Source organism: Neoroseomonas marina (assembly GCF_012927745.1).
In the GTDB taxonomy this organism is placed as follows: domain Bacteria; phylum Pseudomonadota; class Alphaproteobacteria; order Acetobacterales; family Acetobacteraceae; genus Neoroseomonas; species Neoroseomonas marina.
This window is the reverse complement of the sequence record NZ_JABBKX010000003.1, coordinates 276,831-330,214: the sequence shown is the minus strand read 5'-3', so window position 1 is coordinate 330,214 and position 53,384 is coordinate 276,831. Positions and strand designations below refer to the sequence as shown.

Below are 53,384 nucleotides of genomic sequence, written 5' to 3'. Positions count from 1 at the left end.
GCCCGTGGGCCCAGCGTGGTCGGCTTCTGCGTCATCACGGCATCGAGGCGGGTCGCCTTCGCATCCAGGCCCTCGGCCAGCAGCCGGACCGCGTCACGGCCGGTGAAGATGCCCAGGAGCCCGTGGTCGGCGTCGGTGACCAGCACCGCGCCGACCTTGCGGGCATACATCGCGGCGCAGGCCTCAGAGACCGTCGCCGCCGGGCCGAGGGTCAAGGGCTTCTGGTCCCGAACGATCTCGCCCATGGTGCGCTGGGTCATGGTTGCGTCCCTCCGTCGTCGGAGCTTCGCATAGCCGCCGCATCCGGCGCACTCATTGACGCAGCGCAATCAGCCGCCATCACTCCGGCTGGAAATTGGCGATCCGCAGCAGTTCCGCGTTGCGCGCGACATCGGCGACGATGAAGCGCTGGGCCTCGTCCACGCTCTCGGCCACCGGCTCGAAGCCGAGGCCGGTCAGGCGCTCGACCACGGCCTGCTCGCGCATCCCCTCGACGACCGCGGCGTTCATCCGGTCCACGATCTCGCGCGGCACGGCGCGGGCGGCCCAGATGCCGTACCAGGAATAGAATTCGAAGCCGGGCAGCCCGGCCTCGGCTAGTGTCGGCAGGCCGGGGGCGAGGGGCGTGCGGGCCGCCGTCGCGATGCCAAGGCCGCGCAACTGCCCGCCCCGGATCATCGGCAGCGTGGCCAGCACCGGGTCGAACATCAGCTGGGCATTGCCCGCCGCGACATCGGTCAGCGCCGGGGCCGAGCCGCGATAGCCGACGATCTCGATGTTGGCACCCGTCATGCGGTTGAACTCGATCGACCCGAGATGCCCTGCCGCACCGAGCGAGGAGGTCGCGAAGGTCCATTTGGACGGTTCGCGCTTCGCGGCCTCCACCACCTCGGGGATCGTGGTCTGTGGCAGGCGTGGGTTCATGACCAGCACGAGCGGCCCGCGCGCCGTCCGCGCCACCGGGATGAAGTCGGCCACGGGGTCATAGGGGGCGGCCTTCATCACATGCCGCGCCATGGGATGGATCGAGGCGGAGCCCATGATGGTGTAGCCATCCGCCGGCGACTGCAGCACCGCCTGGCTGCCCACCGCGCCATTCGCGCCGGGGCGGTTTTCCACCACGACGGTGACGCCGAGCTTCTCCTGCAGCTTCTGCGCCGCGAGGCGCGCCATGGCATCCGTCGCCGCGCCTGGCGTGTAGGGCACGATCATGCGGATCGTGCGGCTGGGCCAGGCGCCTTGCGCCAGGGCCGGCCGCGCCACGATCGCGCCGGCGGCGCCGGCCAGGAGGTATCTCCGCTGCATCGTTCTGCATCCCCGGGTTTCGTTCGCGGAAGGGAAGCATGAGGCGATGGGTGCGGCCAACCTTCGCGCGTGCGAAAAGGCGGCATGGAGAAGGTGGATCTCGCGCTCTGTCTCGCCGTGGATGCGTCTTCCTCGGTCGACTACGACGAGTTCGGTCTCATGCTCGGCGGCACCGCGGCCGCGCTGCGGGACGACTCGGTGGTGGCGGCGATCGCCGCCGGGCCGCGGGGGTCGATCGCCGCCTGCCTGATGATGTGGTCGGGCACCGGAGCCCAGGAGGTCGCGGTGCCCTGGACGCGGCTCGACGGCGCCGAGGCGGCCGCCGCCTTCGCCGCCGCGGTCGAGAATGCCCCGCGCCTGGTGCGGGCCGGCGCCACGGCCCTGGGGGAGGGGCTCGCCGCGTCGCTCGCCCTCCTCGCCGCCGCCCCGGTGGAGGCGACGCGGCTCGTCGTCGATGTCTCGGGCGACGGGCGGCACAACCAGGGGCGGCCGCCCGGGCCGGTGCGCGACATCGGCGTCGCCGCCGGCGTCACGATCAATGCGCTCGCCGTGCTGAACGAGGAGCCGGACCTGCTCGACCACTACCGGGCGGAGGTGATCGGCGGACCCGGCGCCTTCGCCATGCACACGCCCGACTACGCCGCCTTTGCCCAGGCGATGCGGGAAAAGCTGCTGCGCGAGGTCACGCCGCGTCCACTAATCGCCTGAGCCGGCCGCTTCGTCATGCCGCCAGCGCCGCGACGGCCTGGCCGATGCGGGTGGCGAGCATCTCGCTGACCGGCGTCATCGGCAGCCTGACCTCCGGGCTGTCGATCAGACCCTCCCGCCACAGCCAGTGCTTGATCGGCGCTGGGCTCGGTTCGGCGAAGAGCAGCGGCGGCAGGTCGCAGATCGCGCGCCAGGCCGCCAGCGCCCCCGTCGCATCGCCGGTGCGCACCAGGTCCCGCACCGCGGCGAAGTCCCGCGTCCGGATATGCGCGGAGGCCGTGATGCCACCCTCCGCACCCTGGGTCAGCATCGGGTGGAAGAAGGCGTCCTCGCCGGTCAGCACCACGAAATCGGCGGGCTTGCGACGCAGCAGGTCGCAGGATTGCGCCATGTCGGCCGAGCAATCCTTCACGCCCGCGATGTTCGGCAGCGCCGCGAGCTCGAGCATCGCCGCATTGCCGAGATTCACGCCGGTCCGATAAGGGATGTTGTAGATCAGGATCGGCCGCGCCGTGCTAGCGGCGAGGGCCGTGAAATGCCGCACCATTCCGTCCTGCGAGGGTCGCGTGTAGTAGGGGCAGGCGATCAGGTAGCCATCGACCGGCCAGGCGGCCGTGTCCGCGAGCGCCTTCGCGACCTTGCGCGTATCGCTGCCCGAGATGCCGAGGAAGACCGGCACGCGGCCGCCCACGGCCGCCAGCGTCTCGGCGACCACGGCGACGAGGCACTCGGTCTCCGCCTCGTCGAGGGTCAGGCCCTCGCCGGTCGTGGCGGCCACGACCAGGCCGTCGATCGGCTGGGCCGCGTAGTGCCGTGTGAGCCGCCGCAAGGATGCCTCGTCGAGCGCGCCGTCGCGGAACGGCGTGACGAGCGGCAGCCAGAGGCCGCCAAGGTCGGGGTGAGGGGTCTGCATGCTGGTCCGTCTCCTGATGGTGCCGGAGACGAGGCCTGAAGGTGACCCCGTCCAAACCGGCGGGGTCCAACCTGATCCTGAGGCGCGGTGGCTAGTGCGCGCGCAGGTCCGTGGTGCCCCTCGCGGGGCACTTCTTCGACGACGCGGGCTTGCGGCGGCTCGGGATCACGGCGTCACCATCCGCCGGTCCCGCCAGCGACGTCAAGCAGGCCGCGCCGCGGCGGGGTCGGAGGAGATGCATCTCCCTCTGCCCTGGCCCTTGCCATTTCCTTTCGGCCGTGGCCTATCTGCCGGCGCATCAAGAGTTGGGCCGGCGCCCAACGCCAACCTGCCTTCCCGGGCAAGGTGGCGCCTCCGCAAGGGGGGATGCGGCCGCTCCGGCAACCAAACGGGAAGCGCCGCTGCGTCGGTTCGACTCCAGGAGGAGATGGACCGATGTTCGACCTGGCACCCGCCCCCGATCTCGCTTTGCTGCTGGCCCCGGGCGACGAGGCGCGCTTCGTCGCGCTCTGCCGCTGGACCACCCGGCTCGGGCGGGCGGAGACATCCTGGCTCTATGTCGTGCTGCACCGCGGCCATGGCGGCTGGACCCATGCCTACCGCGTGGTGCCGGACCGGCGGCCGGGTCACCTTGCCGTGTACCTCGAGCGCGCGGAGCAGGGCGACCGGCGGGAGGCCCTGGCCGCCTGGCTGCGCGAACGTGCGGCCGCCGCCGACGACCGGCGCTGACCGCCTTGCGCGCCGACGGACGCAGGGGCAGAACATTGCGATGCTCCTCCTCATCCCCGGCCCCGTTCAGACCCGTCCCGAGGTCAAGGCGGCCATGGCCCAGGACATCGCCCCCTGGGACCGTGACTTCCAGAAGGTCTATGCGCGCGTCCGCGAGCGCATCGTGGGCGTCGCCGGTGGCACGCCCGGTGTGCACGCGACGCTGCCGATCCAGGGCGCCGGCCACTTCGTGACCGAGGCCGCGATCCGCACCTTCGTCGCGCCCGGTGCGAAAGTGCTGATGCCGATGAACGGCGCCTATGCGAACCGCATGGCGCGCCTGGCGCGCGAGGCCGGACGGGTGGTGGTCGAGGTGCCGCTGACCGACACCCGCGGCGCCACCGCGGCCGACATCCTGCCCGCGCTCGAGGCCGACCCCGAGATCGGCACCGTTGCCATGGTCTTCAACGAGACCGGATCGGGCATCGTCAACGACGCCGCGGGCATCGGCGACGCGCTGCGGGCGCGGGGGACGCGGCTGATTCTCGACGCAGTGTCGGCCTTCGGGGTGCTGCCGTTCCCGCTCGCCGATCACCCGGAATGCGACGCGCTGGTCTTCACCTCCGGCAAGTGCCTCGAAGGCATGCCGGGGATGGGCTTCGCGGTCGCGCGCATCGACCGCGCCGAGGCCTGCGCCGGCAATGCCGGGTCCTGGTCCTTCGACCTGTCCGATGTGCTGGCCCATGCGCGGCGGTCGGGCTGGGGGTCGATCCGCTTCACGCCGCCGGTGCAGGCCATCGCCGCCTTCGACGTGGCGCTCGACCTCTACGAGGCCGAGGGGGCGGCTGCGCGGCGGGCGCGCTACCAGACCAATGCGGACATACTCTACGAGGGCGCCCAGGCGCTGGGCCTGAAGCCGTATCTGGCGCGCGAGCACCAGGGGCCGGTGATCGTCACCATCCACCAGCCCGCCGATCCGCGCTTCGACCTGATGGAGTTCGTCGAGGCGCTGAAGCGTCGCGGCGTGCTGATCAGCAACTTCTACAACACCGCCGCGCCCACCATGCGGATCGGCGCCATCGGTGCGATCACGCCGGACGACATGCGCCGCGCCGTCGCCGCGATCGGCGCCGCGCTGGACGAGGTGCTGCCGAAGGCGGCCTGAAGCACTCCCGGCCGGCCACGCATGTCCGTGGCCGGGTGGGGTAGCGCGCCTGTGCCGCACGCGATCAGTGCGACTTGTGCGCCTCGATGAACGCCTCGAGCGCGAGGCGGAACTCGGTCGCGGGATGCGCCTCGCAATAGGCGATCAGCCAGGCGACCGTCTGCTCCTCATCGGTGTTGCGCAGCGGGTCGAGATCCTCGCTGAAGCGCGCCGCGCCGCTCAGGTAGCCGAGCGCCCAGCCGATCGTGGAGCGGTAGGATTCCCGCTTCTGGATCGCGAACATCCCGCCCGCGGCCGCGCGCAACTCGTTCCAGGCACTGCAGGGCATCGCCGCCCCGCTGCCGCGCAGGATGAGGTCGCGTCCCCCGGTCTGGCCCCAGGCCGGGGTCAGGACCGCACCACCCAGCAACAGCACCAAGACGGCCTTGCGCATCTTCGCCCTCCGGCCGGCAGCGGCGCGCGCCCACGGCGCGCCGCACCATCCATGCCATGCGGGGCGCGCGGCTGGCGAGCGCCTTTCGCGGTGCCGGCTACTCGGGCCGGATGTTGGCCGCCTGGACCACGCGCTTCCAGCGTTCGATCTCGGCGCGCTGGAAGCGGCCATAGTCCTCGGCGCTGCCGGCGACGACGGTGAAGCCGATCTGTTCCAGCCGTTGGACGCTCTCGGGGTGCTTCAGCGCGGCGGTCGCTTCGGCGTTCAGGCGGGCCAGGATCGGTGCCGGCACCCCGGCGGGCGCCATGGCGGCTTGCCAGGACGTCACCTCGAAATCCGCCAGCCCGCCCTCGATCGCGGTCGGCACGTTGGGCAGGATCGGGTGGCGGCTGCGGGAGGTGACGGCGATCGCCTTCAGCCGCCCGCCCTGGATGTGCCCCGCGACGGTGCCGAGGTTCTGGAAGGACAGCTGGACATTGCCCGCGATCAGGTCCGTCGCCGCTGCCGCCCCGCCGCCATAGGGGACGTGGGTCGGGTCGGTGCCCGTCTCCTGCTTGAACAGTTCCATCGTCAGGTGGTCCGAGGATCCGACGCCCGAGGTGGAATAGGAGGTCTTGCCCGCATTGGCCTTCAGCCAGGCGACGAGCTCCGGCAGCGTGTTCGCCGGCACGCGCTGCGGATTGACCACCAGCACGTTGGGCGTCGTGACGGCGAGCGTGATCGGCGCGAAGTCGCGCACCGGGTCGTAGCCGAGGTTCGGCCGCAGCGCCGCGTTGATGGCGAAGACGCCGATCGACCCGACCAGCAGCGTGTGCCCGTCCGGGGCCGAGCGCGCCACCGCGCGCGCAGCGACTTCCCCATTGGCCCCGGGGCGGTTCTCGGCGACCACGGGCTGGCCGACGGTCATGCCCATGCGGGTGGCGATGACGCGCGCGACGATGTCCGACGGCCCGCCGGCGACGAAGGGCACGAGCACGGTGACGGCCCGGTTGGGCCAGGCATCCTGGGCGCGGAGTGGCGGAGCAAGCATGGCGAGCGGCGCTGCGGCGAGCAGCGTGCGGCGGCGGATCATCGGTTTCCTCCCGGTCTTGGCGATCCGATCATACGCAGCGCGCCGAACGCCGCGAAGCCCGCTTGCGCGGGCTTCGGGTGGAGGAATGGGGAGGACGAGGAAGGAAGCAGCGGGGCCCGGGGGAGCCCCGCCGCCCCGTATCAGAAGCGGTAGCGGACGCCGACGCCGAAGATCCACGGGTCGAGATTCGCGGTCGCGCCGATGCGCCCGACCGAGGTGTCGACTTCGACATCCGGGCGCAGATAGATCCACTTCACGTCGAAGTTCAGCAGCCAGTTCGGCGCCAGTTCCACGTCGAGGCCCGCGTTGAGCGCGAGGCCCCACGCGTTGTCGACCCGGGTGCGCAGCACCGGTGCGGAGTAGCCGCCGCCTTCGCTGTAGAACATCGTCCAGTTCACGCCGACGCCGACATACGGGCTGAACTGCGAGGTCGGCAGCGGATGGTACTGGAAGGTCAGGGTCGGCGGCAGCGCCCAGACATGGCCGAGATCGACGGTGCCGATCGCGCTGTTCCTGACCTCGAGGTCATGGCGGGTGGTCGCCGCGATCAGGTTCACCGCGAAGTTCGGGGTGAAGAAGTAGGTGAAGTCGAGCTGCGGGGTGACGGCGACGGACGCATTCGGGGTGCCGCCGATCAGGTCGACGCTGCCGCCGTCCATCGGCACCACGGTGATGACGCTCGCGCCGATCATGAAGTCGCCGGCCTGCTTGCCGCGCGTGGCGGAGGCCTGCTGCGCCAGGGCCGGCTGAGCGAGAAGACCGAGCGCGGCGGCGCCGGCGAGGAGGAGGGTCTTGCGGATCATGGTTCGGAGTCGTCCCTGGTTTTGCCCGGTGACGCTCGATATGGCGGTGCAGCAGAAGCCTCTTTGACCTGCCGCAAGCGCGCGATTGACGTGGGACAGGGTTGCAAGCGTGCCACACTCCCCGTAAGCGGCGATGATCCGGGTTAGGGGGAAACGGGATGGCGACCGACCTCGAGATCGCACGTGCTGCCACGCTCAGGCCGATCCGCGAGATCGCGGAAAAGGCGGGCATTCCCGACGACGCGCTGGAGCCCTACGGCAAGTACAAGGCCAAGGTCGGGCTCGACTTCATCGCCGCGCAGCACGACCGCCCGGACGGCGCGCTGGTCCTCGTCACCGGCATCAGCCCGACGCCCGCCGGGGAGGGAAAGACGACCACCACGGTCGGGCTTGGCGATGCGCTGAATGCGCTCGGCACGCGTACCATGATCTGCCTGCGCGAACCCTCCCTCGGTCCCTGCTTCGGCGTGAAGGGCGGCGCGACGGGCGGCGGCTATGCCCAGGTGCTGCCGATGGAGGACATCAACCTCCACTTCACCGGCGACTTCCACGCCATCACCAGTGCGAACAACCTGCTCGCGGCGATGATGGACAACCACATCTACTGGGGGAACGAGCGCGGTCTGGATGCGCGCCGCATCTCCTGGCGCCGCGCGCTCGACATGAACGACCGCGCGCTGCGCGGGATCGTCTCCTCGCTCGGCGGCGTGGCCAACGGCTTCCCGCGCGAGGACGGCTTCGACATCACCGTCGCCTCCGAGGTCATGGCGGTGTTCTGCCTGTCGAAGGACCTCAACGACCTGCAGGCGCGGCTCGGGCGCATGATCGTCGGCCAGACGCGCGAGGGGAAGAACGTCACCGCGAAGGACCTCAAGGCCGACGGCGCGATGGCGGTGCTGCTGCGCGACGCCTTCGCGCCGAACCTGGTGCAGACGATCGAGGGCTCGCCCGCGCTCGTGCATGGCGGACCCTTCGCCAACATCGCGCATGGCTGCAATTCGGTGATGGCGACGCGGCTCGGGCTCAAGCTCGCCGACGTGGTGGTGACGGAAGCGGGCTTCGGCGCCGACCTCGGCGCGGAGAAGTTCCTCGACATCAAGTGCCGCCAGTCCGGTCTGAAGCCGTCGGCCTGCGTCGTCGTCGCGACGGTGCGCGCGCTCAAGATGCATGGCGGCGTCGCCAAGGCCGACCTCGGCCGCGAGGACGTCGCCGCGGTGAAGCGCGGCGTCGTCAATCTCGCGCGTCATGTCGAGAATGTCGGCAAGTTCGGCCTGCCGGTCGTGGTCGGCCTCAATCGCTTCACCAGTGACACCGACGCCGAGATCGCGGCTGTGCAGGAGGCGATGCGCGCCCTCGGCACCGAGGCGATCCTCTGCACCCATTGGGGCGACGGCGCGAAGGGCGCGCTCGACCTCGCGCGCGCGGTGCAGGGGCTGATCGCCTCCGGTCGTGCGGATTTCGCGCCGCTGTATACCGACCACGTCTCGCTCGCCGGCAAGATCGAGACGATCGCGCGGGAGATCTACCGCGCGTCCTCCGTGTCCATTCCCGCGCCCGTCGCGGCGAAGCTGAAGCGCTTCGAGGAGGACGGCTACCGCGACCTGCCGGTCTGCATCGCCAAGACGCAGTATTCCTTCAGCGCGGACCCGACGGCGCTCGGCGCGCCGGCCGGCCACGTGCTGCCGGTCCGCGAGGTGCGGCTGTCCGCCGGCGCAGGTTTCGTCGTGGCGATCTGCGGGGACATCATGACCATGCCCGGCCTGCCGCGCCGGCCGGCCGCGGAAGGGATCATGCTGGACCGCGAGGGCCGGATCGAAGGGCTCTTTTAGTTCGCCTCAGGCGCCGGCGCCCGCATCCGCGGACTTGGCGTGCGCGCCATGCACTGGTGCGCCTGCGGCGGCTGGCGGTCTGGGCGCGGTCGCGCGTTCGCGCTCCCGGATCGCGGCACGCCGCGATCCGCATCTGATGCGGGGGCATCGCCGCTTCAGCGGCGCGCTTCTTCCACGCCGTCGCGGATGAACAGCGCCAGCGCGCGGGCCAGGCAGTCGTTCAGCCGGTCGGCCTCGGCCGCGCGGCGGTCGCGCGGGGCGCGTTCCACGTCGACCGTCCCGGACTCGGCCCAGGCACGCATGATGTCGTAGCGGGGGAAATACCCGGCGCCCGCCGTCGCCGCGGTGATCCGCAGCGCGTCGCGATACGGATCGACATCGGCATTGGCGCGCAGGAAGCGGCTGAACTGCAGGCCCATCAGCACGGCATCGATGCCGCGGGCGGACAGGCGTTCGAGCCCCTGGCCCACCGCGGCGACCAGGTCGTCCATCGGCAGGCCGCGCACCGCCTCGGTCGCGCCGACCTGCCAGATCACGAGGTCGTAGCGGCCGCCGCGCAGCGCCGTCTCGATCATCGCCCATTGCTCGGCGGCGGTCGCGCCACGGCGGCCCAGCACCTCGAAGCGCAGGTCGAGGTCCGGGCGGCGCTCGCGCAGCAGCGCCTCGAGCCGCACGGGCCAGGCGGCGGCGGGATTGCTGACCCCGGCCCCGGTGACCGAGGCCGACCCGACCGCGAGGATGGCAAGCCGACCGGTCGCTATGCCCGTCGCGGTGGCCCGCAGCGGGGGCGACTGCAGCAGCTCCGTCGGCGCGCCGCAGCCCGGCGCCGCCGTCGACGCGAGGGCCGGCAGCGCGAGGATCAGCCCGGTCAGCAGGGCGAGGGCGCGGAGCATGTGGACCTAACCGTTATCGGCCGCCCGGGCGGCCTGCAAGGGCTTGTTCCCGGACTGCCGCGGCGCCCGCTTCTCCGCCCCGTACCAGGCGGTCAGCGCGGCCAGCCCGACCAGCGCCGCCGCGCCCAGCAGGTTGACCGCCACCTGCACCCACCAGCCCTCCGCAAGTTCCAGCGCGACGCGGCCGAGGAAGGACAGAGCGATGCCCGCGCAGAACACCGGCAGCGCCTGCTGGCCCAGCAGCGCGAACACCAGCGCCGGTCCCCGCCGCAGCCAGCCTGCATCGCGCCGCACGCCATGCGCGATGAGGTAGGTCAGCGCCAGCATGGTCAGCAGCCGCAGCGGGTGCAGCGAGGCCTTGTCGATCGCCGCGAGGAAAGGTGCGAAGGCCGGCAGCCGCGCCTCGGCGAAGTCCCATTTGAAGAAGATCAGCACCGTCATCGCGGCCCCCGCTATCAGCAGCAGCACGCAGAGCGCGCCGGCCCAGGGCCGCCAGGGCACGCTGATCGGCGCCCCGCCCGGCGGGCTGTAGCCGAGCGCGCAGCCGATGAAGAACAGCAGCTGCCAGGCGAGGGGATTGAAGAACCAGTCCTCGCCGCGCCAGGAGGGCAGGGTGATGTCGAAGACCCGCGCGGCGAGCCAGACCGCCGTCGACAGCCCCAGCATCAGCCACGGCCTGCGGATCAGGGGCATCACCGCCGCGAACATCGCCAGCACCACGATGTAGAGCGGCAGGATGTTGAGGAAGGAGGGCTGGTATCGCAGCAGCAACGCCTCGAACAGCGCGCGATACGGGTCCGAGGCGAAGGGGTCGAGGTGGAGCTCATCGATGTAGACGGCGGAATCGATCCCGGCCGCCGACAGACCGACCTGGGCGGTGAACACCACGAAGAGGAAGATGTGCGCGACATACAGCGTGAAGACGCGGCCCATGACGCGCGAGGCGGCGAAGAACCACCCCTGCCGGTCCATCACCCGCCCATAGGACAGCCCCGCCGCGTAGCCGGCGAGCAGCACGAAGGCCTCGGTCGCGTCCGACAGCGTGTAGTTGCGCGGGGTCAGGAGCCCCATGACGTTGCCGGGCGTGTGGTTCACGAAGATCGCCCACAGCGCGAAGCCGCGGACGACATCCACCCGCAGGTCCCGGTCGAGGCGAATGAGCGAACGCATCGCGCGATCAACACCCGCCGCGGGGCGGGGGGCAAGCCCACAGATGTGACAGGTCGTCACACGAGGCTTCGCGCGATCGCCTCCACCTCCTGCCCCGCGACGCTGCCGGGATGCCGCGTCAGCAGCGGCGCCTGGTGGCGGATCGCGTCGCGTACCTTGGGGTCGCGCCGCACGATGCCCGCGAGCGGCACCTCCCGCCGCAGGAAGGTCGCCGCCGCGCGGGCCAGCGCCTGGTGCGTCCGCTGTCCCGCCGCCGCGTCGGTCGCGAGGTTGACGACGATCCTCGCATCCCCCGCCGGCCGGTCGGCAGCGTGCAGCTTCAGCACGGCATAGGCGTCGGTCAGCGAGGTCGGCTCCTCGGTGGCGAGGACGAGCAGCGTGTCGGCGGCGGCGGCCAGGCGCCGCTGCGGTGCCTCGATCCCGGCGCCAAGGTCGACCACCACCCGGTCCCAGCGCGTCGAGGCCCGCGCCACCGCGGCGAGGACCGCCGCGAGGCCCTGTCCCTCTAGCGCCGCCAGCGCCCCCGACCCCGACCGACCGGCGAGGATGTCGATCCCCGCGGCCGCGTGATGCGTCGCGGCGTCCTCGGGCGGCAGGGCGCCGGCGATCACCGCCGACAGGTCGCGTGCCGGCTGGAAACCCAGTTGCACGTCGACGTTGGCAAGGCCGAGGTCGGCATCGACGAGCAGCACCCGCAGCCCCCGCCGCGCGAAGGCCTGGGAGAGGGTGATGGCGAACCACGTCTTGCCGACGCCCCCCTTGCCCGAGGCGATGGCGAGGATGCGGCCCGGGCGGGGCGCAGCGGCGTGGGCGACGCTCGGCATCAGGCGGCCTCCTGCGGCGGGGTGGTGCCGCGGCGGGGGGCCGCGGCGAGGCGCGCGGCGAGGCGCGCGGGGGTGAGGGGTTCGAGGCCGTCCATCACCTCGGGGCCGATCCCGGCCTCGGTCAGTATCAGCGGCCCGGCCTGGGCGGCGGCGAGCACGGCGCCGAGCCGCCGGGCGGAATCGAGCCGCGTCGGCACCAGGTGCCGCGCGCCGAGCGCGGCGAAGGCGCGGGCGAGGTCGGCGGCCTCGGCGGCATCGAGGCCCGCGGGCAGCACGACGACCATCTCCGCCCCCGCGATCGTGGCCAGCGACCGCAGCGCGATGGCCTGGGGCGGGTCGAAGGGATCGCAGCCGGCGGTGTCCACCAGCACGGGCTGGCCGCTCGCGCGCCGGGCCAGCGCCTTGCCCAGCGTCGCGGCGGAGGGTGCTACCGCGAGCGTCAGCCCCAGCACGCCGGTGAAGGCCGCGAGCTGCGCCGCCGCCCCAGCCCGCTGCCCGTCCGTCGTGACAACGGCGGGTGCGCCGCCGCGCAACACGCAGCGTGCGGCGATCTTGGCGCAGGTCAGCGTCTTTCCGGCGCCCGGCGGGCCGACGAACATCAGCGGGCGGTCCCGCGCCTCGGGCAGCGGGCCGAAGCCGAGGGCGGCGCCGAGCGCATCCTCCATCCGCCCGCCGCCGAGTGCTGTCGCCAGCGGAGGCGGCACGTTGTGGAAGCCGAGCACGCCCGTCGCAGCCGGCGCCGGCGGCGCGGCGGCGGCGGCGGGCGGGATCAGCAACGGCTCCTCGGGCTCGAGCGCGGCCGTCACCTCGACTCCGCCGGCGACGCGGCGCGATCCGAGGATCACCGCCTCCGGGCCGAGTTCCTCGCGCAGCAGCGCCATCGCGTCCGCCATGCGCGGCGCGCGGTAGACCTTCAGCCGCATCAGACGGAACCCACGGTGCGGATGCGCGCGCGCGGATGGATCTCGGTATGCGCGAGCACGGCGGTGGAGGGGCGGAAGCGTTCGACGATGGCGCGCACATGCGGGCGGATGGCGCCGGAGCAGACCAGTGCGGGTTGTTCGCCGGCGGCATTCGCGGCGTCGAAGGCCTCCTTCACGCACTGCATGAATTCCGACAGGCGGGACGGCGCCATGGCGAGCTGGCGTTCCTCCGGCGGGCCGATCAGCGCCTCGGTGAAGGCGACTTCCCAATCGGCGGAGAGGGTGACCATCGGCACATAGCCCTGCGGCCCGCGCGCCGTGTCCGAGAGCTGCCGCGCCAGCCGCGCGCGCACAATGGCGAGGATCGCCGGCACGCTGCGCGCATTCGCCGCCGCGGCTTCCTGGATGCCCTCGAGGATGGTCGGCAGGTCGCGGATCGAGACGCGTTCGGCGAGGAGCGCCTGCAGCACGCGCTGGATGCCGCCGACGCCGATCTGGTTCGGCACCAGGTCGTTCACCAGCTTGCGCTGTTCCTGCGGCAATTCGTCGAGCAGCTTCTGCGTCTCGGCGAAGGAGAGCAGCTCAGCCATGTTCTCGCGCACCAGCTCGGTCAGGTGCGTCGCGACGACGCCGGCCGCATCGACCACGGTGCAGCCGCGCGCGAGCGCATCCTCCCGCCGCGCTTCCTCGATCCAGAGGGCGGGCAGGCCGAAGGTGGGTTCGAGGCAGCGTTCGCCCGGCAGGTCCGGCACGCCGCCGGCGGGGTCGATGGCGAGCAGCAGCGGCGGACGCAACTGGCCCCGCCCGGCCTCGATCTCCTTTACACGGATGGCATAGGTGTCGGGCGCCAGCGAGAGGTTGTCCTGGATGCGGACGGAGGGCAGGACGAAGCCCATCTCCTGCGCGATGGTGCGGCGCAGGCCCTTGATCTGCTCGGTCAGGCGCGGGGCCTCCCCGGCGGCGAGCGAGAGCAGCCCGTAGCCGAGCTCGAGCCGCAGCAGGTCCATGCGCAGCGTGTCGGCGATCGGTGCCTCGGCGCTTGCAGCGGCGGGCACCAGCGCGTCGGGTTCCGGCGCGGATGCGCGGCGGTGCAGCGCCCAGGCCGCCGAGCCCGCCACGCCCGCCAGCGCCATGAAGGGCAGCAGCGGCATGCCCGGCATCAGCGCCATGACGCCGGCCGCACCGGCCGCGATGGCGAGCGGCTTCGGGTTCCCGCCGAGCTGCCCGACCAGCACCTCGTCCGCGCGCCCGTCGGTGCTTCCCTTGGTGACGACGATGCCGGCGGCAACCGAGACCAGCAGCGCGGGGATCTGGCTGACCAGCCCGTCGCCGACGGTCAGCATGGAGAAGGCCTGCGCGGCATCGGCGAAGCCCATGCCATGCCGCGCGATGCCGATCGCCATGCCGCCGATCAGGTTGATGCCGGTGATGAGCAGCCCCGCGATCGCATCCCCGCGCACGAATTTCGCGGCACCGTCCATGGCGCCGTAGAAGCCGGTCTCCTCCTCCAGTTCGCGGCGGCGGCGGCGGGCTTCCTGTTCGTCGATCAGCCCGGCGCTGAGGTCGGCGTCGATCGCCATCTGCTTGCCGGGCAGGGCATCGAGGCTGAAGCGGGCCGCGACCTCGGCAATGCGGCCCGAGCCCTTGGTGATGACCATGAAGTTCACCACCAGCAGAATCGCGAAGACGATCAGCCCGACGAGGACGTCGCCGCCCATCAGGAAACCGCCAAAGGCCGAGACCACATGCCCCGCCGCCTGCGGCCCCTCATGCCCGTGCGTGAGGATGGTGCGCGTCGTCGCGACATTGAGCGAGAGCCGCAGCAGCGTGGTCAGCAGCAGCAGCGTCGGGAAGGAGGTGAAGTCGAGCGGCCGCTGCAGGAACAGCGCCACCATCAGCACCAGCACCGAGACGGTGATCGACACGGCGAGGCCGGCGTCGAGCAGCGCCACCGGCAGCGGCACCACCAGCACGGTGAGCAGCCCGACCACGCCGAGCGCCAGCGCGACGTCGTTGCCGGGCTGCGCCTTGCGCAGCCAACCGGGAAGGGCGATCGCCGCCACGCGCTATCCCGCGACCGCGCCGTAGGGCGGCTGGCCGGGCACGGGCGGCACGCTCACACCCGCCGCGCGGTACTCGTGCAGCTTGTTGCGCAGGGTGCGGATGGAGATGCCGAGCATCTCCGCCGCCCGCGTCCGGTTGCCGAGGCAGTGCGACAGGGTCTCGATGATGAGGTCGCGCTCCACCTCCTCCACACGGCGGCCGACCAGCGCAGCGACCGGGGGCGGGGGCGCGACGGCGACCGGGACCGCGTTGATGGCGACCGGTTCGGGCGTTGGCGGGGGCGCGGTCTCGAGCAAGTCGATTGCCTCCGCCCCGATCGCATGGCCTTCCGCCAGCAGCACCGCCCGGTGCAGCGTGTTCTCCAACTCGCGCACGTTTCCGGGCCACGCATGGGCGACGAGCACGCGCTCCGCCTCCGGCGAGAGCCCGCGTTCCGGCAGCCCGTTCGCCCGCGCGTAGCGCCGCGCGAAATGCCGCGCGAGGGGCAGGATGTCCCCCTGCCGTTCCCGCAGCGCCGGGATGCGCAGCCGCACCACGGCGAGGCGGAAATAGAGATCCTCCCGGAACCGTCCCCGCGCCACCTCGGTTGCCAGGTCCCGATGTGTTGCGGCGAGGATGCGGACATCCACCTTCACGGGCGCCGCGCCGCCCAACCGGTCGATCTCGCGTTCCTGGATGGCGCGCAGGATCTTGGCCTGCAGGCGCGGGTCCATCTCGCCGATCTCGTCGAGCAGCAGCGTGCCACCCTCCGCCTGCTCGAACTTGCCCTTTCGCGCCGCGACGGCGCCGGAGAAGGCGCCCTTCTCATGGCCGAAGAGCTCGCTTTCCAGCAGCGCTTCCGGCAGCGCGGCGCAGTTCAGCGCGACGAAGGTCCCGCGCGCGCGGCGCGACGCGGCGTGGATGTGCCGCGCCAGCACCTCCTTACCGGTGCCGCTTTCGCCCGTGATCAGGACGGAGGCATCGGCGCGCGCGACCTGCTCGGCGCGGGCGAGCAGCCCCGTCATCGCCGCATCCTGCACCACCGGCCGGTCGGGATCGGCGGCGACCGCCTGCAGCATGGCGGCGATCAGGTCGGCTTCCGGCGGCAGGGGCAGGAAGTCCTTGGCGCCGGCGCGGATGGCGCGCACTGCGGCCTCGGCATCGTCGGGCCGGCCGCAGGCGACGACGGGGCAGGCGATGCGTTCTTCGGCCAGTTGCGCGACCAGCCAGCCGACATCGTGCACCACGTCGCACAGCACCAGGTCGGCACCCTGCGCGCGTAGCCGCTCGATCCCGGCCGCGACCCCCTCGGCCGCCGCGAGCCGCGCCCCGCGCGCCACCGCGATGCGCGCCGCCGCGCCAAGTTCCGCTTCGAGCGACCCGATGATGAGGATGCGCGCCATCCTCAGACGCCCCGGTCGGACTTCACGATCTCGGTCATGGTGACGCCGAGGCGGTTGTCGTCCACCATCACCACCTCCCCGCGCGCGACGAGGCGGTTATTGACGTAGATGTCCACCGCCTCTCCGAGCTTGCGGTCGAGCTCCACCACTGCGCCGCGGCCGAGCTTCAGCAGCTGCGACACCTGCATCGTCGCGCGGCCGAGCACGGCGCTGATCTGCACCGGGATGTCGTAGACCGCCTCGAGTTCCCGCGCGGGTGCGCTGGCGGCTTGCTTGGCTTCCTCGGAAGCGGCGGAGAGCGGTTCGAAACTGCCCGACATGCGTCAGCCTTCCAGGCCGAGACCGGCCTCCTGCAGGATGCGGCGGATCTCCTGGCGGCGCTGCGCGAGCTCGAAGGCCGCGCCGCCCGCCCGCCATTCGGCGCGCGCATCGCCGGGTGCGATGGCGTCGTCCTCCTCGACGGAAATCCCGTCGGGCGCGAGCAGCGCGGCCGTCGCGGCGCCAAGACCGGGTGCGACGAAGAGCCGCGCCTCGGCCTGGGCGCGCAGCAGCGGCGCCAGCCGCCGCGCGAAGGCGGCGGCGAGCGGCGCTGCATGCGCTTCGGCGAGGCCCGGCAACGCGGCGTCGAGGACCGAAAGCGCGACGCGTGCGAGGCCCGCCGCGACCCCCTCCGCCGCCGCCGCCGCGGCTTCCTGACCGTCGCGCAGCGCATCGGCGCCCGCCAGCGCGGCACGGGCGGCGAGCGCCCCGCGATCCTCCGCTGCCGCGCGCAGCGCCTCGGCGCGGCCTTCCTCGCGCCCGGCGGCGCGGGCCTCGGCGAGCAGTCCCGGCAAGGGATCGTGGGCGGGCGGACCCGGAGGTTCGGGCACCGCCGCCTCCCGCCGCGCGGCGTCGAGCGCGGCGATGAGGAAGGTCGGCGTGAAGCCGTCCTGAACGATGTCCCGCGCGATGGGGGCGAAGCCGTCGGCCATGTCAGTACACCATCTCGTCCTCGCGCCCGTCCTGCAGCTGGATCTGGCCCTGTGCGGCCAGGTCCTTCGCCTGCAGCACGATGGCGCCTTGCGCCTCGTCGACGTCGCGCAGCTTGACCGGGCCGAGATTGGCCAGATCCTCCTTGAGCATCTTCGCCGCGCGCTCGCTCATGTTCTTGATGAAGAGGTCGCGGAGGTTCTCCGACGCCCCCTTCAGTGCCAGCACGAGCTGGTCCTTGGGCACCGCGCGCATCAGCACCTGCACCCCCGCGCCATCGAGGCGCGAGAGGTCGTCGAAGGTGAACATCAGCCCGCGGATGCGCTCGGCCGCGTCGCGGTTGCGTTCCTCGAGCGCGGCGAGGATGCGGCTCTCGGACTGGCGATCGAGATTGTTGAAGATCTCGGCCATCATCTCATGCGCGTCGCGCCGCTGCGCGCGGGCGAGGTTCGACATGAACTCGGCCTTGAGCGTCTTCTCGACGCCGTCCAGCGCCTCCTTCTGGACGGTCTCCATGCGCAGCATCCGCATGACGACCTCCATCGCGAAGCCTTCCGGCAGCAGGGAGAGCACGCGCGCCGCGTGGTCCGGCTTCACCTTGGACAGCACCACCGCGACCGTCTGCGGGTATTCGTTCTTGAGGTAGTTCGCGAGCACCGCCTCGTTCACGTTGCCGAGCTTGTCCCACATGGTCCGCCCGGCGGGGCCGCGGATCTCCTCCATGATCTGGGCGACGCGCTCGCGCGGCAGCGTCTTGAGCAGCATCCGCTCCGTGGTTTCCCACGACCCGACGAGGTTCCCGGTCTGGCCGAGATTGTCGGAGAACTCCCGGCACAGCTCCTCCACAGCATTGGCCGGCACGGTGCCGAGGCTCGCCATGGCGGCCGAGATGTCGCGGATCTCGTCCTCGTGCATCTTGGCGAAGAGCCGCGCGGCGTGCTCCTCCCCGATCGCCAGCATGAAGGTCGCCGCCTTCTGGGTGCCGGTCAGCGTCGCAGGCATGGGTCAGGCTCCTTCCGGCGTCATCCAGCGCCGCACGACGGTGAGCGATTCTTCCGGGTGGCGTTCCACCAGGTCCTGCATGCGGGTGATGGAGGAGGCGCGCATCTGGCCCTCCACCATGCCGAGGCTGACCATGGCCTCGCTGCCTTCGAGCACCGGCGTTTCGCCCGCCGCGCCCGGCAGCGCCCCGGCGGCCGCGGCGGCGCCGGGCAGGGCGGCCGCGCCGGCTGCGGCCCCCGCCAACGCCGGGGGTGGCGCGAGCGACGCGACGATCCGCCCCACCGCCGGGCGCCCGACCAGCAGGACCGCGACCAGAGCGACCAGGGCGAAGATCGCGCTTTCCACCAGCCGCGCGATGGTCGTGCTGCTGAATGACAGGTCGAACAGCCCCGGCCCCTCGGCGCCACCGGCGGGCGGTTCGGCGAAGCGCATGGACACGACCTCGACGCGATCGCCCCGCCGCTCGTCGAAGCCGACCGCGCTGCGCACCAGCGTCGCGATGCGGGCGATCTCCTCCGGCGTGCGTTCGCGGAAGGTGGGCGTGCCGCCTCCCTGCGGTTCCCACACCCCGTCCACCAGCACGGCGACCGACTGGCGCCGCACCACCGGGTGTTCGCGCAGGGTGTTGCGCGTGGTGCGGCCGATCTCGAAGTTGGTCGTCTCCTCCTGCCGGCTTTCCTGGGAACCGGCGCCGCCGCCGGCGGGATCGGCGCCGGGGACGTTGTTCTGCACCGTGGTCGGCTGGGGTTCGGCGCCGCGGCTGTTCTCCTGCACGCTCTGCTGGCTGCGGGGGACCTGGTTGTCAGGGTCGAAGCGTTCCTCGGTGGTCTGCACGCGGTCGAAATCCATCTCGACCGTCGCCTCGGCGCGCACGCGCCCGGCGCCGAGGCTGCGTTCCAGCATCTCCTCCACCGCGCGCGCGATGCGCAGTTCCTGGGCGCGGCGCACTTCCTCCTGCGAGGTCGCCATGCCCGGCCCGGCCAGCGCCTGCCCGCCGCGCGCGAGCAGCGCGCCCCGGCTGTCGACGATCGAGACGTTCTGCGGCCGCAGCCCCGGCACCGCGGTCGCGACCAGGTGCAGCACCGCCTGCACGCCCTCCCGGTCCAGCCTTTGCGCGCCCGCCATGGTCAGCACGACGGAGGCCTGCGCCTCCCCGCGGTCGCGGGAGAAGGCCTCGCGCCGCGGCAGCACCAGGTGGACCCGCGCCGCGCGCACGCCCGCAAGTCCGGCGATCGAACGCGCCAGCTCGCCTTCCAGCGCGCGCAGCCGGTTCACGTCCTGCTGGAAGGGCGTGGTGGTCAGGCTCTCGCCGCGGTCGAAGATCTCGTAGCCGACCGACCCGCCGCGCGGCAGGCCCTCGCGCGCCAGGGTCAGACGCAGGCGGGGGACCTCGCCTTCCGGGGCCAGGATGCGCGTGCCGCCGGCCTCGATCCGATGGGGCACCCGCGCGCGTTCCAGCGCCGCGACGACCTGCCCCGCATCACGCGGGTCGAGATCCGCATAGAGCAGCGCCATGGATGGCTGCCCCGCCCGCAGCACGAACCAGCCGAGCAGCCCGAGCACCGCGATCGCAGCGCCCCCCAGCGCCGCCAGCCTGACCGTCCCGAGCGCGCGCAGTTGCGCGAGAACCGCGTTCATCGCCCCCCTGCCTGCCCCATCCGATCCATGCCCAGGCGGCCCCCTGCCGCCGCCGGCAGTCTTTGCCGCGCCGCGGTTGCGGCGCCGTTAACGCGCGCGGCGGGGAATCAATTGCCGGGCAGCAGGCGGCGCAGGCTGTCGAAGCCGACGTTCATCCCCCCCATCGACAGCGTCATCTCGTTGTTCACCCGCTCGGCGCCCGTGATGGTGCCGGCCACCGTGAAGGTGATCGGCGCCTCCTCCCCATTCGCGCCGCGGCCGGTGACCTGCACGCGATAGGCGCCGTCCGCCAGCGTGCGGCCCAAGCTGTCCTTCCCGTTCCAGGTCCAGCTCGTCGCCCCGGTGCCGAGCGTGACCGTCTCCGACCGGACCGTCCGGCCGGTGCCGTCCAGGACCCGAACCTGCGCGGTGCGGGCCGTGCCGGCGGCGGGCAGGCGCAGCTCGGCCTGGCCGTTCTGCAGGGCGAGGCGGTCGCTCTCGACCTCAGCGCGCTGGCCGATCAGCGGGGCGGCGGCGGTCACCTGGCTCGCCTGCTGCATCGAGATCAGCCGCTCGAGGTTCTGGTTCATCGCGATCTGCTGCTCGACCGAGGCGAACTGCACGAGCTGGTTCGTCATCTGGTTGGTGTCGAGCGGGTCGGTCGGGCTCTGGTTCTGCAGCTGCGTCGTAAGCAGGGTGAGGAAGGTGTTGAAGTCCCCGGTCAGCCGCCGGTTGGCGGTGGCGGCATTGGCCGCGGTGGCGGTGGACGCGGTGACGGTTCCGGACATGGGGCCTCCTGGTTCGGTCAGACGGCGAGGTCGAGCAGGGAAAGGACGGCGCGGCGCGGTTCGGCGGCCGGGGCGGGGATGTCGGCGGCGCGGCGCGGGCCGGGGCGGGCGTCGCGCCGGTCCTGCCAGGCCTGCTCCCCACCGCCGCCATCGCTGGCGAGGCCGAGCGACACCGAGCGCCCCTCCGTGGCGACGCCGGCCTGGGACAGGGCGCGGTCGAGCTCGCGCTGGTCGCGTTGCAGCAACGCGAGCGTCTCGGGCCGTTCGGCGAGGATCTGCACCTGGGCGGTGTCGCCGCTGCGCTCGACGCTGATCTCGACGCGGCCGAGCTCGGCCGGTTCGAGCGTGACGGCGAGCCGCGCCGTGCCGCCGCCGATGGCGACCGCGACGATCACCGGGGCGATCTGGCGGGCGGGCGGCGCGGTGGGTGCGACGGACCGCGCGGGGGGCGGCTGTGCCGCATCGACGGCAGCCTTGGCCGGTGCGGCGAGCGGGGTGTCGGCGATCGGCGCGCTTGCGGGATCGGTCGCGGCCCTGGCTGGCACCGGGGATGGCGGCGCGGGCCGCTCATGGGCCGCCGTCGGTTCGAGCGCGGGCGGGAGATGCGGCATGGTGGTGGTCGCCTCGGGCTGCGCGGCGGCTGCGGGCGGCGGGCCGTCTTGGGTGAGCGACGCCGGCATGGGCGGCGTCCGGCGCGGCGCGACCGGGCGTGCGGCGGCCTCGCCGGCCGTGGGCGGCGGCGTGGCATCGGTGGCTTCGACCGGCGGCGCGGCCTGCCCGGCCTGCTTCGGCCGAGCTTGCGGCGGCGCTGCGGCGGCAATCTCGCCACCTTGCCTGCCATCGCGCGGCACCGGCGGCTGCGCGGCGGGAACCGCGTCCGGCGGCGCGGCGGGGGCGGCCGGCGGGGGTGGCGGCACTGCCACCATCGCCTCCGGCGACGGCGGAGCCATCGTCGTCGCCGCCTCCTCCTCGCCAGCCTTGGGCGCGACCTCGCAGGGCGATGGGCCATCATCGGTGTGGCCCGGCGCTGGCTGTCGATCGCCCTCGGGCATGCCGGGCGCCGGGATCGCTGCAGCGTTCGCGGCGGTCGGATCGACATCGGTAATCGAGGGCGTTTGTGCGGCGGCCGGCGGCAGGCCTGGGGCAGGGGGCGTCGTAGCATGGCCAACCGGAATGGGCGCGACCTCGGTCGTGTCGGCCTCCGGCGTCGCCGGCCGCGTCTCTCCCCCGGACAGCGCGGCACGCGCCAGCACCGCCGCGAAGGCGTCTCCTGCGCCGGCCGGCATCTTGCCCGGCGGCGGTGCGGATGCGGCGGCCGTCGGGGCAGCGATCACGTCCATGGCGGGCAGTGCCTCCTCTCCGGCCCCTCGCGAGGCCGCGCAGATCCGGCTGCAACCGCCGCGCCACCGTCGTGCCAGCCGGGCGCGGCACGCCCTGCCGGGCCGGGCGGAATCTCCTGCCGGGCGGCGGCAGCCCTCGCCGTGCAGGACGCCGTGCAGCCCTGGCACGCCCGTTGCGCTGTCCCCGCCGAACCCCTCTCCGGAGACGCCGATGTCCCTCTTCGGTTCCATGACGACGGCCATCAGCGGGCTGACCGCCCAGGCGCGCGCGCTCGGCCACATCTCGGACAATGTCGCGAACAGCCAGACCGCCGGCTTCAAGCGCACCGACACGAACTTCGTGTCCTACCTGACCGACAGCACGCTCAGCGTGCACCGGCCAGGGTCGGTCGTCGCGCGGCCCGACTACACCAACACCATCGCCGGCCCGATCGAGCAGAGCGAGAACCCGCTTTCGCTCGCCATCGCCGGGCAGGGCTTCTTCTCGGTGGCCCTGCCGACCGGATCGACCAACGGCCAGCTCACCTTCGACGAGCGGCAGTTCTTCACCCGCGCCGGCGACTTCCAGCTCGACCGCAACGGCTATCTGGTGAACGGCTCGGGCTACTTCCTGCAGGGATGGTCGGTGGATTCCGCCGGCAATCCCGACCGCACCCAGATCAATCCGATCCGCGTCAGCGACCTGGTGTTCAACCCGATCGCCACGGGCAACCTCGAGCTCTCGGCGAACCTGCCGGCCAACGGCACCGCGGCGGTGACGACGCCGCTCAACGTCTATGACAGCCTCGGCGCCCTGCAGCCGATGACCCTGAACTGGACGCCGGCCGGGGCGAACACCTGGACGCTCAACATCTCGGCGCCAGGGGCGGGCGGCTCGCTCGGCACCATCGACGTGCAGTTCGGCGCTGCCGCGACGCCCGCCGTCGCCTCGGGCACGCTCGGCGGCTTCGCGAACGCGACCGGCACGCTGGCCGGATCCCCCGCCGTGGCGAACGACCCGGCGACCGTCACCTTCACCGCCGATTTCGGCCAGGGGCCGCAGACCGTCACGCTCAACCTCGGCGCCTTCGGCCAGGCGCGCGGCCTCACGCAGTACGACGGGGACGAATTCGCGCTGCGCAACCTCACGCAGGACGGGGTGCCGCTCGGCTCCTATTCCTCGCTCGCGGTGCGGGACAACGGCGACGTCGCGATCAACTACGACAACGGCCAGTCCCGCGTGATCGCGCGCGTGCCCATCACCACCTTCAACGCGCCGGACATGCTCCAGCGCCTCGACGGCCAGGCCTTCATGCGCACGGTCGAGAGCGGGGAGGCGCGCACCACCGATGCCGGATCCAACGGCGCCGGCAGCCTCTCGGTCAGTTCCGTCGAACGATCCAACGTCGACATCGCCGCCGAGTTCTCGAAGCTGATCGTCGCCCAGCGCGCCTACACCGCGAACACGCGGATCGTCACCGCCTCGGACGAGATGCTGCAGGACACCATCAACATGCGCCGCTGAGCGCGCCGCCTGACGGAGCCCCGCCATGAGCCTCGAGGCCGCGCTGATCACCGCGCGTTCCGGCCTGCTCTATACCCAGCGCGCCCTTGCCGCCGCGGCGAACGACGTCGCCAATGCCGACACCGCCGGCCACACCAAGAAGACCGTCGCCGCCCGCGCGGTGCAGGTGGACGGGCAGGGGATCGGCGTCCGCAGCCTCGCCCCCACCCGCGACGTCGACGAGGCTTTGGTCACCGAGCTCGACAGCCGTCGCGCCGCCGCCGCAGGGGCCGAGGTGCGCGCCCGGCTGCTCGAGATCATCGCCGCCGCCCATGGCGGCACGGAGACCGGGGACGGCCTCGGCGACCTGACCGCCGCACTGCGCACGGGCTTCGAGGATCTGCGCGCCAACCCATCCGAGGCCGGGCGCCAATCCGCCGTGGTGCTGGAGGCGAGCGCGCTCGCGACCCGGCTGAACGGGATCTCGGCGGCGATCGGCGATGCGCGCCAGCAGGCGCAGGACGGGATCGTCACCGAGGTCGCGCGCATCAACGATGCGCTCAGGACCATCGCGACGCTGACGCGGCAGATCCGCGACCAGGTCGCGCTGACCGGCAACGCCGCCGCCCTCGAGGACCAGCGCGACCAGGCCATCGCGACGCTGTCCGAGAGCCTCGAGGTCAAGGCGCTGAAGCGGGAGGATGGCGGCCTCGTCCTCGTCGCGCGCAACGGGCTGGTGCTGCCGCTGGACGAGAAGGCCGACGCCTTCAGCACGGCGGATGCGATCCTCGGCCCCACCGCCTATCACGGGGCGGGCGGGACGATCCCGGGCATCATGCTCGGCGGGCACGACGTGACGGCGGCGCTGGCCGGCGGGCGGCTCGCGGAGTTCGTCGCGCTGCGCGACCAGACCCTGCCGCGCTACCAGGCCGAGGCTGACCTCGCCGCCGCGCATCTCGCCGCGCGCTTCGACGCGGTGGGGCTGACGCTCTTCACCGATGCGACCGGTACCGTGCCGGATACGACGCAGCCCTATGCCGGCAGCGCCATGGTCGGCTTCGCCGGGACCATCCGCGTCAACGCGGCGGTGGCGGGCACGCCGGCCCTGCTGCGGGACGGCACCCACGTCGTGGCGGGCAGCCCGACCGGACCGACGGCCTTCACGCCGAACCCGGCGGGCGGGCCGGCGTCCTTCACCACCTTGCTCGACCGCGTGCTGGACCGGACCTTCGGGGCGGAGGCGCAGGCCGGCGTCGCCTGGGGCGCGATCCCAACCGGCGGCCTCGGGCCGGACGGGACGCTGTCCTCGCCCTTCGGCGCCCCGGCGACGCTCGAAGGCTACACCGGGCTGCTGACCGCCTCGCAGACGGCGGACGCGGCCACGGCGCGGTCGGCCGCCGCTTCGGCCAACGGGATCGTGGACGGGCTCGCGGCACGCTTCCAGCAGCGCTCGGGCGTGAACGTGGATGCGGAGATGTCGGCGATGGTCACGCTGCAGAACGCCTATGCCGCCAATGCCCGGGTGATGAGCACGGTGCAGGCGATGTGGGATTCCCTGCTCGGCGCGGTGCGCTGACCATGGTGGGGGTGGGGCTGATCGGGCGGCTCGATGTCGGGGCGGCCGCGCTGCGCCAGCGGCTCGAGGTGCTGACGCGCCAGGTCTCGGACGGCCGCAAGGGGCCGGGCTATGCCGACATCGCGCCGGAAGGCCGCCGCGCCGTCGATCTGCGCGCCGAGATCGGCCGGCGCGAGGCCTGGCAGGGCACCATCAGCCGTGCCCTGTCGCAGACGAGCGTGACGCAGAAGGCGCTCGGCCGCATGGAAGCGATCGCGACGCAGTTCTACCAGGAGGCCATCCGCCTGGACGGCACGAGCACGGAGCGCATCTCGGCCGTCGCCGCCTCGGCCCGCGCGGCCATGGCGGAATTCGCCACGCTGCTGAACGAGAAATACGCCGGCGAGTACGTCTTCGGCGGCACCGACACCGCGAATCCGCCCATCCCCGACCCCCAGGCCGTCGCGACCGGCGGCATGGCCAGCGCCATCGCCGCGGCGGTCGCGGGCCTCGGCGGCGGCAACGCGGCGGCGGTCGCCGCGGCGACGCTGGCGGCGGCGAGCTCCGACGCGGCGGGGACGACGCCCTTCTCGGCCTTCCTCTCCGATCCCGCCCAGGGATTGACCGAAGCGCGCCGCGCCGTGCCGGCGGCCGAGGGGGAGCGCGTCGCCTACGGCATCCTCGCGAACCGCAACGCCGCGGCGTCGAGCGACGGCGAGACGACCGGGTCCTGGTCACGCGACGTCCTGCGCGGGCTGGCCACGCTGGCGGCCATCGACCCGTCCCAGGCCGCGCTCGGCGCCGACTTCACCGACCTGATGGCGACGGTGCGGGACGGGCTGCGCAGCGCGATCGACGCGCTGGGGGAGGAGCGGGGGGCGCTCGGCGCCACCGAGCAGCGGCTGGAGGCGAACGCGGCGCGCCATGCCGATGTGACGGTCGCGCTCAGGACGCAGCTCGCCGGGATCGAGGAGGTCGACATGGCCGCGACGATCAGCCGCCTGCAGGCGACGCAGACGCAGCTCGAAGCCTCCTACCGGGCGATCTCGCTCGTCTCGGGGCTGACGCTGACGCGCTTCCTGGCCTGATCGTGACCGCCGGATTCAGCGTCCCTTAACGCCGCTCGCGGCATTCTCGTCCACGACACCGCAAGACGCGGCGCGCAACCCGGCTCCTGCCTCGGTCAAGACCGCGGGGGCCATCGGATCCAGGGGAAGACCCCGATGTCGCTCAATTCCGTCAACACCAACATCGGCGCCATGGTGGCGCTGCAGTCCCTCAATCGCACGAATGAGGCGCTGAACGTCACCCAGAAGCGCATCTCGACCGGCCTGCGCGTCAACGACGCGAAGGACGACGGCGCGGCCTTCGCCGTCGCGCAGTCGGTGCGCGCCGACGTCGCGGGCCTGACCGCCGCGAACGAGCAGCTGGGCGGCGTGAAGGGCATCCTCGACACCGCGCTCTCGGGCCTGAACAAGGTGTCCGAGACCATGGTGAAGGTGCGCGAGACTCTGGTGCGCCTCGCCGACGACACGCTGAACACGGACCAGCGCGCGCAGTACGAGGCGCAGTACACGGCGCTGCGCACGCAGATCCAGAACTTCGTCACCGATGCGACCTACAACGGCCGCACGCTGCTCTCGACCACGGCGCCGGCCGGCGGCGACATCGCCACGACGCGCAACGAGAGCGGCACCACCTACACGCTGACGGCGGTGGATGGCGCGGGCACCCTGGTGATTGCGGCGGCGCCGACCACCGCGGCCGCCGCGCAGACCGCCCTGGGCTCGGGGGGTGACTTCGAGACGGTGCAGTCCGCCATCAGCGACGCGCTGAACACCTTCGGCAGCGACAGCCGCTACATCGACAACCAGATGACCTACAACAAGGACAAGGCGGACGCGCTGGAAGCGGGCCTCGGCGCGCTGATCGACGCGGACCTCGCGAAGGAGTCGGCGCGGCTGCAATCGCTGCAGATCCGCCAGCAGCTTGGCACCCAGGCGCTGTCGATCGCGAACCAGGCGCCGCAGACCCTGCTCAGCCTCTTCCGCTGATCTCCCGGTCGCGGCGTCGGTTGGCATACCGGCGCCGCACCGCCCTCATCCCGCCGGGAGGACAGGATGTCCACGCTCGTGCTCGAACTCCGACAAGGCGACCTGATGGTCGTCAACGGCGCGCCGATCCGCTTCCGCAACCGCACGCGGATCGAGCTGACCGCCAAGGCGCGCTTCCTCTTCGGCAAGCAGCTCATGACGCCGGAGGCGGCGAACACGCCCTCCCGCCGCATCTATTTCGCGTTGCAGACCGCCTATATCGGCGACGAGGATGAACGCGAGGCGGGCCTGACCGCCGCGCGCCGCCTGATCGGCGACTTCCAGGCGGCGACCACCTCCACCCTCGCGCGCGACCTGCTCGACCGCGCGCTCGCCGCCGCCGAGGCGGACGAATGCTACTCCGCGCTGAAGCTCGTCCGCCGCGTCATGCGGCATGAGGATGTGGTGATGGGCGTGCTGCCCGCCGGCGCCGCGCGGGATGAGGACGAAGCATGACCCTCGCCGATATCGCCCGCGCCTATGGCGCGACACGCGCCGCGCTCGATCCCCGCGAACAGGAAGCGGATGTGTTCCGCCGCGTGACGGGCGGGCTGCGTGCGGCGTCCGCGCAGGAAGGCGCGGCCCGTATCCGTGCCATGGCCGACAATCGCCGTCTCTGGCTGGCGGTGGAAACCGCGCTGGCCGATCCCGCGAACCGGCTGCCGCCGCCCGTGCGCGCCGGACTGATCTCGCTCGGCCGCGCCGTGCAGCGGGAGATGGACGGGACGGATCCCGATCTGTCCTTTCTCATCGAAGTGAACGACCAGGTCGCGGCGGGACTGGCCGGCGGCGGCTGAACGCGCTGGTCAGTCGCGCGGGGCTGGCGCCTCGGGCGCCTCGGGCGCCGGCGGGGGCTCGGCAGCGGGCGCTGGCGCCTGGCGGTCGCGGATGCCGACCGGCACCGGCGCATCCGACACCACGGCGGCGCGATAGGCTGCGATCTGCCGCGGCGTCGGGATGGTGTTCGCGACATCCCCGCCGGCATCGCGGAATTCGATCACCACCATGCCGAGCGGCGCGTCGAGCCGCAGCCGCGGATTGGGCGTGGCCGGCGCCACCGCGGCCACCGGCCTGTCGGAGGCCGCCCCGGCAGCCATCGCCCGCACGGCGCGGCGCGGTTCGGCGACAGGACGGATCGGCAATGCGAGGTCGGCATTCATGGCGAAGGCTCCTGTGCCAACCTGCGGGACGTAGGTGAAGAAAGGATTGACTTCACAGGCCTTTGACCGTGGTGCGCGTCCAGGCGTATCGGATGCCATCCCGTGACCGAGAAGACCTTCAGCCCCCGCACCGAGGACTACATCCGCACCGCGCTGCTCGCGCTGATGGGTGGGGCGCTGCTGCATGCGCTGCACGTGCCGCTCGGCTGGATGATCGGGGCGATGCTCGCTTCGGCCTATCTCGGCTGGCGCGGCGTGGCGGCGGTGCCGGGGCTCTTGCGCCCGGCGGGGCTCGTGGTGCTGGGGCTGGGGCTCGGCCAGACATTCACTGCGCCGGTCATGGCGGCGGTGGCGGCCTCGCTGCCCGCGATCCTGGTCGGTGGGGTGGCTTCCATCGCCGCCGGCATCGCGGTGATCCCGCTCTATCGGCGCCTGGCCGGGACCGACCTGCGGACCGCCTACTACGCGGCGATCCCGGGCGGGATCCTGACCATGGCGGTGCTGGCACAGCGGGCCGGGGCCAATGTCGGGGCGGCGACGCTGTCCCAGACATTGCGCATGGCGACCGTGGTGCTGACCTTCCCGCCGCTCATCGCGCTCTTCGCCCATGGCGCGCGGGACGATGCCTTCGCCTCCGTCCTGCCGCCGGTCGCCTGGGGCGGCCTGGTGCTGCTGCTCGCCGGCGGCATTGCGATCGCGCTGCTCGGCGCGAAGGCGGGGCTCGCCAACGCGGCGATGCTCGCGCCCTGTCTGCTCAGCATGGCGCTGTCGGGGCTCGGATGGCTGCCGTCGTCCATCCCGCGTTGGATGGTCGACCTCGCGCAGGTCGCGATGGGGGCAAGCCTCGGGCTGCGGTTGACGCCGCAAGCGCTCGGCGGCGGGCCGCGGCGGCAGGCGTTGGCGGGGCTGGTCTCGGCACTGGCCGTGTCGCTGCTGCTGGTCATGCTTGGTCTGCTGATCGGCTGGGCCGCCGGGTTGCCGCCGGTTGCCGTCGTGCTCGGCATGGCACCGGGCGGCATGCCGGAGATGGCGGTCACGGCAAAGGCGCTCGACCTCGCCGTGCCGCTGGTGCTCGGCTTCCACCTGATCCGCACCATCATGTGCAACCTGCTGGTCGGGCCGCTCTGGCGCGGCGGTATCGCGCTCGGGCTGTGGCGCTGATGCCGCGCCGCTAGATCCCGCCGGACATCCGCAGCGGATAGGCGGCGAGGCTCCGCTCGACCAGCGGCGGCAGCGTATCGCGCAGGGCCAGCGCGGCCGCGCTGTCCTTCGCCACGCAGGCCGTCTCGAGCGCCTCCGCCGCCTGGCGCAGCGCTGCCGCGCCGAAGGTGCCGGCGGCCGATTTCAGCCCATGCGCCTCTTCTTCGATGGCGCCGAGATCAGCGGTCGCTGCCAGGCGCGCGAGGCGCGCGCGCGTCTCCTCGGCGAAGACGCCGATCAGCCGCGGCAGTCGCCCGGGACCGACCGCGCTGCGCAACTCGTCCAGCGTCGCGAGGTCGAGCAGCGCCGGCGCGGTGTGCGGTTCGTCCGCCGGTCCCACGGCGCGCGGCCGGCGCGGTCGGGCATCGAGCGCTTCCTCCACCGCGCCGAGCAGCGTCGCGCGGTCCGTCGGCTTGGCGAGGTGCCCGTCCATCCCGGCGCCGATGCAGCGTTCCCGGTCCCCCGCCATCGCCGAGGCGGTCATCGCGATGATCGGAACCCGGCCCGCCGCGCCGGGCAGGGCGCGGATCGCCGCCGTCGCGGCGAAGCCGTCCATGCGCGGCATGCGCACATCCATCAGCACCAGGTCGTAGGCGGCGGTGCGCGCCATGCCGAGCGCCTCCTCCCCATCCCGCGCCAGGTCCACCGCATAGCCGGCCTTGCGCAGGATCGCCGCGGCGACGAGCTGGTTCGCCTCGCCATCCTCGGCGAGGAGGATGCGCCCGCGCGCGGCCGTCGCCGCCCCGCGCGTCGCCGCGGCCGGCCGCGGCAGCAGCGTCGAGGGCGGCCGGCCGGATTCCGCGACCGCCGGCAGCGCGATCTCGAAGGCGAAGACCGAGCCCTTGCCGGGCGTCGAGGTCAGCGTGATCCGCCCGCCCATCAGTCCCACCAACTGCCGGCAGATCATCAGGCCCAGCCCCGATCCGCCGAAGCGCCGCGCGGTGTCCGCGGCGCCCTGGGCGAAGCGGCGGAACAATCGGCGCTGCACCTCGGGCGGGATGCCGATGCCGGTGTCGGCGACGACGAAGCGCACGCGCCCTTCGGCATCCGCGCGTTCCACCCGCAACCCGACGCCGCCGGAGGGCGTGAACTTCACCGCATTGTCCGCGAGGTTCAGCAGCACCTGGCGCAGTCGCTGCGGATCGCCCACCAGTCGCGCGGGCAGCAGCGGGTCGATGCTGGCCGACAGCCGGATGCCCTTCTCCGCCGCGGCAGGACCGAGCAGGTCGAGCACCTCGGTCACCGGGCGGGCCAGGTCGAAGGGGATTGCCTCGAGCGCGAGGCGCCCGGCCTCGATGCGCGACAGGTCGAGCATCTCGTTGACCGTGTGCAGCAGCGTCTCCCCGCAGCGGCGCGCGGTTTCGGCATAGGCGCGCTGCTCGGCGTCGAGCGTGGTGTCCAGCAACAGGGAGACGGTGCCCATGACGCCGTTCATCGGCGTGCGGATCTCGTGCGACATGAAGGCGAGGAAGTCGCTCTTCTCGGCGCTCGCCCGTTCCGCCGCGCGACGGGCGCGTTGCGTCGCCTGCGCGAGCCGCACGCGCGCCGTCACGTCGTGCTGGATGCCGAAGAAGTATTCCAGTTCGCCATTGGCCCCGAAGACGGGGGAGATGTGCAGTTCGTTCACGAAGCGCGTGCCGTCGCGCCGGTAGTTGACGATCTCGACATCGGCGGGACGGCGCTCGGCCATGGCGCGGCGGATCGCGTGCACCGATGCCGGGTCCGTCGCCGGCCCCTGCAGGAAGCGGCAGTTGCGCCCGATCACCTCGGCCGGGCCGTAGCCCGTGATGCGGTGGAAGGCCGGGTTGGCGTAGACGATCGGGCAGTCCGCCCGGTTCGGGTCGGACACTACGATGCCTGTCGGCGCGGCCGCGACGGCGGCCGCGAGCGCATCGCGGAACGGCGCCGGGGCGGACGCCTCCGCGCTACTCGTCGTAGGCGACGAGGGCTTCGAACGGGACATCGAGCCGGTTCCTTCCGCCGAGGAAGGTGAGCTCGATGAGCGCGGCCGCACACGGCACCTCGGCCCCCGACTGGCGCAGCAGGTTGATGCCCGCCGCCATCGTCCCGCCCGTCGCGAGCAGGTCGTCGAGGAGCACGACCCTCTGGCCCTTCTGCACGGCGTCCGCCTGCATCTCGATGCGGTCGGTGCCGTATTCCAGCGCGTAGTTCAGCCCGATGGTCAGGCCCGGCAGCTTGCGCGGCTTGCGCAGCATGATGAAGCCGAGGCCGAGTTCGAGCGCGAGCGGCGCCGCGACCAGGAAGCCGCGGCTCTCGATGCCGGCCAGCAGGTCCGGCTTGTGCGGGCGGATCATGTCCGCCAGCCGCGCCATGGCTTCGCGCCAGGCCGGTCCGTGCCGGAGCAGCGTCGAGATGTCGTAGAAGAGGATGCCGGGCTTGGGGAAATCCGGGATGCCGCGGATATGGGCCTTGAGGTCGATGGTGTCGGTGGTCACGTTCGTCGCTGCCGGTCTTCTTTGAGGAGGGATGCGTCCGCGTCGTCCGGGGATGGCCGCGCGGTGGGCCGGCAGTTGGCTAGCCTTCCGGCTGCAAGAATAGAAGATTGACATCGTCGCTGTCCATGTTTGCTGACAGTCTTGGCGGGAGGCGCCGAACGGGGCAGATGGGGGGCATGTCGCGCTCCTCGATCGCCATCCTCGCCGGGCTTGCCGGATTCCTCGCCTATGTCGCGCTCGTGCTGCTGCTGTCCGACCTGGTGCACGAGCTGCACTGGACGCTGGAACTCGTCTTCTACGCAGTGGCGGGCGTGGCGTGGGTGTGGCCCGCGAAGCGGCTGATCGTCTGGGCGATGCGCTGAACACGCACGCACGACCGCACAATCCCGCCACGTCAGGATTGTCGGCTTCGTCAGGACGTTAACGTCCCGTTTACGTCCATCCCGTCAGGTGACGCCTCGTCCCAGCGGGAGAGACCATCATGACGGGAAAAGTTAAAGAAATGGTTTCGGCGCTGTTCGTCGCCGTCGCCATCCTCGCCGCCGATTCAGTGCGGGCGGAGGAAAGCCGCTTCTCCGGCTTCCACCTCGGCGCCTTCGCCGGCGTCGCGCTGATCGATTCCACCGTCGAGTTCCCGGCGACAGCCACGCATCCGTCGGCGAAGTTCGTCGACCAGGGCGGCGACGGGCCGATCTTCGGCATCCGCGGCGGCTGGGGCGTGATGATCGGCGAACAGACCTATGCCGGCGTCGAGAGCGAGTTCCTGGTCCCCTACAACGTCACCAGCCGCCTGATGGCGCTCGGCGTCGAGTACCGCGCCCGGCTGAGGAACGAGTTCGGCCTCTATGGCCGCATCGGCATCACGCCCGACCGCGCGAGCCTGCTCTACCTCCGCGCCGGCCTGACCATCCCGCGCCAGAACTTCGAGGTGGTGCAGGGCGGCAACGCGCCCGGCGCGGATTGGACGCTCGTGCCCGCGATCGGCCTCGGCGCGGAGGGCTTCGTCTCCCGCAACCTCGCGCTACGCCTCGACGCCACCTATTCGGTGCCGAGCGGGGCGAACAAGATGGAATCCTGGCGCGTCACGGCCGGCGTGGTCTGGCATTTCTCGACCGGCGGACGCTAGGCGGAGCCGTCCACCAGCCGGTAGCCCGCGTTGCGCACCGTGCGGATCGGCCCGAAGTCGCGATCGATCCCGAGCTTCCGGCGCAAGCCGAGCACCAGATTGTCGACGCTGCGATCCTCGTAGGACCAGGCGCGTTCCAGCACCTCCTGCGAGATCCTCTCCCGTGTCACCGTCCGTCCCCGCGCCATGGCGAGCAGGGCGAGGGTGGCGGCCTCGGCCCGCGTCAGCGGCACGCGCGTTCCGTCGGCGCGCCGCGCGGCGCGCTCCGCCAGATCGAGGACCAGACCATGACCGAGCGCTGCCGGTTCAGCCGGTCCCGGTGATGGCGCCGGTCCGGCGGCGGCGCCGACGCGCCGCAACGCGCCGCGGAGCCGTGCGACAATCAGCCGCGCCGGCATCCGCACCGTCGCCACGACATCGGCGCCGAGTTCGAGCGCGACGATCTCCTCGACCGGGTCCGTCCGCACGCCGGTCAGGACGATCACCAGGGCGGGGTGTCGCGTGCGCAGGCCGCGCAGCCGGTCGGGCAGGGCGACGCCAAGCAGGCTGGCCGGAAGCAGCACCGCAACCGGCGACCCCGGTCCGGCAAGCGCCGAATCGTCGAACCCCGGCTGCGTCCGCACGAGGAAACCGGCCGGCACCAGGACGCGAACGAGGGCGCGCTGGCCCGGTGCATCCTGACTACCAGCCAGGAGCACGATCGGTCGCGTCGCCGGGTCGCCGCCGGGTATCATCCGCGCCGAGCGTCGCGCGGCATGTCTCAGGATGCGGTTAACCGACGTCGCGGGGACGGCGATACGATCAGCGTAAGGGGAATGTCCGCGGCGCGACCGGAACTGGTCGGAGTGAGAGGATTCGAACCTCCGGCCCCTGCGTCCCGAACACAGTGCTCTACCAGGCTGAGCTACACTCCGTCGCCGGGTCGCGCCGCGGAGGCGGCCATATAGCGGCAGACCCGAGGGCCCGCAAGCCGGGGTCCCAATTTGGCGGCGCCGGTGCCATTGCAGAATGGAAATGGCGGGATCACCTTCTCCTTGCGTCAACTGGCGCGCGAAACACAGCGGGAGGGATGGCATGCGGACTGGATTGTGGTTGGCTGGCCTCGGTCTGGCGGTGCTCGGCATCGGCGGCGCGGCGGCGCAGCAGGATCTCAGCGCGGAGCGTCGCGCCCTGATGCGCCAGCAGGTCCAGGCGATGCGCGCCCTGGCGCCGATCGTCCAGGGCAATGGCGAGGTGCGTTCCGCCCTGCAGCCGGCCGAGGCGGTGCTCGCGACGGCGCAGCGCAAGCTCGCGCTCTTCCCGCCCGGCAGCGACAGGGACGATGATCGCGCCCGTCCCGAGATCTGGACCGACCGCGCCGCCTTCGACGCCTTCGGCACCTCGCTGATCCAGGGCGCGACCGCGATGATCGCGGCGGCGAATGCCGGCGACCGCGCGGCGCTGACCGCGGCGTTCCAGGCCACCTCCAATACCTGCAACGCCTGTCACGATCGCTTCCGCCTGCCGCAGCGGCAGTGACGGCGCGGCGTCAGAAGAGCGACAGCCGCCAGAGATAGAGGCCGAGCGCCAGCGACGCGGCGAGGAGCAGGGCGCCCAGCGCCCGATTCCCGCTGCGCGGTGGCGTGGTGCCGGCCGGCATCGCGCTCCGGCCGGTGATCATGGCGCCGACGAGGCGCCGCCCGAATGCGACTCGGTAGATCGCGATCGCCGCGACATGCAGGCCGACCGCGATCAGCAGCAGGTCGAACAGGCGCTGGTGCCAGGCGCTCGCCACTTGGCTCGCATCGTAGCCGATCCAATCGGCGAAGGCGCCGCGGTAGAGCTCCGCATCGTCCGAGAAGAGCCCGATCGTGCCCTGCAGCAGCAGCAGGCCGAGCAGCAGCATCACCATCCATCCGCCGGCGGGGTTGTGCCCGGCATGCGCTTCGGCCTCCGCACCCTCGCGCAGGGAGGCGAAATGCCGGATCGCCGCACGCGGCCCGGCGAGGAATTGCGCAAAGCGCGCCGACTCCGATCCGACGACCCCCCAGGCCAGCCGGAACACCACCAGGCCGAGCAGCAGGCCGCCGGATAGCATGTGCCACTCGATCCAGCGGAGCTTCGCGGTCACATAGGAGACGATCACGAGCAGTACGGTCGACCAGTGGAACAGCCTCACCCAGCCATCCCAGACCTTCACCGACACCGTGCCGTCCGCCATCCGCCGCCTCCGCGCCGGGCGACAGCGTGCCATGGGGCGTGGCGGGGCGCGACGACGCCGGTGAGCTCCTGATGGGTCTCGACGTCGTGCCGCCGCTGCTGCGGGGAATGGCGATGGCCACGGCGGTGGCCTTCGCGGTCGCCGGCATCGCCAGGCTGGCGAAGTGGGACCGTCTCGCCACGGCCGCGGCAGGCCTGGGGCTGATGGCGGGGTTCGTGTCGGTGCTCGGCGTGGTCAACGCGACACCGCGCCAACTGGCCGAGCGGCTGCCGCTGCTCGCCGCGATCGGCCTCGTGGCGGGCGGGCTGGCGAGCCTGCGCCACCGGGCCTTCGGCATCGTCGGCGTCGCGCTGGGCCTGATGGGCGGCGCCTGGTGGATGGCGGGCGCGCCGCTGCATCCGGCGACGGCCCTGCGGGCAGCGCCGGTGGCCCTGGCATTGCTGGCGGCCATGGGCTTCGTCTGGTGGCGGGGCGTGGGGATGCCGTCCATGGGCATGGCGTGGGCAGCGCTCGCCGCCGGCCTGTTCGCTGCGGCAGCACGGGGACCGCAGGTGGCCTTCGCTCTCGCCGGGGTCGGCGCGGTGCTTGGTGCGGCGGTGGTGCGGTCGGGGTTCGGCCCGGCGTCGCGGCTTCCGCTCGCGGTCTGCCTCGCCGGCGTGGCGGCGGTGCCCGTGATCGCGCGCGCCGCCCATGCCGACATCGCCGCGGCGACCGCGCCGGCGCTGGCGCTGCTGGCCGGGCCAGTCCTGGGTGGACGGATGCCGCGCCGGATTGCCTGGCTCGGCGCGGCCCTCGCGGCACTGCCCGCGATCGGGCTGGCCTGGCTGCTCCGCTAGGCGGCCGGCGGGGTCCAGGCCGCGCCCTCGGCCTCGAGCCCGTCGAGATAGGGGTCGAGGGAGAGCACGAAGCGCACCAGCGCTGCGACCAATGTGGTCGCATTCGCCGGGCCGCGCAGCGGGGCCGAGGCCTCAACGCGGATCCGATGGTCCGGTGTCAGCCCCGCCCGCCACCCGGCGGGCAACCGCCCCGGCAGTCGCGCGACGGCATCGAAGGCCTGGCGACGGTTCGCCCCGGCATCCGCGGTGGACGGGATGCGCGCGGCATCCGCGGCAATGCGCACCCCATCCGGCCCGAGGCGCGCCGTGCACCGCCGCCCACGCCAGGCGAAGTCGAGCGCCGGCGCCGCATCGGCCGCACGGGGCAGCAGCGTGCCGTCCGGCGTGACGGCGAAGGGCCCGAGGGGAATGGTCTCCATGGCGGCCTGAACTTGCCGCGGAAGGGTGAAGACACCATAACCGCGCCCATCATGGCCCTCGGACACAGCCTTCGCCTCGTGCTTGCCCCGCCGCATCCGGCTGGGCGGCCCTTCCTGATCGGCGGGGCCGTCGCGGCGCTGCTCGGCCTCGCGCTGCTCGGCCACTGGCTGTTCTGGCTGGGGGTCCTGTTCGTCGGCTTCTGCCTCTACTTCTTCCGCGACCCGGAACGCTTCCCGCCGCCGCGTGCCGGGCTCGTGATCGCGCCGGCCGACGGCAAGGTCGTCAGCATCGTGCAGGTGCCGGCGCCCGAGGAACTCGGCCTGGGTGACGCGCCGCGCTGGCGCGTGGCGATCTTCCTCTCCGTGCTCGACGTGCATGTGAACCGCATGCCGGCGGACGGCACGGTGATGCGCGTCTCCTACCGCCACGGGCAGTTCCTCAGCGCCAACCTCGACAAGGCGAGCACCGAGAACGAACGCAACGCGATCGCCCTCGCGCTGCCCGATGGGCGAGACCTCGCGGTGGTGCAGATCGCGGGTCTGGTCGCGCGGCGCATCCTGTCCGACGCCAAGGTCGGGGATGTGGTGCATGCCGGCGAGCGCTTCGGTATCATCCGCTTCGGCAGTCGCACCGATGTGTACTTGCCGCCCGGAGTGCAGCCCTTGGTGAGCCTCGGCCAGACCATGATCGGCGGCGAGACCGTCCTCGCCGACCTCGGCGCCACATGAGCGGCAACGGCGCCGACGGACGCGTGCGGCGGCTGCGCGGCCGCTTCCGCCCGCGCACCCGCCCGCGCTTCGAGGGACAATCCTTCAACCGGCTGATCCCGAACATCATGACGATGCTCGGGCTGTGCTGCGGCCTGGTCTCGATCCGGTTCGCCTATGAAGGCCGCTTCGAGCAGGCGGCGGTGCTGATCCTCGTTGCCGGCGTGATCGACGGGCTGGACGGGCGGCTCGCGCGGCTGCTCAAGGCAACGTCCCGCTTCGGGGCCGAATTCGACAGCCTGTCGGATTTCCTCTGCTTCGGCGTGGCGCCGGCCTTCATCCTGTTCTTCTGGTCGATGCAGGACTACCGCGCGCTGGGCTTCGCGCCCTGCCTGATCTTCGCGGTGTGCATGTCGCTGCGGCTCGCGCGGTTCAATGCGGCGCTCGATGTCGGGCCCACGGTGAAGCCGGCCTACACCTACAATTTCTTCACCGGCGTGCCGGCGCCGGCGGGGGCGGGCTGCGTGCTGTTCCCGCTGTTCCTCGGCCTGTGGTTCCAGCAGGCGGGCTGGGAGATCCTGGCCGCCGCGGCGCGCCACCCGGTCTTCGTCGGGCTGGTGCTGGTGACCGTCGCGACGCTCTGCATCAGCACCCTGCCGACCTGGTCCTTCAAGAACTTCAAGGTGCCGAGCAGATTCGTGCTGCCGCTGCTGCTGGGCTCGGGCCTGTTCGTCGCGCTGCTGCTGGCCGAGCCCTGGGCGGCGCTCGCCATGGCCGGGATCATCTATCTCGGCATGCTGCCCTTCTCCGTGCGCTCCTACCTGCGCCTCAAGCGCGAGGCCGAAAGCCTCCGCGAACCTGTCGTGATCACCGAGGGTCCACGGTCCGGCACCGCGTGACGGTCATCACATGGTCGTGAGAATGATGCTTGGCGCAAGCGTCGCGCCGGCGCATCGTTCCGGTTGCGAGCGCCTCGCGGTGGCGTTTCCGCGCACCGAGGAGCGCCCATGCCGAGTGTCCGTCGCGCCGTCCTGGCGGCCGTCCTGTCCCTCCTGATCCTGCCAGCCGTCGCGCAGACCGACCCGGTCGCCCGTGGCCGCTACCTGGTCGAAGGCATCGCCGGCTGCGGCAACTGCCATACGCCGAAGGGGCCGCAGGGCGACCTGCCCGGGATGAACCTCGCCGGCGGCACGGTCTTCGACGAACAGCCGTTCCGCGCCATCGCGTCCAACATCACGTCCGATCCCGAAACCGGCATCGGCCGCTGGACCGACGCGCAGATCGCGCGCGCGATCCGCGAGGGCATCCGCCCCGACGGCCGCATCATCGGCCCGCCCATGCCGATCGAGCTGTACCGCGGCATCTCGGATGCCGACCTGGCCGCGATGGCTGCCTATCTCCGCACCGTGCCGGCGGTGCGCAACGCCGTGCCGGCGAGCGAGTATCGCATCCCGCTGCCGCCCAACTACGGCCCGCCGGTCGCGACCGTGCCGCGGCCGGCGGACGACCCCGTCTCGCGCGGGCGCTACCTGGCCGGGCCGATCGGGCATTGCATCGACTGCCACACGCCCATGACCCAGGACGGCCATCGCGACTGGTCGCGCACGGGGCAGGGTGGGCAGCCCTTCACCGGGCCCTGGGGCACCTCGGTCGCGCGCAACATCACGCCGGACCGGGAGCGCGGGCTCGGGGGCTGGACCGATGCACAGATTGTCCGCGCGGTCACCGCCGGCGTCGCAGCGGATGGGCGGCAGCTCTTCCCGCCGATGGGATACGGCTACTATGCCCGGGTGGACGCCCGCGACCTCGCCGACATCGTCGCCTATCTGCGGTCGCTGCCCGTGCAGCCGTGACGCTGCGCGGCGAACTGCGGCTGCGGGTAAATGGGCAGGAGGTCCGCATCACCGGCGGGCCCTTCGACGCCATGCCGCCGGGTGCGCGGGGGCTCTGCCTCGAGGCGAGGGCTGCGCGTGCGGTGGAGGCCGAATGGCGGCTGGACGTGCCTGATTTCGGCGTGCCGGACCCCAGCGCGCTGCGCGCGGTGCTGCAGGCGATGCTGGCGGCGATGCAGGCGCGGCCGCAGGACGCCTTCCATGTCGGCTGCCGGGCCGGGCTTGGGCGGACGGGCATGGCGCTCGCGTGCCTGGCCCAGATGGCCGGGGCGAGCGAGGGCGATCCGGTGGCGTGGCTGCGGGCGCGGTATGTCGCGGAGGCGATAGAGACGCCGGAACAGGAAGCCCTGGTGCGGGAGTTCGGCGCCGGAGGGGCTTTGCCCCTCCGGACCACCGCACCAGAGGCCGAAGGGCCTCTGGACGCCGATACGTAGGGGTTTCCAAAGGCCCTTAGGCCTTTGGCGGGGAGAGGTCTGGAGAGGGGCCGCGCCCCTCTCCGGTCCCGCCCCTACTTCCGGCGCGCGCCCACGATCACGCCGTCATTCTCGAGCGCCGCGATCTCCTCCTCGGAGAATCCGCGTGCGAGCAGCACCTCCCGCCCATGCTGGTTGAAGCGCGGCGGCTGGCTGCGCGCGCCGCCCGGCGTGCGCGACAGCTTGATCGGCGTGTTCAGCGCACGGAAATCGCCGATCTCGGCGACCATGTTGCGGAACGCGGTGTGCTCGGCGGCCATCGCCTCATCCACGTGAAGCACCGGCCCGGCCGGCAGACCGGCGGCGAGCATCCGGCGCGTCAGCTCATGCCCGTCCTCGTTCGCGAAGCGGGCGTTCAGCACCTCGGTCAGCGCGTCGCGGTTGATCACGCGCTGGCCGTTGGTGGCGAAGCGCTCGTCCTTCGCCAGGTCCGGAATGCCGAGGAATTCGCAGAACTTGCGGAAGGCCGGGTCGTTGCCGGCGGCGACGAAGATCTCGCAGGTCTTCGTCGTGAACTTGGAATAGGGCGCGAGGTTCGGGTGCGGGTTGCCCGTCGCCTTCGGCCGCTTGCCCGAGAGGAAGAAGTTCGCGGCATGCGGATGCAGCAGCGCCATGCCGCAATCATGCAGCGTCATGTCGCAATACTGGCCGCGGCCCGACTTCTCGCGCTCATGCAGCGCCATCAGGATCGCGATGGTGCTGAACAGCCCCGTCGCGATGTCGACGATCGGGTTGCCGAGGCGCGTCGGGCCGGAGGTCTCGGTGCCGTTGATCGACATCAGCCCGACCATCGCCTGCAGCACGGCGTCGTAGCCGGGGAAGCCGCCGAGCGGGCCCTCGCCGCCGAAGCCGGAGACGCGGCAATGGATCAGGCGCGGGAACGTCTTGGACAGCACGGCCTCGTAGCCGAGGCCCCACTTCTCCATCGAGCCGGGCTTGAAGTTCTCGACCAGCACGTCTGCACCTTCGAGCAGGCGCAGCAGCACCTCCTTACCCGCGGGTTTGGACAGGTCGAGACCGACCGACCGCTTGTTGCGGTTCACGCCGACGAAATAGGAGGCATCGCCATCCGCGTTGAAGGGCGGGCCCCAGTCGCGCACCTCGTCGCCCTGCGGCGGCTCGAGCTTGATGACCTCGGCGCCGTGGTCGGAGAGCACCATGGTGCAGTAGGGCCCGCCGAGCACGCGCGTCAGGTCCACCACGCGCAGGCCCGCGAGCGCGCCGGGCGAGAGCCTCGCCTGGGCGGGGATTGTCGCGGTGTCGTCCATTGGATGCCACTCCCGTAAAGCGGGCCGGAAGATGCGTCAGCGGGGCGCGTTTGTCGAACCATGCCGATGCGGCCCGCCGCTGATGCGGCGAAGCCAAGCCGTGCGGATGCGCGACGCCCGGCGGTTGAGGGGCCCGAAGGCGGAACCTTCGGGCAGGCGAAGCGTCACACCCCCAGCAGGATGGAGGCGCAGAGCGCCGCGACAAGGGCGCTGCCGATGGCGCCGGCCAGCAGGGGGCCGGGGGTCCCGGTCTGCAATGAATCCGGCTCGCCTGGCGGATGCGACAGGCTCAGCAGCGCGCCCGGGCGCGCCGGGCGCTTCGCCGGCGGCAGCCGGATCCGCGAGACCTGCACGTCGCCCGCATCGTCGCGCCAGGCGATCTCCGTCAGGCCGGCCGCATCATCCGGGGCAGGAACGGCGCGGATCACGGCCTCCACCACCACCCAGTCCCGGCGGCTCCGCCACATGGCGAAGCAGGCGATGCCGACCAGCAATGCCGCCGGCAACAGGAACCACAGGATCAGGGCCGTCAGCGTGGGATCGGCCAGCGGCCCGGTCATGCGGCGCGGGTGCGACCCCAGACGCGCTTGCAGAACTCGGGATAGGTCTCGGCCATCTCGTCGCAGACCCGCCCGCGCAGCAGCGCGAGTTCGGCCTCGGTCGGGTCAGGCGTCGCGGGGATGTCGGCTTCCGCGTCGAAGTCGAAGCCGGTCGCCGCGCGCACGCTGTCGACCGTGTCGCCCGGATGCAGCGATTCCAGGGAGAATCGCGCGCGGTCCGGATGGAAGCGGAAGACGCATTTCCCCGTGACCAGAGCCTGCGCCGTGCCGCGGCGGAAGACGCCGGGCGGCGAGACACCGGGGGCGGAGATGTTGTCCACCTTCTCCACCAGGACGCGGGGCGAGTGCTCCTCCCGGAACAGGATCGTCCGCGGCGTCATGAAGTACATGAAGGCGCTGCCGAAGGACCCGGGGAAGCGCACGCCGGTGCCAGGCCAGTCCCCGGTGCCGACCAGGTTCAGGTTCGCCTGCCCGTCGATCTGCCCGCCGCCGAGGAAGAACAGGTCGATCCGCCCCTGGCCGGTGAGGTCGAACAGTTCGCGCGTGCCCTCGGTGAAGGGATTGCCGCTGCGTTTGTGCAGCAGGGACAGCCGCACGGGGTGGCCCATCAGCCGCACCAGCCAGCAGGCCGCGGCCGGGATGGGGGATGCCGCGCCGACCGCGATGTGCCGTGCCGGCGGCGCGGCGGGATCGAGGATCAGGCGGGCCAGCGTGGCGGCCAGGCGCTCTTCCAGGGCGATGCTCATTCCGCGGCGACCTTCCGCGCGCCGGCGAAGACCTCGCGGTCGAGCCAAGCGCGGAAGCCTTCCTCGGTCTTCGCCGCGCGGGCGTAGTCGGAGACATAGGCCTGGTCGAAGCCGTATTCGTCGAGCAGCGCGGCCGGCCGCGCGCCGCGTTCCGCGATCGCGGTGGCGCTGACGTAGGTCGCGCTGATGGCGCCGGAGGCGAGGCGCTCATCCTCGAGGAAATTGCCCTCGACCACACGCTCGACGGTCACGAGCGCGGCCTTCGATGCGTGCGCGATGGTCGCGCATTCGCGCCGGCGGCCGAGCCAGACATTGCCCTCGCTGTCCGCCATCACGGCGTGGAACAGGGCGAAGTCCGGCTGCTTCGCGGGCAGCAGCACGATCGGGTCGGAGCCATCCTCGGCGAAGGGGTTGGGCACCACCTTCCAGTCCGGCCGGTTCGCGAGGATGTCGGACCCGATGATCCCGCGCAGCGGCATGAAGGGCACGCCCTTCTCGGACGCCTGCAGCATGGTGTGGATGGCCGGGCAGGTGGCGTCACGCACCTTGATCCGCCCTTCCTTCAGGGCCACCGAGAAGCGCGGCGCGAAGCCCGCCTCGCCGAGGGAGACCGCGCTGGTCTCGACCTCCGCCACGCAGCCGGCGCCGATGAGGATGTCCGTCGCGAATCCCGACACCGGCACGCCGAGCAGGCGCAGGTTCCGCGCGCCCTTGCGGATGAGCGCCTTGGCGAGTGCCACCGACGGCAGCGAATTGTCGGGCGGCATCGCCACCAGCGCCCCGTCGGGCACCATGGCGGCAAGCGCGTCCACGGATGGCAGCATCATCGGCAATTCCTCCAGCGCCGGTTCTACGCCGGCCCCGCCGGGCCCGCCAGGGCGGAGGGGGGCGATGACCGGAACGATGGGCCGCGCCATGATGCGGCAAAAGGGATGCCGGTCCTGCCCATGACGCCTGCCACCATCGAAGGTCCTCGCCTGATCCTGCGCCCCTGGCGGGAGGAGGATCTCGATCCTCTCTTCGCCATCAACGGCGATCCGGACAGCATGCGGCACTTCGCCGCGGTCATGACGCGCGCCGAGAGCGATGCCTGGGCCGCGCGGCTGCAGGCGCATATCGCCGAGCATGGCTGGGGCTTCTGGGTGGTCGAGGAACGCGGCGGCGCCCCCTTCGTCGGCGTCGTCGGGCTGATGACCATTCCCTGGACCGCGCGCTTCACCCCCGCGGTCGAGATCGGCTGGCGGATCGCCCCGGCCTTCCGCCGCCGCGGCTTCGCCGAGGATGCGGCGCGTCTGGCGCTGGGCTTCGGCTTCGGCACCCTGCGGCTGGATGAGGTCGTCGCCTTCACCGTGCCGGCGAACGAGCCGTCCTGGCGGCTGATGCAACGGCTCGGCATGACGGCGGACGGCACCTTCGGGCATCCGCGCCTGCCGGCGGACCACCCGCTGCATGAACATGTGCTCTATCGCCTCGCGGCTCCGCGAGGCTGACGGCGGGCGCGGACCCCTCCACATCTTCGCGCGGCCGCCGCATCATCCCCGCAGCAACAGACAGAGACGTGCCAGGAGGTTCCCGTGTCCCGCATCCCGATGCTCGGCCTTGCCTTCGTTCTCGCGTCCTCGCCGGTGCTGGCAGCGTCCGTGACCACCGCCTGGGCCGATCTGCCATCGAACGACCAGGAGGAATGCCTGTCGATCGGGTCCCGCGCGATCCAGAGCGTCGGCTTCCGGCCAAGCATCTCCCAGGACCGCCAGACCATCTTCGGCTGGCGCGGGGAGGAGGCGCTGACCGTGCGCTGCATCTCGGGCAAGGGCATCGCCGTGGTCTTCGCCTGGGTGACCGACCGCGCGAATGACAGCGGGCGGCTGGTCGAGGCCGTGACCAGCGCGTACCGCAGCGGCGGCGCGGTCGGCGGCGGCAACCTCGGCGCCGGCGGCGGGGGCAACCTCGGTGGCGGGGGCGGGAATTTCGGTGGGGGCGGTGGCAATTTCGGGGGTGGCGGCGGGAATTTCGGCGGCGGGGGCAACCTCGGCGGCGGGCCGGGCGGCGTGGTGAAGCGCTGACCGGCCCGCAGCGCCCCTTGTCCATGGCGCCGCGCGCGACACATCTCGATACATGCGGTGGTGCGCGGCCCTGCTGGGCGTCGGGCTGGCCGTCGGGGCTGCGGTCCCGGCGCCTTCCGCGGTCGCGGCCGGCACCTGGCAGGAAGGATCCTGGCCCGGCATTCCCCCCGCGCACGTGACGGCCACCCCGGACGGGGCCGTGGCGCTGTCGGGCCGCGGACAGGGCAGCTTCCTGTGGCGCTACGAACGCCGCGCCGCCGAATGCCTGAGCTGGCGCTGGCGCGTCGACCACGGACCGCCGCCGACGCGCCTCGATCGCCGCGGGGGAGATGACCGCGCCATTTCCATCACGATCGGCTTCGGCGGCTGGCCGCCGCGGGCCAGTGCCTGGCAGCGCGTCCAGCACACCATGGCCGAGGCGCATGCCGGCGGCCGCAGCCTGCCGCGCGCCGCGCTCGTCCTCGTCTGGGGCGGCACGGGGGAGGAACCGCGCGGCTTCGAAAGCCCCTACATGGCTGGGCTTGGCCGCGTCTTCGTCCTGCGGCCCGCGCATGCGCCGCGCGGGACGTGGCACGACGAGCGCGTCAATCTCGCCGCCCTGTGGCGCGAGGCCTTCGGCGGCACGCCGCCGCCGGTCGAGAAGATCGTGATCGGCCTCGATTCGGAGGATACCGGCGCGCGTATCGAGGCGCGCGTCGAGGACATCCGCTTCGGCCCCTGTCCGCAGCGCTCGTGAGCGTGCACCCTGCGGGCCGGCCGGCGCTTCCGGCGCGTCTTGCATGCAGGATCGATTGATGACCGTCACCAAGCAGGAATTCCGCGACGCCATGTCCCGCCTCGGCGCGGCGGTGAACATCGTGACGACCGACGGCCCGGCGGGCCTCGGCGGAATGACGGTCAGCGCGGTGTGCTCGGTGACGGATGACCCGCCGACGCTGCTGGTCTGCCTCAACCGCGGCAGCCCGCAGAACCGGCTGTTCAAGGACAATGGCGTGCTGTGCGTGAACTGCCTGGCCCCCGGGCAGGAGGAATTGTCGGGCCGCTTCGCCGGCCGCAGCGCCGAAGCCGACATGCCCGAGCGCTTCAGCCATGCGAGCTGGGGGCTGCTGTCGACCGGCGCGCCGGCGCTCGACGGCTGCACGGTGTCCTTCGACTGCCGGATCGCCGAGGTGGTCGAGCGCGGCACCCACAGCGTCCTGTTCTGCGAGGTGGAGGCGGTGCGCCAGGGCGCGGCGTCCCGCGGGCTGATCTGGTTCAGCCGGGACTACCACCGCGTCGGGGCGGAGTGATCCAGGTTACCGCGCTGCAGCATTGCTTCCATGCGGAAGCCGCAAAGGTGCCTTAAACCTTGATCAGCCTATGTTTGGCACAGCGGTGCCAGGAGCGAGGCCGATGACCGAAGTGAAGGTGGAATTGCCGGACCAGGTGGCGGAGGAGATCGCGCGGCGTGCGGCGGCCCTCGGCACCACGGCCGAGGAATGGGTGGCGGCGGTGGTCCAGGACCTTGCCGCCGACCTGCCCGAGACGACCGAGGACGGCCCGGACGCCTGGATCGCGCGCTGACGGGGCGCGCGGAGGCTTGGCCTTCGCGCGCCCCCTGAGGCATTCGGCGGCGTTACTTCACGGCGTCGGGGCGACGATCGGCCGCGTGGCCGGCATCGATCGGTCCTGGCTTTGCGGCCCGCGCCGTGCGGGCCGCAGGTGGCGCTGTCCCGCGCGGGGCGAGCGCCCGCTACCACTCCCCGTAGAACACGCCGGCCGCCTTGTGGCGATCGGTGCGGAATTCGGCCTCGGCCCAGGTCAGCGTGGTGCGGCGCTTGAGCGCCGTGAACCAGGCGAGCAGCCGCTCCCGCATCGCCTCGCGCACGCCCTCGAGCGCCGGATCGGCGCCGAGGTCATGGAATTCCTGCGGATCCGCCGCGAGGTCGAACAGCATCGGCCGGAAGCCGTCCGTCCAATGGACGTATTTCCAGCGGTCCGTGCGCACCATCCAGGCGTGATGCTGCCCGGTCTTGAGCCCGAGCCGCCGCCGCGCGCCGCGGAAGGTCCAGTCGAGCTCGCTGAACACCGCCTCCCGCCACGCGGGTGATGCGCCGCGCGTCAGCGGCAGCAGCGAACGGCCCTCCACCACGTGCTCGGCCGGGTCGAGGCCCAGCGCATCGAGGATGGTCGGCACCACGTCGATCGCCTCGACGAAGCGATCATCCGCCGTGCCGCGCGTGGCGTCGGCCTCGCGCGAGGGATCGAAGACCAGCATCGGCACGCGCTGGATGCAGTCGTGGAACAGTTCCTTTTCGCCCAGCCAGTGGTCACCGAGGTAGTCGCCATGGTCCGAGGTGAAGACGACGAGCGTATCGTCCCACCGTCCGAGCCGGTCGAGTGCTGCCCAGACCCGCCCGAGGTGATGGTCGAGCTGCGCGATCAGCCCCTGATAGGCGGGGCGGACCGTCGCGATGCAGTCGTCGTTCTGGAAGGACTGCGCGACTTCCTCGTTCTGGAACTCGCGCAGGATGGGGTGCGCGGCGTTGTCGCGCTCCACGGGATCGCGCATGACGGGCAGGCACTGATCGGCTGAGTACATCGCGTGGTAGGGCGCCGGCGCGATGTAGGGCCAGTGCGGCTTCACATAGGACAGGTGCAGCACCCAGGGGCTGTCGCCCTGTGCTTCCATGAAGGCGATGGCGCGGTCAGTGGTGTAGGCGGTCTCGCTGTGCTCCTCCTTCACCCGCGCGGGGTGGCGGGCGTTGCGCATCTTCCAGCCGTTCTGGGTGTTGCCGGCCGCGTCGGTGACGGCGATGACCCAGTCGGTCCAGGGGTCCTTGCTGTCGTAGCCCTGCGCGCGCAGCCAGTCGGCATAGGCGCTGTCGGTCTCGGCGTGATGGCCGTCGTGGCGGTCGACCAGGGTGAACCAGCCCTCGCGCAGCAGCACCGCGAGCTCGTCCTGCCCGTCGAGCAGCAGCCGCTTCATCCCGCGCGCATCGGGCAGCATGTGCGTCTTGCCGGCGAGCGCCAGCGTCCGCCCGCTTTCGCGCAGGTGCCAGCCCAGCGTGACCTCGCCGACCGAGAGTGGCACCCGGTTGTGCGTGGCCCCATGCGAGGAAACGTAGCGCCCCGTATAGGCCGACATGCGCGACGGCCCGCAGATGCCCGACTGGACATAGGCCTGCGCGAAACGCACCCCGCGCGCGGCGAGCGCATCGATGTTCGGCGTGCGCAGGAAGGGATGCCCCGCGCAGCCGAGGTGATCCCAGCGCAGCTGGTCGCACATGATGTAGAGCACGTTGCGGATCGCCATGCGCCGGTCCCTGGTTTCCCGGGGCCAGCCTAGCGGCGCGCGCGCGGTGGGGAAGGGGCCGGGCGCATCAGCGCGACGGCCTCGGCGAAGCCCATCGCTTCCGCGTCCTCGAGCGGCGTCGAGAGATCGTCGATGCGCGTCCGCGCCGTGATGTCGGCGCCATGCGCGAGCAGCATCCGCACCGCCACGATGTCGCGCCGCCAGACGGCGTGGTGCAGCGCCGTGCCATCGTTCAACCCGCGCTGTTCGGTGTCGGCGCCAGCCCGCAGCAGCACCGCGAGGACGGCGTGGCGGTCCTCGCGCGGGGCGTCGATCGCCTGGAACAGCGGCGGGAAACCATCCGCGGCCCCGGCGCGCGGATCGGCCCCCGCGGCGATCAGCGCGGCGACGAAATGCGGCGGCCCGCAGCGGATCGCGATGTCGAGCGGCCGGTCCCCGCAGCCGAGGAAGTCGACGCCGAGGAGGCAGTCCGGGAAGCCTTCCGGGTCGCCGAGGGCGGCGCGGAAGGCGGGCATGTCGCCCGCCGTCGCCGCGGCCTCGGCGGCGCGCCAGCGGTCGAGGGGGTCAGGGACCGGGGCGGGCGGCAGGGCTGAAGATCTCCCACACATGCCGGTCGACATGGGTTGCCGAGATCGCGCCGAAGCCACGGCCCGGCACGACGGGGCGGCGGCTGAAGTCGGGTGCGCCGGTCGCCCAGCGGCTGCCCATGCTGTTGCGGAAGATGAACCAGCCGCCGAGCGGCTCCGTCGCATCCGTCTGGAATCCCACGACGCAGACGGCGTGTCCGGAATCGAGCCTGACCATGTTGGGTGTCGGATCGGACAGGATGCCGCTGACCACCGGATCATCCTGCCACCAGTTCGAGGGCCCGTTCGCCGGCGCATCCTGATCGCGGAACTCCGGCAGGGCGATGGCGACCGGGCGTGGCGGGTTCGACCGCAGCAGGTCGAGGACCGTCCGGGCCACGCCTGGCGGCCGCGGCACCACGTCCGGGTCACCGAGGTCATAGGACACGACGGCGTCCGTGCGTTCCTTCTGGGCGGCGTGGAGGGCGGCGTCGCTCGGCTGGTCGTCCCGCGGCCGATCGTCGGGCCAATCGGCGCGCCGGCAGATGCCGAGATCCGCGAGGACCTGGCGGGCTTCGGTCAGCTTGGTCGCGCCGTTCGCGGCATCGGCGGCCTGGCTGCCCCGCGCGAGGATGCGATTGTAGAGAAAGATCGCGGAGAAATCAGGCGGCGCCTGGCCCTGCGTGCGCCGCGCGAGTTCCATCGCGCCCGCGGCGGCGAAGCCGACGCAGGTCGGCGCTGCGGCCTGGTCGCGCAGCCCCCACAGGCCCCGCACGCCGCCTGCCAGAAGATCCGCGGGCTCGTCGCCCAGCTTGACCGGCCGGTTGTGGGACGGCCAGTCGGCGGGCGGCCCTGCGACGGCACCGTCGCGCGCCGATCGCGCGCCGGATGGGATGGCGATGCGCGGCTGCGGTTGCGCCAGCGCCGCGCGATAGGCGTCGCTCAGCATCGGTTCGAGGAGCGCAAGCAGCTTCCGCCGTTCGAGCGCGGGACTCAGCCGATCGAGCGACGGGCTCGCCGCAAGCACGCTGTGCAGCGCGTCATACGACCGGATGGCCGCGTCGCGGAGGAAGGCGACCTGTTCGGGCTGCAGCCCGAGTTCGGCCGCAGCGGTCTGCAGGAACGGCCAGGTCACGGCGCCGGGCTCGTGCTCTTCGGTGCCTGCCCGGCCTCGAGCAGGCCGATCTCGCTGCGCGCTTCCTGCAGCAGGTCCTGGAACGGCTGCAGGGCGAAGAGCCGTCCCTTGATCGCCTCGGCGATGTATTCGCCGCATTCGCTGTCGGTGCGGAAATGCACGCCGGCGACTTCGCGGTTCTCGGCGATCCGGTCCGCGAGCGCCTGGAGTGCCGGCTCGATCGCGCCCCGCACCAGGGAACCGGCGGGGAAGATCTCGGCGAGGGCGGCGGCGACCAGGTGCGCCTGCAGCGAGTGGTTGCTGGGATAGGACGCATGCGGCGGCGTCGGGATGACCGGCAGCAGCGCGGGATACACCTGCGCCGGGCGCGCGCGCTGGAACTGCCACTTGTAGGTCATGCCCACCATCTGCCCGATCGCGATGCAGGCCGAGACCAGCGTGGTCACCGCCGGCCGTGCCCCGCCGCCGGCGCCGAGCATCTGCAGGAAGTAGGTATCGAACGCGTCGGCCTGGGCGAGGATCTCGGGCAGCCGCGCCTCGCGCAGCGCGGCCGCCTTCTCGAGGAGCTCGCGGATCTCCCCGGCCAGAGAGGGAGCGGTATCGACCGGCGGATCGACGCCGATCGTGCCCCAATCGGTTCGTGCGAAGGCGGCGAGCAGGGTCTGCGCGCGCAGCCCCGGCGACCAGGCGGTGCGCGGAAACCCGGTGCGGTTCGACTGGCCGGCGACGGGCGATCCGCAGAGCAGCACCCGCAGCCCGCCGCCCTTGTCGAGCGGCGGCACGGTCCCGGGGACCTCCAGCGGGCCCGCCAGGGGCATCAGGAAGGGAACGGCGCCGCCCCCGTTGCCTCCACCGTTGCCGCCCCCGTTTCCGCCGCCGTTGCCACCACCGTTGCCGCCGCCGTTGCCGCCACCATTGCCGAAGAACAGGATCGTCACCTTGGTCTCCCTTCGCGATCACCCGTCAGGCGGGCAGGCCCGCCGCCATGAGTCGCGCGCCGTAGAGGTGCCGTTCGCCGTCGTCGCGGAAGGCCTGACGGTCGATCATCGGACGCACGCGGAAATGCGGTTCGAGCCGGCGGTGCCGTTCGATCAGCGGCCGCGCCTCCGCCTCGCGGCCCAAGGCGGCCAAGGCGGCCGCCGTCACGCGCAGGTTCGACGTGTAGTTCGGGTTCGACCGCCAGGACTGGAGGCCCCAATCGGCGGCAGCGGCGTGGTTGCCGCTCGCATAGTGGCCGATCGAGAGGAAATGCTCGAAGCGGAAGGCGAGGGGATCGCTCGGCGAGAGTGAGAGCGCACGCTCGGCACGCCGCACGGCTTCCGGGCCGTCGCCCATCCAGGCGAAGGTCGGGCTGGTCCAGAGCCAGGTTTCCGCATCGTTGGGGGCGGCGTCGAGCGCGCGTTCGAAGAGCTTGATCGCATCCGCGTAGCGACGCCCCAGGATCGTGTGGTTGTGCCCGCGCATCGCGAGCGCCCGGGGGTGCGACGCATCGCGATCGAGTGCGGCGTCGATGGCGGTCTCGAGCCCGCGCGCATCGGCATCCCGATCGTCGGACCACCCCTGGTTGATCCGCAGGCTGTGCCAGTCGGCGAGCGTCGCGTGGGTCGGCGGAAAGTCTGGGTCGAGCGCGATGGCCCGGTGCAGCAATCGGCCGGCTTCCTCGAAGGCGGTCCGTTCCATCCGGAAGATCAGCTGGCGCGCCTGCACCAGCAGCCGATAGGCGCCGAGGTCGACCGGCCGCTGCCGCCGGGCCTGCACGAGTTCCGCCTCCTGCACGCGGGGTGCGAGGGTGTTGGCGATGATGGCGGCGATGCGGTCCTGGGTCTCGAAGGTGTCGGCGTTCGAGACGTCGTAGGGCCGCTGCCAGATCACCGCGGCGGTGCGCGCATCCGACAACTCGGTCGTCAGGCGCAGGCTCGCGCCGGCACGCCGCAGGGTGCCGGCGACGACATAGGCGACGCCGAGCCGCTCGCCGATCGCGCGCGGATCCATGCAGTCGGCGCCGGGGAAATGGGTCGAGCTCGCCGAGATCACCACGGGTTCCCGCAGCGTGGCCAGGGCGCCGACCACGCCTTCCTGCACGCCACGGGCGAAGATCGACAGCTCCGGATCGTGCATCGACAACTGGAAGGGCATGACGGCGACGGTCGGCACCGAGGGCGAGGCAAAGTGCGCGGTGGCGGGCGCCGCCGCCGGGCCGGGGATCGGCAGGTCGAGCAGATAGCCGCGGCGCGGCACGGTCTTGAGAAAGACGCCGTCGTCGCCGAGCGCCCGACGGATCTCGACGATGCATTGCGTGATGCTGTCGTCGGTGACGGTCACCTCGGGCCAGACGGTGTCCAGGATCTCGGTTCGGCCGAGGAGGTGCCCGGCGCGATCGTGCAGCAGGATCAGCAGCGCCAGCGTCTTCGGACGCAGGGTCGTCGCCGCGCCGTCCGCGCGCCGCAGGATGCCGCGCTCGATGTCGAGCGTGCTGCCGCCGATCCGTCGGTCTCCTGTCGAGGCGGCCATGGCCGTCCCCTTTGCTGCATGCCCCATGCGTGGCGCTGCCGTCGGCGTTGGACCCGGCTTCCCGGCCGGGCGGCGCGCTCCGCAATCATAATGGAAAGCGCAGCCCGATCACGAATGTCGTGATGGCGATCACAACGCCCGGCTGCCGCCCTCCGGTTTCGGCATCGTTTCGGAGTTCTTTCGGGATTGCGGGCGCCTGGCTGCCCGAGGGTGCCGACGCCCCGATGGGGGGCGACAGGAGCCCAGCCATGCGCAGCGCCATCTTCCCGCTGATCTGCCTTCTCGCGTCCGGCATCGCCACCGCCGCGGAGCATTCCGGTCCCCCCGTCGCGATCCTGCTGCCCGACGCCACGGGCGAGGAGGGGCGGGCCGAGGCGTATGTCGATGCCCTTTCGGCCCGCGGCATCGCCAGCATCGTGTTGGACCTCGAGGAGCGGGAGGAGGGGCCGCGCACCTCGGCCGATCCCGCCCCGTCCATGGCGGCCGAGGACCTCGCCCGGCACTGGGCGGCGGGTGACGGGCCCTCGCTCGCCGGGCGCCGTGTCGCGCTGATCGGCTTCGGCGCGGGGGCACGGGTGGTGCTCGCGGCGGGGGAGGCGCCGGTGGTGGCGCTCGATCCTGGCTGCCGCGGCCTCATCATCGTGCCGCGGGTGGCGCCCGCCCTGCTGGTGCATGGTCTCGCGAGCCCCGATGCCGGCGACTGCGCCGCGCTGGACGGCACGGCCGGGCTGGAGCGCCTGCCCCTGACCGGGGTCACCCATGGCTGGGATCTCCCGGTGGTCGCCGCGCCCGGCGGGGTGCTGCTGCCGGATCCGGCGAGCCGTTCGCGGCGCCGCGGCCGGCCCGATCCGGTGGCGACCCTCGCCGTGGCCGAGGCGGTCGCGGACTGGCTCGCCCGCCGGCTCGAGGCGCCGGCACAGTGACGATGGCCGACCAGGCCGGCCGTCCGCCCCGCCGGAGCCCACGCCTGCGCCGCCATCCGGGATGGCGGGTGGTCGCAGGCGCCTTCCTGCTGGTCATGGCCGGCTTCGGGGCGATCTATTCCTACGCAGCCTTCGCCGAGCAGATCGCCGCCGACTTCGGGACCGACCTGGTCGGGGTGTCCTTCATCTACGCGCTGTCCGGCGCGTCCTGCTTCTTCGTCAGCGCGGTCAGCGGGCCGCTGGCCGACAGGGTGGGTCCGCGGCTACCGGCCACGGCAGGCACCGCCCTGGTGGGGCTCGGCCTGCTGGTGGCTGCTGCTGCGGGCAGCCTGGCGGAAATCTACGCCGGCTATGGCCTGCTGATCGGCATCGGCACCGGCTTCGCCTACGTGCCGGCCATGGCCGCTGTCCAACGCTGCTTCTCGGCCCATCGCGGCCTCGCCTCCGGCATCGCGGCGAGCGGCATAGGCGTGGGCACCGCCCTCGTCCCTCCGGCCGCGCAGGCTTTCCTCGCCGTGGTCGACTGGCGGGCGACCTTCGCGATCTTCGGCATCGCGGCCCTGCTCGTGGGCGCCGTGGGGGCGATGCTGCTGGAACCGGCAGGCCGCCGCGGGCCGCGCCGGGGGAGGGCGGCGCGAGCCGCCGACGAATCCCCGTTCACGTGGCGTCGCCGCGCCTTCGCGGCGACCTGGGTGGGCACGCTGTTGATCTCGATGCCGGCGACGCTGCCGCAGGCCATGCTGGCCGGCACGGCGCGCGACCTCGGATTGCCGAGGGACGAGGCCTTGGGTCTCCTCGGGTTGATCGG

Annotated in this window: 59 protein-coding genes, 1 tRNA gene and 1 riboswitch (2 of these 61 cut by a window edge); of the genes, 26 read left to right on the top strand and 34 right to left on the bottom strand. The window is 72.4% G+C overall.

What is annotated here, in order from left to right; genetic code table 11:
• Together GWK16_RS11700 and GWK16_RS11695 are read right to left on the bottom strand one after the other, a co-directional pair.
• On the bottom strand, positions 1–260 hold the 5' portion of the coding sequence (locus tag GWK16_RS11700; RefSeq protein WP_170054138.1) for a CBS domain-containing protein. Its footprint begins 163 nt before the window's first position; only the first 260 of its 423 coding nucleotides appear in the window; it begins with the start codon at positions 258–260; the stop codon falls past the left edge of the window.
• Between the two features lie 79 nt (positions 261–339).
• Positions 340–1,305, bottom strand: a complete 966-nt coding sequence (locus GWK16_RS11695; RefSeq protein WP_170054137.1) for a Bug family tripartite tricarboxylate transporter substrate binding protein — start codon at positions 1,303–1,305, stop codon at positions 340–342.
• Positions 1,306–1,389: 84 nt separating this feature from the next.
• Here GWK16_RS11695 and GWK16_RS11690 point away from each other — a divergent pair, with 84 nt between their 5' ends.
• The gene (locus GWK16_RS11690) at positions 1,390–2,013 is read left to right on the top strand and encodes a DUF1194 domain-containing protein (protein WP_170054136.1); all 624 of its coding nucleotides are present in this window, start codon (positions 1,390–1,392) and stop codon (positions 2,011–2,013) included.
• A 13-nt stretch (positions 2,014–2,026) separates the two neighbouring features.
• Here GWK16_RS11690 and dapA read toward each other — a convergent pair whose 3' ends face one another.
• Positions 2,027–2,926, bottom strand: a complete 900-nt coding sequence (gene dapA / locus GWK16_RS11685; RefSeq protein ID WP_170054135.1) for a 4-hydroxy-tetrahydrodipicolinate synthase — start codon at positions 2,924–2,926, stop codon at positions 2,027–2,029.
• Between the two features lie 290 nt (positions 2,927–3,216).
• A riboswitch (SAM-I-IV-variant riboswitch) is annotated at positions 3,217–3,324 on the top strand.
• Positions 3,325–3,361: 37 nt separating this feature from the next.
• On the opposite strand from dapA, the gene GWK16_RS11680 reads away from it, so the two are divergent.
• Both GWK16_RS11680 and GWK16_RS11675 read left to right on the top strand, forming a co-directional pair.
• Positions 3,362–3,655: a hypothetical protein gene (locus tag GWK16_RS11680; protein ID WP_170054134.1), complete on the top strand. Its 294-nt coding sequence runs from the start codon at positions 3,362–3,364 to the stop codon at positions 3,653–3,655.
• 40 nt (positions 3,656–3,695) lie between these two features.
• The gene (locus GWK16_RS11675) at positions 3,696–4,799 is read left to right on the top strand and encodes a 2-aminoethylphosphonate--pyruvate transaminase (RefSeq protein ID WP_170054133.1); all 1,104 of its coding nucleotides are present in this window, start codon (positions 3,696–3,698) and stop codon (positions 4,797–4,799) included.
• A 64-nt stretch (positions 4,800–4,863) separates the two neighbouring features.
• On the opposite strand, the gene GWK16_RS11670 is transcribed toward GWK16_RS11675, so the two are convergent.
• The 3 genes from GWK16_RS11670 to GWK16_RS11660 form a co-directional block, all read right to left on the bottom strand.
• Positions 4,864–5,232: a hypothetical protein gene (locus tag GWK16_RS11670; RefSeq protein WP_170054132.1), complete on the bottom strand. Its 369-nt coding sequence runs from the start codon at positions 5,230–5,232 to the stop codon at positions 4,864–4,866.
• A gap of 97 nt (positions 5,233–5,329) precedes the next feature.
• A complete protein-coding gene (locus GWK16_RS11665) occupies positions 5,330–6,304 on the bottom strand; it encodes a Bug family tripartite tricarboxylate transporter substrate binding protein (protein WP_170054131.1) in 975 nt (324 codons plus the stop codon).
• A 140-nt stretch (positions 6,305–6,444) separates the two neighbouring features.
• The gene (locus GWK16_RS11660; protein ID WP_170054130.1) at positions 6,445–7,107 is read right to left on the bottom strand and encodes an OmpW/AlkL family protein; all 663 of its coding nucleotides are present in this window, start codon (positions 7,105–7,107) and stop codon (positions 6,445–6,447) included.
• Between the two features lie 158 nt (positions 7,108–7,265).
• On the opposite strand from GWK16_RS11660, the gene GWK16_RS11655 reads away from it, so the two are divergent.
• Positions 7,266–8,936 carry a formate--tetrahydrofolate ligase gene (locus GWK16_RS11655; RefSeq protein ID WP_170054129.1) on the top strand — a complete coding sequence of 557 codons (1,671 nt, stop codon included), beginning with the start codon at positions 7,266–7,268 and terminating at the stop codon, positions 8,934–8,936.
• A 155-nt stretch (positions 8,937–9,091) separates the two neighbouring features.
• Here GWK16_RS11655 and GWK16_RS11650 read toward each other — a convergent pair whose 3' ends face one another.
• From GWK16_RS11650 to GWK16_RS11595, 12 genes are all read right to left on the bottom strand, one after another.
• The gene (locus GWK16_RS11650; RefSeq protein WP_170054128.1) at positions 9,092–9,829 is read right to left on the bottom strand and encodes an SGNH/GDSL hydrolase family protein; all 738 of its coding nucleotides are present in this window, start codon (positions 9,827–9,829) and stop codon (positions 9,092–9,094) included.
• 6 nt (positions 9,830–9,835) lie between these two features.
• Complete coding sequence (locus tag GWK16_RS11645; RefSeq protein ID WP_170054127.1) at positions 9,836–10,999, bottom strand: OpgC family protein; 1,164 nt, start codon at positions 10,997–10,999, stop codon at positions 9,836–9,838.
• 56 nt (positions 11,000–11,055) lie between these two features.
• Positions 11,056–11,823, bottom strand: a complete 768-nt coding sequence (locus tag GWK16_RS11640; RefSeq protein WP_170054126.1) for a nucleotide-binding protein — start codon at positions 11,821–11,823, stop codon at positions 11,056–11,058.
• Entirely contained in the window at positions 11,823–12,746 is a 924-nt protein-coding gene (locus tag GWK16_RS11635; RefSeq protein WP_170054125.1) for a flagellar biosynthesis protein FlhF, read from the bottom strand. Before GWK16_RS11635 ends, GWK16_RS11640 begins: the two co-directional genes overlap by 1 nt.
• On the bottom strand, positions 12,746–14,809 hold the full coding sequence (flhA, locus tag GWK16_RS11630) for a flagellar biosynthesis protein FlhA (RefSeq protein WP_170054124.1): 2,064 nt from the start codon (positions 14,807–14,809) through the stop codon (positions 12,746–12,748). Before flhA ends, GWK16_RS11635 begins: the two co-directional genes overlap by 1 nt.
• 3 nt (positions 14,810–14,812) lie before the next feature.
• Positions 14,813–16,192 carry a sigma-54-dependent transcriptional regulator gene (locus tag GWK16_RS11625; protein WP_170054123.1) on the bottom strand — a complete coding sequence of 460 codons (1,380 nt, stop codon included), beginning with the start codon at positions 16,190–16,192 and terminating at the stop codon, positions 14,813–14,815.
• A gap of 2 nt (positions 16,193–16,194) precedes the next feature.
• Complete coding sequence (gene fliN, locus GWK16_RS11620; protein WP_245211393.1) at positions 16,195–16,512, bottom strand: flagellar motor switch protein FliN; 318 nt, start codon at positions 16,510–16,512, stop codon at positions 16,195–16,197.
• A 3-nt stretch (positions 16,513–16,515) separates the two neighbouring features.
• A complete protein-coding gene (locus GWK16_RS11615) occupies positions 16,516–17,163 on the bottom strand; it encodes a hypothetical protein (RefSeq protein WP_170054122.1) in 648 nt (215 codons plus the stop codon).
• A gap of 1 nt (position 17,164) precedes the next feature.
• Positions 17,165–18,163 (bottom strand): flagellar motor switch protein FliG, encoded by a 999-nt coding sequence (gene fliG / locus GWK16_RS11610; RefSeq protein WP_170054121.1) that lies wholly within the window; start codon positions 18,161–18,163, stop codon positions 17,165–17,167.
• A 3-nt stretch (positions 18,164–18,166) separates the two neighbouring features.
• Positions 18,167–19,801 (bottom strand): flagellar basal-body MS-ring/collar protein FliF, encoded by a 1,635-nt coding sequence (gene fliF, locus GWK16_RS11605; protein WP_170054120.1) that lies wholly within the window; start codon positions 19,799–19,801, stop codon positions 18,167–18,169.
• 107 nt (positions 19,802–19,908) lie between these two features.
• Entirely contained in the window at positions 19,909–20,568 is a 660-nt protein-coding gene (locus tag GWK16_RS11600; RefSeq protein ID WP_170054119.1) for a flagellar hook assembly protein FlgD, read from the bottom strand.
• Positions 20,569–20,585: 17 nt separating this feature from the next.
• Positions 20,586–21,908: a flagellar hook-length control protein FliK gene (locus tag GWK16_RS11595; RefSeq protein ID WP_170054118.1), complete on the bottom strand. Its 1,323-nt coding sequence runs from the start codon at positions 21,906–21,908 to the stop codon at positions 20,586–20,588.
• Between the two features lie 211 nt (positions 21,909–22,119).
• Here GWK16_RS11595 and flgE point away from each other — a divergent pair, with 211 nt between their 5' ends.
• The 6 genes from flgE (at position 22,120) to GWK16_RS11565 (ending at position 27,836) form a co-directional block, all read left to right on the top strand.
• A complete protein-coding gene (gene flgE, locus GWK16_RS11590; RefSeq protein WP_170054117.1) occupies positions 22,120–23,412 on the top strand; it encodes a flagellar hook protein FlgE in 1,293 nt (430 codons plus the stop codon).
• A 25-nt stretch (positions 23,413–23,437) separates the two neighbouring features.
• Positions 23,438–24,967: a flagellar hook-associated protein FlgK gene (locus GWK16_RS11585; protein ID WP_170054116.1), complete on the top strand. Its 1,530-nt coding sequence runs from the start codon at positions 23,438–23,440 to the stop codon at positions 24,965–24,967.
• A complete protein-coding gene (locus tag GWK16_RS25710) occupies positions 24,937–26,034 on the top strand; it encodes a flagellin (protein WP_170054115.1) in 1,098 nt (365 codons plus the stop codon). The genes GWK16_RS11585 and GWK16_RS25710 overlap by 31 nt, the downstream gene beginning before the upstream one ends.
• Before the next feature lie 135 nt (positions 26,035–26,169).
• Positions 26,170–27,000: a flagellin gene (locus GWK16_RS11575; RefSeq protein ID WP_170054114.1), complete on the top strand. Its 831-nt coding sequence runs from the start codon at positions 26,170–26,172 to the stop codon at positions 26,998–27,000.
• Positions 27,001–27,066: 66 nt separating this feature from the next.
• Positions 27,067–27,495: a flagellar biosynthesis repressor FlbT gene (locus GWK16_RS11570; protein ID WP_170054113.1), complete on the top strand. Its 429-nt coding sequence runs from the start codon at positions 27,067–27,069 to the stop codon at positions 27,493–27,495.
• Positions 27,492–27,836 (top strand): flagellar biosynthesis regulator FlaF, encoded by a 345-nt coding sequence (locus GWK16_RS11565; RefSeq protein ID WP_170054112.1) that lies wholly within the window; start codon positions 27,492–27,494, stop codon positions 27,834–27,836. The genes GWK16_RS11570 and GWK16_RS11565 overlap by 4 nt, the downstream gene beginning before the upstream one ends.
• 9 nt (positions 27,837–27,845) lie before the next feature.
• On the opposite strand, the gene GWK16_RS11560 is transcribed toward GWK16_RS11565, so the two are convergent.
• Complete coding sequence (locus GWK16_RS11560) at positions 27,846–28,199, bottom strand: hypothetical protein (protein ID WP_170054111.1); 354 nt, start codon at positions 28,197–28,199, stop codon at positions 27,846–27,848.
• Between the two features lie 102 nt (positions 28,200–28,301).
• Between GWK16_RS11560 and GWK16_RS11555 the strand changes: the two genes are divergently transcribed.
• Complete coding sequence (locus GWK16_RS11555; RefSeq protein ID WP_170054110.1) at positions 28,302–29,360, top strand: AbrB family transcriptional regulator; 1,059 nt, start codon at positions 28,302–28,304, stop codon at positions 29,358–29,360.
• Positions 29,361–29,370: 10 nt separating this feature from the next.
• On the opposite strand, the gene GWK16_RS11550 is transcribed toward GWK16_RS11555, so the two are convergent.
• Both GWK16_RS11550 and GWK16_RS11545 read right to left on the bottom strand, forming a co-directional pair.
• The gene (locus tag GWK16_RS11550) at positions 29,371–31,362 is read right to left on the bottom strand and encodes an ATP-binding protein (RefSeq protein WP_170054109.1); all 1,992 of its coding nucleotides are present in this window, start codon (positions 31,360–31,362) and stop codon (positions 29,371–29,373) included.
• A complete protein-coding gene (locus tag GWK16_RS11545; protein ID WP_170054423.1) occupies positions 31,325–31,840 on the bottom strand; it encodes an adenine phosphoribosyltransferase in 516 nt (171 codons plus the stop codon). Before GWK16_RS11545 ends, GWK16_RS11550 begins: the two co-directional genes overlap by 38 nt.
• A gap of 191 nt (positions 31,841–32,031) precedes the next feature.
• Here GWK16_RS11545 and GWK16_RS11540 point away from each other — a divergent pair, with 191 nt between their 5' ends.
• Positions 32,032–32,217 (top strand): DUF2842 domain-containing protein, encoded by a 186-nt coding sequence (locus tag GWK16_RS11540; RefSeq protein WP_170054108.1) that lies wholly within the window; start codon positions 32,032–32,034, stop codon positions 32,215–32,217.
• 140 nt (positions 32,218–32,357) lie between these two features.
• Positions 32,358–32,981 carry an outer membrane beta-barrel protein gene (locus GWK16_RS11535; RefSeq protein ID WP_170054107.1) on the top strand — a complete coding sequence of 208 codons (624 nt, stop codon included), beginning with the start codon at positions 32,358–32,360 and terminating at the stop codon, positions 32,979–32,981.
• Here GWK16_RS11535 and GWK16_RS11530 read toward each other — a convergent pair.
• Together GWK16_RS11530 and GWK16_RS11525 are read right to left on the bottom strand one after the other, a co-directional pair.
• Positions 32,978–33,679: a winged helix-turn-helix domain-containing protein gene (locus GWK16_RS11530; protein WP_170054106.1), complete on the bottom strand. Its 702-nt coding sequence runs from the start codon at positions 33,677–33,679 to the stop codon at positions 32,978–32,980. The two genes, GWK16_RS11535 and GWK16_RS11530, sit on opposite strands and share 4 nt — an antisense overlap.
• 139 nt (positions 33,680–33,818) lie before the next feature.
• A tRNA-Pro gene (locus tag GWK16_RS11525) sits at positions 33,819–33,895 on the bottom strand.
• A 178-nt stretch (positions 33,896–34,073) separates the two neighbouring features.
• Between GWK16_RS11525 and GWK16_RS11520 the strand changes: the two genes are divergently transcribed.
• The gene (locus tag GWK16_RS11520; RefSeq protein ID WP_170054105.1) at positions 34,074–34,499 is read left to right on the top strand and encodes a c-type cytochrome; all 426 of its coding nucleotides are present in this window, start codon (positions 34,074–34,076) and stop codon (positions 34,497–34,499) included.
• 10 nt (positions 34,500–34,509) lie between these two features.
• On the opposite strand, the gene GWK16_RS11515 is transcribed toward GWK16_RS11520, so the two are convergent.
• Positions 34,510–35,181, bottom strand: a complete 672-nt coding sequence (locus GWK16_RS11515) for a cytochrome b/b6 domain-containing protein (RefSeq protein WP_170054104.1) — start codon at positions 35,179–35,181, stop codon at positions 34,510–34,512.
• A 71-nt stretch (positions 35,182–35,252) separates the two neighbouring features.
• Here GWK16_RS11515 and GWK16_RS11510 point away from each other — a divergent pair, with 71 nt between their 5' ends.
• Complete coding sequence (locus GWK16_RS11510; protein ID WP_170054103.1) at positions 35,253–36,017, top strand: hypothetical protein; 765 nt, start codon at positions 35,253–35,255, stop codon at positions 36,015–36,017.
• Here the strand turns inward: GWK16_RS11510 and GWK16_RS11505 are convergent.
• Complete coding sequence (locus GWK16_RS11505) at positions 36,014–36,436, bottom strand: hypothetical protein (protein WP_170054102.1); 423 nt, start codon at positions 36,434–36,436, stop codon at positions 36,014–36,016. The two genes, GWK16_RS11510 and GWK16_RS11505, sit on opposite strands and share 4 nt — an antisense overlap.
• Before the next feature lie 51 nt (positions 36,437–36,487).
• On the opposite strand from GWK16_RS11505, the gene GWK16_RS11500 reads away from it, so the two are divergent.
• The 4 genes from GWK16_RS11500 (at position 36,488) to GWK16_RS11485 (ending at position 39,470) form a co-directional block, all read left to right on the top strand.
• Positions 36,488–37,165, top strand: a complete 678-nt coding sequence (locus GWK16_RS11500; protein WP_170054101.1) for a phosphatidylserine decarboxylase — start codon at positions 36,488–36,490, stop codon at positions 37,163–37,165.
• Positions 37,162–38,043 (top strand): CDP-alcohol phosphatidyltransferase family protein, encoded by an 882-nt coding sequence (locus GWK16_RS11495; RefSeq protein ID WP_170054100.1) that lies wholly within the window; start codon positions 37,162–37,164, stop codon positions 38,041–38,043. Before GWK16_RS11500 ends, GWK16_RS11495 begins: the two co-directional genes overlap by 4 nt.
• A gap of 108 nt (positions 38,044–38,151) precedes the next feature.
• The gene (locus tag GWK16_RS11490; RefSeq protein ID WP_170054099.1) at positions 38,152–38,997 is read left to right on the top strand and encodes a c-type cytochrome; all 846 of its coding nucleotides are present in this window, start codon (positions 38,152–38,154) and stop codon (positions 38,995–38,997) included.
• Positions 38,994–39,470 (top strand): protein-tyrosine phosphatase family protein, encoded by a 477-nt coding sequence (locus GWK16_RS11485; protein ID WP_170054098.1) that lies wholly within the window; start codon positions 38,994–38,996, stop codon positions 39,468–39,470. The genes GWK16_RS11490 and GWK16_RS11485 overlap by 4 nt, the downstream gene beginning before the upstream one ends.
• Positions 39,471–39,544: 74 nt before the next feature.
• On the opposite strand, the gene GWK16_RS11480 is transcribed toward GWK16_RS11485, so the two are convergent.
• From GWK16_RS11480 to GWK16_RS11465, 4 genes are all read right to left on the bottom strand, one after another.
• Entirely contained in the window at positions 39,545–40,777 is a 1,233-nt protein-coding gene (locus GWK16_RS11480; RefSeq protein WP_170054097.1) for a CaiB/BaiF CoA transferase family protein, read from the bottom strand.
• 164 nt (positions 40,778–40,941) lie between these two features.
• Entirely contained in the window at positions 40,942–41,337 is a 396-nt protein-coding gene (locus tag GWK16_RS11475) for a hypothetical protein (protein ID WP_170054096.1), read from the bottom strand.
• Positions 41,334–42,083: a CoA-transferase gene (locus GWK16_RS11470; protein ID WP_170054095.1), complete on the bottom strand. Its 750-nt coding sequence runs from the start codon at positions 42,081–42,083 to the stop codon at positions 41,334–41,336. The genes GWK16_RS11475 and GWK16_RS11470 overlap by 4 nt, the downstream gene beginning before the upstream one ends.
• Positions 42,080–42,910, bottom strand: coding sequence for a CoA transferase subunit A (locus tag GWK16_RS11465; RefSeq protein ID WP_211187326.1), 831 nt, complete (start codon positions 42,908–42,910; stop codon positions 42,080–42,082). The genes GWK16_RS11470 and GWK16_RS11465 overlap by 4 nt, the downstream gene beginning before the upstream one ends.
• A gap of 120 nt (positions 42,911–43,030) precedes the next feature.
• On the opposite strand from GWK16_RS11465, the gene GWK16_RS11460 reads away from it, so the two are divergent.
• The 5 genes from GWK16_RS11460 (at position 43,031) to GWK16_RS11440 (ending at position 45,709) form a co-directional block, all read left to right on the top strand.
• Entirely contained in the window at positions 43,031–43,573 is a 543-nt protein-coding gene (locus GWK16_RS11460) for a GNAT family N-acetyltransferase (RefSeq protein WP_170054094.1), read from the top strand.
• Between the two features lie 84 nt (positions 43,574–43,657).
• Positions 43,658–44,146, top strand: coding sequence for a hypothetical protein (locus GWK16_RS11455; RefSeq protein WP_170053837.1), 489 nt, complete (start codon positions 43,658–43,660; stop codon positions 44,144–44,146).
• A 52-nt stretch (positions 44,147–44,198) separates the two neighbouring features.
• On the top strand, positions 44,199–44,882 hold the full coding sequence (locus GWK16_RS11450; protein ID WP_170054093.1) for a DUF3047 domain-containing protein: 684 nt from the start codon (positions 44,199–44,201) through the stop codon (positions 44,880–44,882).
• Between the two features lie 55 nt (positions 44,883–44,937).
• The gene (locus tag GWK16_RS11445) at positions 44,938–45,435 is read left to right on the top strand and encodes a flavin reductase (protein ID WP_408903919.1); all 498 of its coding nucleotides are present in this window, start codon (positions 44,938–44,940) and stop codon (positions 45,433–45,435) included.
• 103 nt (positions 45,436–45,538) lie between these two features.
• Complete coding sequence (locus tag GWK16_RS11440; RefSeq protein ID WP_170054091.1) at positions 45,539–45,709, top strand: hypothetical protein; 171 nt, start codon at positions 45,539–45,541, stop codon at positions 45,707–45,709.
• A gap of 169 nt (positions 45,710–45,878) precedes the next feature.
• Here the strand turns inward: GWK16_RS11440 and GWK16_RS11435 are convergent, their stop codons facing one another.
• From GWK16_RS11435 to GWK16_RS11415, 5 genes are read right to left on the bottom strand one after another with little or no spacing between them, the layout of a single operon-like run.
• The gene (locus tag GWK16_RS11435; RefSeq protein ID WP_170054090.1) at positions 45,879–47,441 is read right to left on the bottom strand and encodes an alkaline phosphatase family protein; all 1,563 of its coding nucleotides are present in this window, start codon (positions 47,439–47,441) and stop codon (positions 45,879–45,881) included.
• A gap of 29 nt (positions 47,442–47,470) precedes the next feature.
• Complete coding sequence (locus GWK16_RS11430) at positions 47,471–47,956, bottom strand: ankyrin repeat domain-containing protein (RefSeq protein WP_170054089.1); 486 nt, start codon at positions 47,954–47,956, stop codon at positions 47,471–47,473.
• 49 nt (positions 47,957–48,005) lie between these two features.
• Entirely contained in the window at positions 48,006–49,142 is a 1,137-nt protein-coding gene (locus tag GWK16_RS11425; protein WP_170054088.1) for a C1 family peptidase, read from the bottom strand.
• Positions 49,139–50,080, bottom strand: coding sequence for a phosphatase PAP2 family protein (locus tag GWK16_RS25010; RefSeq protein WP_211187324.1), 942 nt, complete (start codon positions 50,078–50,080; stop codon positions 49,139–49,141). The genes GWK16_RS11425 and GWK16_RS25010 overlap by 4 nt, the downstream gene beginning before the upstream one ends.
• A 25-nt stretch (positions 50,081–50,105) precedes the next feature.
• The gene (locus GWK16_RS11415) at positions 50,106–51,653 is read right to left on the bottom strand and encodes a winged helix-turn-helix domain-containing protein (RefSeq protein ID WP_170054087.1); all 1,548 of its coding nucleotides are present in this window, start codon (positions 51,651–51,653) and stop codon (positions 50,106–50,108) included.
• A gap of 248 nt (positions 51,654–51,901) precedes the next feature.
• Here GWK16_RS11415 and GWK16_RS11410 point away from each other — a divergent pair, with 248 nt between their 5' ends.
• Positions 51,902–52,576, top strand: a complete 675-nt coding sequence (locus tag GWK16_RS11410; protein ID WP_170054086.1) for a dienelactone hydrolase family protein — start codon at positions 51,902–51,904, stop codon at positions 52,574–52,576.
• Positions 52,577–52,644: 68 nt separating this feature from the next.
• Positions 52,645–53,384, top strand: the 5' portion of a protein-coding gene (locus GWK16_RS11405) for an MFS transporter (RefSeq protein WP_170054085.1). It continues 493 nt past the right edge of the window; only the first 740 of its 1,233 coding nucleotides appear in the window; its start codon is at positions 52,645–52,647; its stop codon lies beyond the right edge, outside the window.

What these genes read in the sequence shown, in the direction of transcription:
- GWK16_RS11695 (WP_170054137.1), bottom strand. Translation starts at nt 1,305, where the DNA reads ATGCAGCGGAGATACCTCCTGGCCGGCGCCGCCGGCGCGATCGTGGCG.
- GWK16_RS11690 (WP_170054136.1), top strand. Translation starts at nt 1,390, where the DNA reads ATGGAGAAGGTGGATCTCGCGCTCTGTCTCGCCGTGGATGCGTCTTCC.
- dapA (WP_170054135.1), bottom strand. Translation starts at nt 2,926, where the DNA reads ATGCAGACCCCTCACCCCGACCTTGGCGGCCTCTGGCTGCCGCTCGTC.
- GWK16_RS11680 (WP_170054134.1), top strand. Translation starts at nt 3,362, where the DNA reads ATGTTCGACCTGGCACCCGCCCCCGATCTCGCTTTGCTGCTGGCCCCG.
- GWK16_RS11675 (WP_170054133.1), top strand. Translation starts at nt 3,696, where the DNA reads ATGCTCCTCCTCATCCCCGGCCCCGTTCAGACCCGTCCCGAGGTCAAG.
- GWK16_RS11670 (WP_170054132.1), bottom strand. Translation starts at nt 5,232, where the DNA reads ATGCGCAAGGCCGTCTTGGTGCTGTTGCTGGGTGGTGCGGTCCTGACC.
- GWK16_RS11665 (WP_170054131.1), bottom strand. Translation starts at nt 6,304, where the DNA reads ATGATCCGCCGCCGCACGCTGCTCGCCGCAGCGCCGCTCGCCATGCTT.
- GWK16_RS11660 (WP_170054130.1), bottom strand. Translation starts at nt 7,107, where the DNA reads ATGATCCGCAAGACCCTCCTCCTCGCCGGCGCCGCCGCGCTCGGTCTT.
- GWK16_RS11655 (WP_170054129.1), top strand. Translation starts at nt 7,266, where the DNA reads ATGGCGACCGACCTCGAGATCGCACGTGCTGCCACGCTCAGGCCGATC.
- GWK16_RS11650 (WP_170054128.1), bottom strand. Translation starts at nt 9,829, where the DNA reads ATGCTCCGCGCCCTCGCCCTGCTGACCGGGCTGATCCTCGCGCTGCCG.
- GWK16_RS11645 (WP_170054127.1), bottom strand. Translation starts at nt 10,999, where the DNA reads ATGCGTTCGCTCATTCGCCTCGACCGGGACCTGCGGGTGGATGTCGTC.
- GWK16_RS11640 (WP_170054126.1), bottom strand. Translation starts at nt 11,823, where the DNA reads ATGCCGAGCGTCGCCCACGCCGCTGCGCCCCGCCCGGGCCGCATCCTC.
- GWK16_RS11635 (WP_170054125.1), bottom strand. Translation starts at nt 12,746, where the DNA reads ATGCGGCTGAAGGTCTACCGCGCGCCGCGCATGGCGGACGCGATGGCG.
- GWK16_RS11625 (WP_170054123.1), bottom strand. Translation starts at nt 16,192, where the DNA reads ATGGCGCGCATCCTCATCATCGGGTCGCTCGAAGCGGAACTTGGCGCG.
- fliN (WP_245211393.1), bottom strand. Translation starts at nt 16,512, where the DNA reads ATGTCGGGCAGTTTCGAACCGCTCTCCGCCGCTTCCGAGGAAGCCAAG.
- GWK16_RS11615 (WP_170054122.1), bottom strand. Translation starts at nt 17,163, where the DNA reads ATGGCCGACGGCTTCGCCCCCATCGCGCGGGACATCGTTCAGGACGGC.
- fliG (WP_170054121.1), bottom strand. Translation starts at nt 18,163, where the DNA reads ATGCCTGCGACGCTGACCGGCACCCAGAAGGCGGCGACCTTCATGCTG.
- fliF (WP_170054120.1), bottom strand. Translation starts at nt 19,801, where the DNA reads ATGAACGCGGTTCTCGCGCAACTGCGCGCGCTCGGGACGGTCAGGCTG.
- GWK16_RS11600 (WP_170054119.1), bottom strand. Translation starts at nt 20,568, where the DNA reads ATGTCCGGAACCGTCACCGCGTCCACCGCCACCGCGGCCAATGCCGCC.
- GWK16_RS11595 (WP_170054118.1), bottom strand. Translation starts at nt 21,908, where the DNA reads ATGGACGTGATCGCTGCCCCGACGGCCGCCGCATCCGCACCGCCGCCG.
- flgE (WP_170054117.1), top strand. Translation starts at nt 22,120, where the DNA reads ATGTCCCTCTTCGGTTCCATGACGACGGCCATCAGCGGGCTGACCGCC.
- GWK16_RS11585 (WP_170054116.1), top strand. Translation starts at nt 23,438, where the DNA reads ATGAGCCTCGAGGCCGCGCTGATCACCGCGCGTTCCGGCCTGCTCTAT.
- GWK16_RS11575 (WP_170054114.1), top strand. Translation starts at nt 26,170, where the DNA reads ATGTCGCTCAATTCCGTCAACACCAACATCGGCGCCATGGTGGCGCTG.
- GWK16_RS11570 (WP_170054113.1), top strand. Translation starts at nt 27,067, where the DNA reads ATGTCCACGCTCGTGCTCGAACTCCGACAAGGCGACCTGATGGTCGTC.
- GWK16_RS11565 (WP_170054112.1), top strand. Translation starts at nt 27,492, where the DNA reads ATGACCCTCGCCGATATCGCCCGCGCCTATGGCGCGACACGCGCCGCG.
- GWK16_RS11560 (WP_170054111.1), bottom strand. Translation starts at nt 28,199, where the DNA reads ATGAATGCCGACCTCGCATTGCCGATCCGTCCTGTCGCCGAACCGCGC.
- GWK16_RS11550 (WP_170054109.1), bottom strand. Translation starts at nt 31,362, where the DNA reads ATGTCCCGTTCGAAGCCCTCGTCGCCTACGACGAGTAGCGCGGAGGCG.
- GWK16_RS11540 (WP_170054108.1), top strand. Translation starts at nt 32,032, where the DNA reads ATGTCGCGCTCCTCGATCGCCATCCTCGCCGGGCTTGCCGGATTCCTC.
- GWK16_RS11535 (WP_170054107.1), top strand. Translation starts at nt 32,358, where the DNA reads ATGGTTTCGGCGCTGTTCGTCGCCGTCGCCATCCTCGCCGCCGATTCA.
- GWK16_RS11515 (WP_170054104.1), bottom strand. Translation starts at nt 35,181, where the DNA reads ATGGCGGACGGCACGGTGTCGGTGAAGGTCTGGGATGGCTGGGTGAGG.
- GWK16_RS11510 (WP_170054103.1), top strand. Translation starts at nt 35,253, where the DNA reads ATGGGTCTCGACGTCGTGCCGCCGCTGCTGCGGGGAATGGCGATGGCC.
- GWK16_RS11505 (WP_170054102.1), bottom strand. Translation starts at nt 36,436, where the DNA reads ATGGAGACCATTCCCCTCGGGCCCTTCGCCGTCACGCCGGACGGCACG.
- GWK16_RS11500 (WP_170054101.1), top strand. Translation starts at nt 36,488, where the DNA reads ATGGCCCTCGGACACAGCCTTCGCCTCGTGCTTGCCCCGCCGCATCCG.
- GWK16_RS11495 (WP_170054100.1), top strand. Translation starts at nt 37,162, where the DNA reads ATGAGCGGCAACGGCGCCGACGGACGCGTGCGGCGGCTGCGCGGCCGC.
- GWK16_RS11490 (WP_170054099.1), top strand. Translation starts at nt 38,152, where the DNA reads ATGCCGAGTGTCCGTCGCGCCGTCCTGGCGGCCGTCCTGTCCCTCCTG.
- GWK16_RS11480 (WP_170054097.1), bottom strand. Translation starts at nt 40,777, where the DNA reads ATGGACGACACCGCGACAATCCCCGCCCAGGCGAGGCTCTCGCCCGGC.
- GWK16_RS11475 (WP_170054096.1), bottom strand. Translation starts at nt 41,337, where the DNA reads ATGACCGGGCCGCTGGCCGATCCCACGCTGACGGCCCTGATCCTGTGG.
- GWK16_RS11470 (WP_170054095.1), bottom strand. Translation starts at nt 42,083, where the DNA reads ATGAGCATCGCCCTGGAAGAGCGCCTGGCCGCCACGCTGGCCCGCCTG.
- GWK16_RS11465 (WP_211187326.1), bottom strand. Translation starts at nt 42,910, where the DNA reads ATGATGCTGCCATCCGTGGACGCGCTTGCCGCCATGGTGCCCGACGGG.
- GWK16_RS11460 (WP_170054094.1), top strand. Translation starts at nt 43,031, where the DNA reads ATGACGCCTGCCACCATCGAAGGTCCTCGCCTGATCCTGCGCCCCTGG.
- GWK16_RS11450 (WP_170054093.1), top strand. Translation starts at nt 44,199, where the DNA reads ATGCGGTGGTGCGCGGCCCTGCTGGGCGTCGGGCTGGCCGTCGGGGCT.
- GWK16_RS11440 (WP_170054091.1), top strand. Translation starts at nt 45,539, where the DNA reads ATGACCGAAGTGAAGGTGGAATTGCCGGACCAGGTGGCGGAGGAGATC.
- GWK16_RS11435 (WP_170054090.1), bottom strand. Translation starts at nt 47,441, where the DNA reads ATGGCGATCCGCAACGTGCTCTACATCATGTGCGACCAGCTGCGCTGG.
- GWK16_RS11430 (WP_170054089.1), bottom strand. Translation starts at nt 47,956, where the DNA reads ATGCCCGCCTTCCGCGCCGCCCTCGGCGACCCGGAAGGCTTCCCGGAC.
- GWK16_RS11415 (WP_170054087.1), bottom strand. Translation starts at nt 51,653, where the DNA reads ATGGCCGCCTCGACAGGAGACCGACGGATCGGCGGCAGCACGCTCGAC.
- GWK16_RS11410 (WP_170054086.1), top strand. Translation starts at nt 51,902, where the DNA reads ATGCGCAGCGCCATCTTCCCGCTGATCTGCCTTCTCGCGTCCGGCATC.